Raw genomic sequence first — 56,904 nt, forward strand, 5'->3', positions numbered from 1 at the left:
CCCCCAGACCACTCCCCACGCGGATTTGCAAATAGGGGTCCCGGTGGGGAAACGGAGGGGCCCGGCGGGCGAGTCTGTGCGAGGGAGCGCGAGGGGGTTGAAGCTCGACCGAGCGAGGTCTCAGTGAGCCGAGCGCCGTAACGCGAGGCGAACGGCACGCCGGGCCCCTCCGTTTCCCCGCCGGGTAAAAGGTCAACTTTGCAATCTGGTTACTACGGCAACCACGGAAACGGCGGCGGCAACTGGCCTGGCGGCGCCACTAACACCGTCGGCTCCCCTCGCCCCTCCAACAGTCGAATCCCGTGCTCCAGATGCGCCTGATTTTCCGCAAAGCGCGTCTGCATTACGCCGAACAGCAGCTTCATCATCAACGCCAACATCACGATCCCCAACACCCCTTTGATATTGAACCCCAGTTCCCACACGTTGATCTGCGGCGCGATCCGATTCGCCACGCCGAGGATCAAATCCGCAACCAGGATCGCAATGATCACCGGCGCGGCGATCACGAACGACACCGTTAAGACCTCGCTACTCAAATGCATGAAGAGGTCCAACAACGGACGCCAGCCGGGATCGATCCGCGGAAATTCGAGCACCGGCAGTGTCACGAAGCTCCCGAACAGGGCTTCAAAAAAGAGCCGATGTCCGCCCAACGTCAGGAACGTCACGACAGTGAGCGAGAAGAGGAATTGCCCGCCTTGCGACTCCATCGTGCCCAACTCCGGGATCAAGACGCGCGCAATCGACATCCCGCGCTGATTGTCGATCATATGGCCGGCGGACTCGAACGCGTAAAAGACCAGCCCGGCCAGGATGCCGATCGCGATCCCGAAGATCGCCTCTTTCAAGAAGAGCAGCGTCAACACCAACTGTTGTTCGGTAATCGGCGGTCGATCATGCGGCAACAAATGCGCCGTCACAAAGACCGCAAAAATTGCCGCCACGCCGATCCGCGCCGGCATCGGGACCGGTTTCCCGATCAGAAAGGGAATCGTCGCGACAATCCCGAGGAAACGCGTCCAGACAAGCAGATAAAACACCGCCACGAACTGAAAGCTCATGTTGACGCCGAAAATTTCCAACGGATTCTGCATATGTCCCCAATAGAGCATCCAGATTGAATTGCTGAGTCACATGCCCCGGCAGGGGCGAGAGGGGAGTCCCGCGGGCCGTTCGCCTCGCGTTACGGCGCTCGGCTCACTGAGACCTCGCTCGGTCGGGCTTCAACCCCATAGCGCTCCCTCGGTCAGACTCGCCCGCAGAATTCCCCTCTCGCCCCTGCCGGGACCCCGTATTTCAATCTGGATGATCCCCTAGGGCCTGTTTGTAAAATCGATGAAGGTGCGATGGTCACGTGCCGGGAGGCTGGGCCCGGTGCATCCGGGGGCTCTCGCAGCCGTTTTCTCCTTGCGAAATCTAAAGCCGAAAACGGCGAGGGCGAGCGCGCGGCGGCTCGATGCCGCCGCGATAGCGTACCCCGGGTGTGCCGGGCCCAGCCTCCCGGCCCCCGTCGTGAGCAATGATCATGTGAGAGTGCGCTATCGCCATGCAATAACCCAAGAGACACGACATGCGCATCTGGACCTCTTTGAACGACCGGCTCACTCATGATGAACCTTACCGCGTAATCAGCGGGAAGCGGGTGAACAGTTCTCCCGTGAACGTGATCATCTTTTGCAGGATATCGGGCCCGAGAAAGGCGAGCGCCGCGCCGATCACGACCAATTTCGGGACGAAGGTCAATGTCTGTTCTTGGATCTGCGTCGTGGCTTGTAAGATGCTGATCACCAGTCCGACCACCATCGCGGCCAACACCGGCCCGGCGGAGAGGAGCAGCGTGAGCCAGAGCGCCTTGCTCGCCGCCTCGATGAAGAAATCGGCATTAGGCATAGCCTTCCACCAGCCCTTGCGTGATCAGTCGCCAGCCATCCACCAACACGAAGAGCAGCAACTTAAACGGCAATGAAATCGTGATCGGCGAGATTTGAAACATCCCGAGCGAGAGCAAGACATTCGCGACAACGAGGTCAATCACCAGAAACGGGAGGAAAATGACGAAACCGATCTGAAAGGCCTCCGTCAATTCGCTCACGGCAAAGGCTGGAATGAGATTCAAGAAATCGTTCTCACCGATTTTATCGCGCATCTCCGGATCTTTTTGTAGCTTCTTCGCCACGCGGAAAAACAACGCTCGATTCGGCTTGTGAGCGTGCGTCAGCAGGAATTCACGCACCGGCTCCTTCCCCTTGTCAAAGGCCTCGGCCAAGAGTTTCAACGAGGCTTGGGAGAGCAGCGGTTGATTGGTGTTTTGTTGCAACACATCGCCCGTGGCGCGGTAGACATTAAACGCCACCGGAACCATGACATAGATCGTAATCACCATCGCCAGCCCGGTAATCACCGTGTTGGGCGGGATCTGTTGCGTCCCTAACGCGTTGCGGATCAGTGCGAAGACCACCGCCAACTTCGCAAACGACGTCGCCATCATGACCACGAACGGGGCCAAGGCCAGCGCGGCCAACACCAACATCAGGATCAGCGGTTGCGACACCCCTGCGGCGGCTAGCTCAGACTGCATCGCCGTCCTCCAAATCTTTGGCCGTGAGCTCTGCCATGCAATTGATCTGTGCTTCCGTACTCCCCAACAGAAAACGGCGTTGTCCCACGCGGACAATCCAGAGCAGCTTCTTCGGTTCGAGATTGAAGCGGCCCAAGACTTCGACCGCGCGGCCTTGGCGACCGAACTTGGCCATGCCCAAACGCGGCAACAGAAACTTGATCGTGACCCAGGCGCCAACACAGACAACCACCAGCACCACGACCATCTTGATCAAGAGTGTCGTAATGTTTTCCACGTCTTCCGCTTTTGGTAATTCGACCGACAATTGCAATAAGAGTGCGAGCATGCGTCCCCCACGCTGCGCGCGTCCGCGCCACCGAACTTATTTCACTAACTGGACAATCCGCACTCCCATCGTTCCATCGATTTCCACCAATTCGCCCTTCGCCACCAACTTTCCATTCGCTACGAGATCTACTGAAGTCGTCACCGGAACACCTAATTCAATGACCTGGCTCGCCTGCAATTGCAAGAGGTCTTGCAACGTCATCGTTTTTTTCCCTAACACGGCCACCAGTTGCACCGGGATATCGGCCGTCACGGACACCGCTTTGGCCCCTAACGGTTCTGCGGTCGCACGGGGCGGCAGCGGAATGCCGGATTTTTTCGCTGTTGCCGCTGGCGGAGATTTCGCCGTGGACCGTTTCGGCGGCGGCGCAGGCGCCACATCCTGTTCACCGATATCGAGACCGTCGTCTTCCAGCTCTGTCGCGATATTCAAATCGGTGTCGCCATCCTCAAGATCGAGATCGCCCTCGTCACCCAATAAATCCTCTTCTTCAGGGAGATCGAAATCGTCATCGTCCAAGTTTATCTCCGGCGAACGTTTCGGCGCCATAGTACCCCCGTATTAATCGATGGCCTCAACCACACACGTCAAACGCTTCCCCTTCGTCAGCGCGCAACGAATTCCCACTTGCTCGCCGGTGCCAACGCGCAACCAGACCTGACCACGCAACGCCGCGCCTTCGAGCTGCAACGCACAGTGATCGAACAAGACCACGTCGCCCGGCGCCAAATCGACCAACTCGGCCGACGTTAACGCACAAGATCCGCCTTCCACGCGCACTTCCACCCGTTCTCCGGCAAAGCGCTGCGCCTTTTCCCGCAACGCCTCCCACGAGACCGGCCGCTCCATGGCCCGTCGCCCGCGTTCGCGGACAAACGCCGCCGGCACCACGAACTGGAGCACAAAACGCTGTTCACCGACCGCGAGCTGCGACGTCACCGTGACTACGGATTCGCTGGGCGGCAACCAATCCTCGATGCCGGTACGCTCCAAATAGAGTCGGTCGAACCGAAAGTGATACGCGGCATCCGCGTCGCATGTCTGATGGATCGCCGCCAGGCATTGCATCGCGACATATTGCAAGACGCCCTGCTCCGATTCCGTCAACGGGATCGGCTCCATACCACGTTGACCGGAACCGCCCAACAGACGATCGACGATAAATCCCGCCAATTGTGACTCGCAGAGCAGGCCGACTTTGGCATCATGACCGGCCAGCGTGGCCGCCAAGAAAACCGCAGCTTCCCCCATGTCGTTCGTAAAGCGTCCATAGGTCGAACTTCCGACGTTCGACTGGGCCAATCGCACCTCAAGCCCAAGCTGCTCGCCGAGCACGCGTTGCAGCGCATTGACCACAGCTGCACGTTGCGCATCGGTCGGGAAAAATTCCACAAGCCCTTGCTCGATCACGACGGCATCGCGCGTCAACTGCGGTAAACGCCACTGAAGGGGAACGATCGCCATGGAGTTCATGCCTCGGAGATATCAATCTTTGTCACCGCCACGCCCTTCGCGTGCAACGCGGCGTGAATGCGACCCCGTTCGTTCGTGAAGAGCGCGCGCACCGCGCGGTCTTGACTCGAAATCGTGATCGCGACCTTACCATCCTTGGCGCGCAGACGCAAACGGAGCCCCTTAAAAATCGACGCCTGAAAGCCGATCTGCAACTCTTCCCCACCGAACTCACCCTTGCCAAGACGAATATTTTGCACCAGGAGATTCACTAAACGCTGCATCTGGGCGGCATTGAAATGCGTCGGCACGCGTTCGGACTGTTGCGTCTGCAACGCGTCTTGAAAGGTCTTTGCGGCTTCGACTTGGACATCGGTGCGCGACTTGACCGACTCGCGGAGTTGCGTCTGTTGCGCCCGTTGCCCTTGGGTCCCCGAGCCCCCGCCATGGCCACCACGCCCTTGTTCGCGCCCCCCTTGCCCACCGCCGTCGCGCTTGACCGGCACCTTCGCAACGACGCGCTGTTCCGCGATCCCTTCGTGGCGCACTTCGGCTGTCTCGCCAGCCGCGTGCTCTGTATCGCCCGACTCTTCGTCGCGCTCCTTACGTCGCTCGACGGTTTTTTCCTGCCGACGCGTGCGCGACTCGCGTTCTTGCGGTTGCTGGGTCGAGCGTTGACTGGTTTGTTGTTGGAAGCTCGGCACCTGTTGCACTAATTTTGCCTGCTGCAGCGCCGCGTCGAACCGAGACGGCTGCTGTTTCGATTCTCCCGGCCGCGGCGCTTCGTCTTGGCGCGGCACGGGAGGCGGTTTTTCTCGAACTCGATCAGGCGTCATATCCTCTTTCAGTGTGCCAACGCCCCTTCCGCGTCATCTCCTTCACCGCGCCACCGCCGGAGCTGATGGATCGTATTCCCCAATTCGTCGAACTCTTTCTCTTCACGGCGCGACAGCTCTTCGTTGATCTTTTTTTGCCACAACTCCTTGTGCTTCTCCATCATCTGATGCTGCTTGGCCGCCTCGATGTAATCACGTCGTCGCCGCGCGACTTTTTCCACGCAACGTTCCACTTCTTGCCGCTGCTCCTCGATCGCTTCGACTTTCTCTTCTTCTTGCTCCTTCAGCTTCCGCAAATAATTTACATAGACCGTGCCATCGAACACCAACCCGCCGACGTTCATCCGGTCATGCATCTCATCGCGTTTCGCGATCCACTGCGCGATGATCTCGTCTTTCTCCTTGATCAGCTGTTGTTCTTTCTCCCGCGCCGCTTTCAACGCCTCGATCGCTTTCGCCAGCGCAAATTCCGCGCGCTGCTTTTCGCGCAGCTTGACGCGGAGCATGGCCTCGAGGCGATAGCGCGCGCGTGCCATAACCGGATCACCTATTCAAACAACTGCCGCAACCGCTCGACCGTGTCCGAAAATTCCACATGTTCGTCGACGCCCTGCTTCAGGAATTCATTCACTTCTTCGATTTTCTCGATCGCGTAATCGACCTTCGGATCGCTGCCCGATTCATACGCGCCGATCAGGATCAGGTCGCGCTCTTTCTCATAGTTCGCCACCACTTCGCGGAGTTTTCGCGCGGCCTGACAATGTTCGGGGTCGACGACATCGTCCATCACACGACTCACGCTCTCGGAGATGTCGATCGCCGGATAGTGATTCCGCGCGGCCATCGCGCGGGACAAGATAATATGGCCGTCTAAGATCGACCGGGTTTCATCCGCAACGGGTTCATTCATATCATCGCCCGCCACCAGGATGGTATAGAAGGCCGTGATCGATCCGCGATCGGAATTCCCCGCGCGCTCCAACAAACGCGGCAACGTCGAAAAAACCGATGGCGTATAGCCCTGCCGCGCCGGCGGTTCGCCGACGGCCAGCCCCACTTCGCGCAACGCGCGGGCGAAGCGCGTGATCGAGTCCATCATCAACAACACTTTCCGCCCTTGATCGCGAAAATATTCGGCGATGGCCGTGGCCACATACGCCGCCTTGAGCCGCACTAACGACGGCTCATCCGAGGTCGAAACGATCACGACCGAGCGTCGCAACCCTTCTGCGCCTAAATCGCGCTCTACAAAGTCGCGCACTTCGCGCCCCCGCTCTCCGACCAGACAGATCACGTTCACTTCCGCTTCGGTGTTGCGCGCGATCATTCCTAAGATCGTTGACTTCCCAACCCCAGCAGCGGCGAAAAATCCGATGCGCTGCCCTTCGCCACACGTCAGCATCCCATCGATCGCGCGCACGCCGGTCGCTAACGTCCGCGTCACGCGTTGCCGACTCAACGCCGGCGGCGGCGTCGCGGTCACCGGATATTCCTGATCGTATTCCAACGGGCCGAGCGTCTCGCTGTCGAGCGGATCGCCGAGGCCATCCAACACGCGGCCCAGCAGCTGCGGCCCCACCCGCACTTTGAGACATCCGCCAGTCGGAATCACCGCGTTGCCAAGTCCAATCCCTTCCAAACCACCGAGCGGCATCAGCAAGACTTCTTGATCGCGGAAACCGACGACTTCCGCCTTGATCGGACTTTGTCGTTGATACGGCTCAATGAGACACAACTCCCCGACACGAACTCCCGGCACGACGGCCTTCACGACCAGGCCGGTGAGTTCAGTGACCTTCCCTTTGATGCTGTAGGTCGAGACGGTGGACAGATTGTGGGCGAAGCGGGAGAAGTCGACCTTCGGCAGTTCCCAGGTCGCATGCCCACGCGTCTGGGAATTTGGGCTCATAGCTCCAACGCCTTTCGAATCGCGCGCAGCTGCGTTTCTAATTGCGCATCAATCGTCCCGACTTCGGTTTCGACGACGCAGCCGCCGCGAGTAATGGCTTCATCTTCTCGAAATTGGAGTCGTTTCGTCCGATCGAGCAGGTCGCGAAACTCCGACTCCGCGGCCACGACCAAGCGATAATCATCCGGATTGAGTCGCACGACCACCCGATCCCCGATCGTTGCCTCGATCGCTTGCTTCACGACCGCCTTGATCAACTCTCCATGCACCTCCATCAGTCGCCCGACGACTTTTTCTGCAATCGTCAGGACCAACTTGTGCACTTCCACCTCGGCCGTCGCGTAAAAATCTTCTTTGAGCCGTTCGAAACGCGTCAGAAATTCCATCGCCTCCGCATAGCCCTGTTCCCGTCCTGCCGCATAGCCCTCGTCGCGGGCCTGCTGCCGCACCGCATCGACTTCCGCCAACAGATGCTCCGCCTCGGCGCGAATACGTCCACTCTGGGCTTGGGCCTCGTCGATCACCTGTTCGGCGCGCGCTTTGGCCTCCAACACGCTGCGGCTCATCACGCGCGAGGGCTCTGTGACCGCCGGCGCGGCTGCGGCCATGCCGGTCTTGAGTCGATCTTCTAATGAGGTGGTTGCGGCCAATTCCCCACTCTTGATGATTTTCTTCGCCATAGTTTTCACGACGATAGTAACACATCTCCTCAGAAGTCTTAATATTTTCTTCCAGGTTCACAACGGATTGAATGATGAGCAATCCCCTACAGGGCTTCCTCCAGCAGGTCGGACTCGTCGCCCCCTCGAGGTACGAGAATGGCGGTTTCCTCCCCTACGGCCGGCGGCCGACGATAGACCTCGGGGAGCCGCTCTAACCACGCCGCATCGATCAACTGCTGGCGGGCCAACACCCCGATGCGTCGCAACACCCGGGCCTGCCGCGCCTCCGTTATGGCGGAATGCGCGGCCAGGACATGGGTATCGACATCGCGCTGCAGCAAATAGGCTAAGCGTGGGGGAAGTTTTTGTTTGATGATCGGGAGGCTCGGCAATTCGCGAGGAGAAAACGCCTTGGCCAGCGCCAGGATCCCCACTTCGCTGATCAATCCCTCCGGGTCTTTGCGCTCTAACGGCACTTCCAGGACCGTATAACGTGCCTCTTGCTCTTGCCGCTGATCGAGGCCGCGGAGTTCTGCAATACGCGACTTCAACGCCTTGGCTTCCACAAACGGCAACCGATTCAGCAGCATCCGCAACGCTGCCGTGCTCATGTGACCGAAGGCCATCGCTAACTCATCCACACCTAAATCGCGGATCAACGTCTCTAACTCGACCAGATTCAGCCCATGCAACGTCTGGATCGACAACTCTTCGACCTGGCTAGCCAAGCGCGCCGGGGCAAAATGTGACTCAAAACGGTGACGAATGATCTTGAGGACGACATCGGACACCGCAAAGGCATCGACCACACTCGGCAGTTGCTCCCGCAACGCGGTCGGCAGATGCTCCAACACATAGCGTGTATGTCGTGACGGCAAAAAACGGAGGATCAGGCCAATGACCCGCGGCGACTCATGCAGCAAGATATCCACTAACCAACTCGGATGGATTTCACCGAGCAAGACCAACTCTTGCGCCGTCCGTAACGTTTGCAATTGTTCGTCGATGGCCGCTTCGCGTTCCGAATCAGGCAGGGCCTGTAAAGCGGCGACGCGCTCTTGTAACGCAACGGTTTCGACGGCCGGCGCATAGTCGTGCAACGCGACCGCGCCACTCTGCCGTGCGATCAACGTAGCGATCATCCGCTCGCGATAATGATTCCCAATCCCGTTCATAACCCCCGCCCAGAGATTACTGTACTTGCGTGTTCAACAAGCTCCGCGTTGACGAGACCCCTTCTTGCGCCACCTTCACGGTCAATTCACTGAGTTGCGACCAATGATAGATGCGCGCTTGCACCGCCAAGAGTTCCTGATTGGAAAATCGCTTCCCACTGTACAGAATCTCGCTCAAGAAATGATCCATCTTCATCATTCCCTGATTCACTTCTTGTAACAGGTCCACCACCATCCCAGTCCCGGACTGGCCGCCCACGGCCGTATATTCCGGCAGCGGTTCAATCCCTTGGGCGGAGACCGACGTGAACGGTTCATTCGACGCCGCGAGATCGCTCGGCATGATGCCGGCACTCTTCGCCAGGTCTTCCTGACTCATTTCATTGCCCATTTGCCCTAAGACTTGCTGAAACAGCGAATCGCCACCGGCCGGCTTGACGGCGCTGACTCCACCATCGTGCGCCCCATGCGTCACACTGGTGACGGTCGACGAAACGGCTTTGGTAATAAAAGGATCCATCGCCATAATTACGCCTCCACCGCAAATTCCGCTCCATCCCCGTCTTCCGTACTGACGCCGTCTTCCCGTTCATGCGAGAGGCGGCGAATATTCTTCATCAGCATGCCCAACGCCCGTGCGTGGAGGCGTGAAGTCCAGGACTTGGACAAGCCTAAGCGACTGCCAGCCTCTTCCAGCGTCCGGTTTTGAAAATAGTACATCATGATCAACTGCTTTTCTTTCGGCGGCAGCGCCCCAATCGCCAGTCGCATATGGGCACGCACTTGATGCAGCGTGGCGCGTTCTTCAACCCCGATCTGATTCTCGTCGGCGACGTCCAGATCCTCATGCGCATCGAGGGAGATCACATAGATCGAGGCCAAACTGTTCACAGTCTCGCTGATGATGGTTTGATCGTTCTGTAGATCCTGCTCCACGCCTTGTCGCTGGGAAACGTAATGCAGATAATCGTTCGCGGCTTCTTCGAATTTCAATCGGGCATACAGAGAACGCGGGAGCCAGCCGCTCTTCCGCAACCCATCGTAAATGGCGCCTTTGATCCGATAGTACGCAAAGGTCCGAAAATCGACTTCTTGCGCCGCATCGTAACGCCGCGCCGCTTCCAAAAGACCAAGCCGCGCGTTGCAGAGGAGGTCATCGTAATCGACGGATGAAGAGAGCGTCTGCGAGACACGATTGGCGATCGAGGTCGCAAAAGGGAGGAACTGCTTCACCAGCTCGTGTTGCCGCCGCTGTTCCTCGAGTTGCCTGGATTGCAATGCCTTCGCCACGGTAACGGACCTCGTCGTGGCTTTCCCCTTTATCGGTTTTGTCTTCCGCTTCAAGGCTGGCTGCACCATGAGTATACCCCCTTGCGTCAAGTGACCGGGAGCCTCAGGTTGCACGATACATGCCAGGGAGTTCAGCAACCCCACTTTGGAGACAACATATAATTATTTGATATTACTAATGAATCAGCTTGATGGGCCACGCAATTACAACGTTCTGCGACACTGCGGTCTGAGGAGCGGGGTCAGAAGACCCCAAGCTTGGGGAGCCATCTCAACTCAGACGGGTCTGGCGCCGATCGAAATGTACGACCAATTGCGCCGCGATCCGCGCCTCCGCCACTAAGGCTTGGTCGCCCGTAATCCCACGATCGGTCAACGTCTGACGCAGCGCGGCCAAGTGCTTGGGGACTACGGCCTCGACGGCGCTCACCAATTCTTGCAGTCGCGTGACCGCGGCGGCCAAGACCTCCGGCGACCCTTTGGCTTGCTGCAATTGCTCCACTTTCAACGATTGGGCGTCCAAGTCGGTGGCCAGGTCCATCAGCGCTTGGGCCCGTTCGGCCGCCGCTCCGGTGGTGGGCACGCCACGCGCAGTAATAGAACGTGGCCCCCCCTGCTGTTGGTGGCGATAGACATCGGCCCACGTCATTTCAAAACTGGACTTCCCAGGTCCTGCGTCCGTGGTGGGTCGCGGTCGCGCCACGCCTGCCTTGGTCTCTGGCGTACTCGCAGCCCGCAACAACGACGACAGTACGGCCAATTTAGATCCTTTGATCTCCGCAGTCATATATCCTCACGATCCCTTCACACCTGCCGTACTGAATCCATCATCATCTCATTGCGGGCCAACAGGACTTGCGCCACTTGTCGATCTCGCGTCGATCCCGCAGCCAATGGATTGAACGCCTTCACGGGATCGCGCGCCACGTCCATCGCCATATCGATCCCGGGAATAAAACTCGGACCCATCGTCTGCTGTTGATTCGACGCCTCTTCGGCATTCTTTTGGGCCGCCTTCATTTGCCCCATGTCCCCGATTTTCGAGACGCCATACGCGGCCGCGGCGCCGATGGCAGCCGGTGGGAAAAAGGCCGCAAGCGGCGCGGCGATCGCCCCCAAAATCCTTCCTAAACCGGAGAGAAACCGCGAAAAACCGCCGCGCTTGTGTTGCCGGGCCTGATCGATCGGCGTGCCCGATAGCTGGCGCACTTCGTATTTGATCACATCGGGCCGGACGCGACTAAATTCCATACCTATACCTCTAGAGAGTGTATCGGCGCACCCAGCACCCGGTGTTGCTACACTGCGTGCGCTTTCTGCTACGGAGCGCAACGCTCCCTCATCGGTCGCATTGCGATCATCACTACCGCGGGCCATGGCTCCGCTGACGCTTCGCCGCCCTTACTCCCCCGCTTGCAACTGCGGAGGTGGAGCGGCGGGCGGCAGCGCCTGTTGCTGGATCTGCTCCCGCATCCGACTTGCTTGCACGACCATCACAATCAGTCCGAGCGCCAAACCCGCTAACAGGGCCAAAAAAATACCGAGGTACAATTTGAGCCGCCCCACACTGGCGCTGTTCATCGTCATGCCGGCGATCGTCGTCGTGTCGGCGTCAGCGGCCGCTCCACTGCCGGACTTCGTCGCCGCGGTGGTGCCCGCAGCCCCTCCCTGCGCGGCTGGCGGCAGAATCAGGCTCTGGCCCGGCAAGATCCCGCCCGAAGGCGCTCCCGTATAGGTCAGGATCACGCTCACATCGCGCGGATCGAGTTTTTCCACGGCGTTGGCGACAAAACGCTGAATTTTCTCTTCCGTGAGCGTGGCCGTCGACTGCTCGGTCGGCCGCACTTTGAGTACGACGGACGCGCTCGGCTTTTGCGGTTCCGCATCGCTCGCGAAATCTTCTTGGCTCGGGATGTTCAAGACGACATGCGTTTCGACGACGTCCGGGACCTTTTCCAATGCGGTCTCGATCTCGCCCTTCAACGCCAACAAAAAACGCGCCTTCTGCTCCTGCGGTGTCGGAATGAAGCCGGGTTGTTGAAAGACATCGGCCAGGCCCTGCTTCTTCTTGCGCGGCAGGTTATGTTCGGTAAGCAACGCGCGGGCCTGGTCCAGGTCGTCGGAATCAACCGTTACGCCGTAAAAGGTCTCGTTTTGCCGAGTCTCCTTGACCAATTTGGCCGCCAGACCACTGTGATTAAGCAGCACTAAAATTTCGTGGGCCTCGGCTTGATCGAGTTCTCCATACACTTCCACCCGCTGGCACCCGATTAGTAGCGCCAGCATCAGCAGCAACAACAGCGATACCCTACGACACATGGGACGTTTCCTTTCCCGCGTTGGGTCGCTGCAATTGTTCCATATCTTCCACGCCGGAAACCATTCGTGGCGTGAATCCTTGGGCAATGGCGTCGAGCAGGGCCTTCGCAAAGCCCCCCGCTTTGCCCTGGGCATCGGCCTGGGCTGCGGCCGTTAGCTCTTGAATGGCGCGGTCCGTCTCGCCGAGGAAAAAGAGGGCCTCGCCGAGATAAGCTCGAGCAAACGGGCTCTGCGGATTCATTTTGAGCGCCTTCTCGTAATGCCGCACCGCTTCCTTGAACTTCCCCTCACAAAACGACACGGAGCCAATTGCGACAATCGGGACTTCGCTCTCGGCAGCCATCGCGGCAATGCCTTCGAAGACTTCGCGGGCCTGCGGAAAGCGTTGCAGACCTACGAGGATGTAGCCGCACTCCATCATCAACGCGAGATGCTTTCGGTCGATCGTGATCATGAGCCCCCCCACGGCGCAGAAACTCCTCAATTTCACTAAAGTATTATAAACGAGGCACGACGGGGGTGGCAAATGGAATTGGGGCTTCGGCACATTTTTTGTTGGAAGCACTATTAGCCGCGGACCGCGAAGTGCTGGATCATGGCCATCTTGGCGTCATGCGTGGATTTCAACAGGTTCGACTTAGTCGTCCACTGTTGCATGTTGTTCTGCATAATGGCCTGCAGCTCCAACAATTGGAGGTTGTTCTGATTCATTTGGTCGAGCATTTGGGCCTGATCGACCCCCTCCATCCCCGGCATAGCGCCGCCGGACATGTCCATGGATCCATAGGAACCATACCGGGCCGATCCCATCATCCCAGGATCTCCCATTCCGCCCATTCCCGCCCCACGCGCCCCAAAGGCTGTAGGTAGCGTCGAAAAAGCGGAATGCAAGACTGCCGCTGCGTTGGTACTCCCGGAGGCTTGATAGGTCAGTTCGCCAGCCAATGGCGCTAACGCCCCGGCGACGCCCATGATGTCGTTGAATGTGGAGCTGGCCGCGCGGGGTTTGCCGATCGATTTTTGGCTCTGGATCGCAATGGGGTCGATGCGCATTGATTTGGCCGTGGCCATGGTTGCTCCGCCTCTCACTGTATGTATCGACCTCAGCCGGGGCTTGAGTTGCTATGCGCCCTTTTGGGCCTTGGCCATGTCTGCCAATTGATACTTGATGGTCAAGAGTTCCCGGAGGAGATCCATGACCAATTCAATAGAACGCATGGCTTTGCGGGCCTCACGGCTTTTTTTGAGACCGCCCTTCTGTCGCGCCACGCCCTCCAGTTGCTGATAGGCGGATTCAAAGGCCTGATTGACCGGATCGAAGGCTTCCGAATCGATCAGATCTTCAACGGCGGGGTAACCGGCGGAGCGGAGCGGACCTCGAGTCGTTTCGCGTGGTTCTGGCATAGCGTTATCTTAACGGCTTAGCTCCCGTCTCGCAAGAGGGGTGTCCCATTTATTTAGGGACCGGGTCCAATTTCACTACGACCGGATTAAATTCGCTGACGGTCAGATTGATGTTCAATTCTTTCGGTAGATACCCTTCGCGTTCCAAACGGATCCGATAATTGCCGAGGCCTAAGTCCGGAATAAAGGCCGGGGTCGGGTCTTTCATCAGGATGTCATTAACGTACACACTCGCGGCAGGTGGATCGGTATAGACATAGAGGACCGAGCGCAGCGGCGAAATTTCGCGGAACGTGGCCTGGGCCTCGGTCTTCACTGCGTCATCGCGGACACGCAGCATGACGTCGGAGAGGAGGATCAGCGCAGTCGTTCGCTCCCCTTGTTGGTGTGCGATCCGCGCCATGCCGAGCTTGGCCTTCAATTCCACATCCGCATGGTTTTGAGCCTGAGTGAAATAGCCCTTTGCCGTCTCGATATCGCTGAGTCCCAAAAACGCCGCGCCGAGATAATATTGGGCCTGCGCGGTCTCCAGCGGACTGGGCCCCTTCGCAAAGACCTCGTTGAGTTTGGCAATGGCTTCCTTGTAGCGCCCGCCTAAGACGAATTGCCGCCCTTCATTCAAATATCCGCCCGCCGGGGTGGTCTTGAGCGGGATGTCGACTTGGATCGGAATATTGACGTCGTTCTTGATCGTCTGTGTCGCCTCGAGATAGCCCTCTTTCCGCAAGATGAGCGTGTGTTCGCCCACCGGAATCGTCCCCGTGTACGGCGTCTTGCCGACTCGCTGGGCATCGAGAAAGACATCGGCCTCCGCCGGTGTGGAACGGATCTCGACTGGAAACGCGGCCAATTCTTCGTCGGTCACACTGATCACGAGCTTCGGCGATTCCTGCGCCAACAGGAGTTCCCGCCGATAACAAATTCCGGGAACGAATTGACCGGACGGACCCACGCCGCGCTGGCACCGCAGTTCGACTTCGTAGCGGCCATATGGAACAAACAGCGGCTTCCCATAACTCACTTCTGCCACGCTGGCGCTCCGTTTGTTAAATTGGTCGTACGCAAAATATCCGTGCAGCGTCAGTTCGACATCGCGCGGGAGCTTGTCGACCGTGATCGTCCCGATCGGCGGCCGAAAATAGACCGGCACGAGGTTACTCGTTTGCTCGACGGTGAAATTGACTCGCTCCACATACTCGTCGCGAAATTCGGGGATTGGGAAGTGACCCTCGGCGGTAAATTGTTCGCCGATTTTCAGCGTCAAGGTCGTCCGCACTGGTGTGATGCCGTAGTTTTTCCCCAAGAATACGACGCTGGCGGGCAACGGGTTGGACGCGAAGTCAACAATCACCGGGATGTCGGTCGGCGTCGGCGGCGTACTCGGAACCGTCGTACTTGCAGTCTCCGGCGGCGGGATGCGGCGCGACACCATCTTGAGTCGCGATTCCGGCGGCGCCGCTAAATAGGTGTGGTACGCCCAAAATCCGCCGACGCCCACGGCGGTCAGGCCAACGGCAATGGCCAACAAGAGCAAGATCCGGCGACGACTACCGGGTGGGTTGGTGGAAGCACCAATAATGGTTTGTTGCCCTTCCGCTGGAACGGCTTCCTCGGCAACTTCCGCTCCCGGGACTTCATCACCCAGCATCGCGGTTTCGGCAGAACTTTCGATCGGCTGTTCTTCCAACGGCGGACGCGGCTCGGGCGGTGGCGCCAATTCCTCTTCGGGGGCGACTTCGCGACTGATCACGCGCAGCGTATAAATCCCGACCTGCAGCAGATCGCCATGGCCGACACGGACCGACTCGCCCGCCAGCGCTTGATTGACGAGCGTCCCATTCTTACTCCCCAGGTCTTGAACGGTGAGTTGGTCGCCCGCGCGTTGCACTTCGCAATGGCGGCGTGAGACGCTTTGATCGTCGAGCAGGATATGGCTGCCGGGGGCGCGACCCACCACGGCGCTCCCTTCTTCCAATGGAAAGCGGCGGCCGCGACGCGGACCATCGATAATCACGAGGTAGGGAAACGGGACAGCAACCCGTTCGCCAAGGATGACGGTTTTCTCTCCGGGACGGAGCGTGATCGGTTCAGCCATAATTCAGTTACGCTATTAGTTTCAGCGGTCATATCACATATATGGAGGACAAATGAAAGAGAATGCTAGTGCATGATGACCCGGCGATATAGTAGGATGCGATCATGAAACGACTTTGTATCGGTTTGCTCGCAGCCGTTTGTGTCTTCGTTTTTTTTCCCCACACCGCCGACGCAGGAAAACCGCCAGTGCAGGCCTCGCCGCGCGCCGTGGAACACAATAATCGCGGCGCGCTGTTACTGGAAGAGGGGCGTCTCGATCAGGCCGAGTTCGAATTGAAGACCGCCATTCAGCTCAGCCCCGACTACGCGGAGGCCTACAACAACCTCGGCATCGTGTATAAAAAACGGAACCAATTGGATCTCGCGCTCACACATTTTCAAAAAGCCGCAGCGCTGAACAAAGACTACACGGCGCCCCTCTCCCATATCGGGGCGATCTACATTACGCAGGGTCGGTATGACACCGCGATCGAGATCCTCACCAAGGCAATCAATCGGGAGCGGACGTTTGCATATGCCGTGTATAACTTAGGCCTCGCCTTCCTAATGAAGGCGCGCGAGGAACCGGATCACAAGAAAAAGGAAAAGTGGTATGCGGAGGCCGAGAAACAATTGACCGACGCGACGCAGCTCAATCCCAAACTGCTGGAAGCCCATCTGAACTTGGGCGACCTCTATGTGGAACGCGGCGATCTGGAAAAGGCGGAGATCCGCTTCCGGCTGGCGTTGGAGGACAATCCCAACAATCCGAAGATCTACCAACAACTGGTGAACGTATTGCGGCAACGGGGGAAGACACGCGAGGCGAACGAACTACAGACGCGCGGCCAACAAGTCGGGCGGGAAGTGCAGGCCAAAGAGCATTTTGAGGCGGGCTATCGGCTAGCTGAAGAGGGCGAGAATATGGCGGCGGAAGGGAAGAAAGACGCGGCGCGCGTGGCCTTTCAGCGAGCGGCACAGAGTTTTCAGGCCGCCTTGAAGGTCAAGCCGAAGATGCCGGAGGCGACGTATGCCCTCGGTGTGGTGCAGGAGCGCTTGGGAAATCATGCGGCGGCGCGCAAGTCGTGGGAACAAACCTTGGCGCTCGTCCCCGATCATCCGGGCGCGCTGTTTAATTTAGGCACGTTGGCCTTTCATGAAGGACGCACCAGTGAAGGCCTCGTCGACTATTGTAAATTCTTGCGCACCGGCGGCGCGGCCTATCCGCAACAGCGGGCCATGGTCGAGCAGCGGTTGCGGGAACAGAACTTGCGATGCCCTACCTCATAGTCACAAAAACAGGGAGCGAAGAGCAACGGACAATCCGCTGCGGCGAGGCGGAAACCACGATCGGCCGCGCCGAGCAAAGTACGCTCGTGTTGGCGGACGATCGCGTCTCGCGCGGGCATGCGAAGATTCTCAGCGACGGGGAAGAATATTTTCTGGTCGATCTCGGGAGTGAAAATGGAACCCTGCTCAATAATGTCCCGGTGCGGCGGCGCGAACGCTATATCCTGCGCAGTAACGATGTGCTGACGATCGGAGGATACCTGCTGCGCTTCTCGCGCAGCGACGACCTCGAACAGTCCTTCAACGAGATCACCGATTCGGAAATCATGGAGGTCAAACTCCTGAAGAAGGTGCTGCAGGCGTTGGAAAGTGAAGAAGTCCCGAGTCTCGAAGTCTTGAACGGCAGTGTGGAGGGCAAGAAATTTCTGTTGGCCGCCGATCAAGAGACGTTCACGGTGGGGCGCGATCCCGCGTGCGAATGTCCGATCGAGGAATACGTCATCTCGCGGCGACACGCGCGGATTCAACGCGACGGGGACGGCTATCGTTTAGAAGATCTGCAAAGTAAAAACGGGACGTATGTGAATAATCAGCGCGTGGAAGCGACGGCGTTGCACGACGGAGATCGGATCGGTTTTGGAACGATCGTCTGCCTGTTCCGTTATCCGCAGGAGGTCAGCCTTGAGGATGTGGAGGCGCAAGTGCGGAAAGAGCGCCCCAAGCCGCCACCCCCGCCACGATATCAGCCGGAGCCGCCGCCTGCGGCGACGGAAGAGGACGCGGCGGCATTGAATGAAGCGGCGGCGGAGGAAGAAATCAGCGAAGAGGCGACTGAGCAGGCGAGTGGCGAACCATTCCAATCGCCCGAAGCGGCCGCTGTCGGAGCGACCACCCATGCCTATCCCCCGCCCCGCCCCCGCCGTTCGCTCTGGCAACGCCTTTCGCCGGTCGAATTCGGTCTGCTCTGGGGCGGATTCATGGTGCTGGTCACGGCGATTGTCTTGCTGATGAAACTCTTTTCGTAATGGAATGACGATCAAGCGGCGGCGGCACGGGGGATGCGCACGCGCGCAATCGGCTGGATGCGCAAGTTTTCGGCCAGCTCTTGATACGACAGCACGGCCAATTGCGGGAATTCCAGCTCGACGATCTTCCGGAAATAGCGGCGCACTTCGGCGGTGGTCAGGATGACCGGCGGCCGCGCGCCCGGCGGGAACGGATGCGACGCGATTTCTTTGCCGACGGCCTCGACGATTTCCTGCATCATGTCGGGTTCCAGCGCCAAGTAGTTCCCTTTCTCGGTGCGCCGAATGGCGTTGCGAACCATGTCTTCGATCTCGGGATCGAGGAGATACACTGCCAATGTGTTACTGGGACCGGCATACTTGTGAGTGATGTAGCGCTTCATCCCCGCGCGCACATGCTCCGCCAACATCAAGGTATCGCGCTCCACTTCGCCCCACTGCGCAAGCGTCGAGAAGACCGATTTCAAATCGCGGATGGAGAGATCTTCTTGCACTAACCGCTGGAGGATCTCCGTCAGCTGCAGCAACGTGACGACTTTCGGGACCAGTTCCTTCACTAAGGCCGGATGCGTCTTCTCCAATTCGTTCACAATGGTCTGGACCTCTTGCAATCCTAAGAATTCGTGGGAGTGGCGCCGTAGGATATACGAAAGATGGAGAATCAGATATTCTGCCACGTCCCACATCCGAAACCCTGCCTGCATCGCCACGTCTTTATGCTCCTCGCTGATCCAGGTCACGACCGAGCCGTCGATCGGGTGGATGGTTTCCGTTCCGGTAATATTGAAGAGTCCCAGTTGTTCCAACGATTCACCGACTAAGATACAGCCTTTCATCACTTTACCCTGCGCGACGGGGACTTCGTGGATATTAATGATGTAGGCTTCCAATTCCATATCGACCGTTTGGCCGCGCACTTGGATGCCGGGGAAATTCACGCCGAGCTCATAATAGAGCCCGTGGCGCAACAGTGGAATGAGTTCATTGATGAAGCGGCCGCCGTCCTGCTTGTCGTCGACGAAGGGGATGAGCGACGAACCGACTTCGAGCGAGATCGGCATCGGCATGATGAACGGGAGTTGGTCGCCGTGCCGCTGCACGGCCTGCTTGACTACGTCTTGGCGCGGCGTCTCCGCCACTTCTTCTTTCACTTGCTCCTTGGCGCGCATCAGAAACAGCGCAAATCCGGTGACCACGACGCTGAGCAAAATGAACGGCGCCGGAGGCATGCCGAGAAACGCCAGCGCAAAGAGCATTCCACCAGCGACCAGCATCGCCTTCGGAAAGGCCGTGATTTGGGTGACGATCTCTTGGCCGAGCCCATGCCACGCCTTTTCGTCGGACGCGACGCGGGTCACCACGATACCGGCGGAGACGGAAATGAGTAGCGCCGGGATCTGTTGCACCAACCCTTCGCCGACTGTAAGCAACGTGTACAATTTCAGCGATTCTCCGGCCGACAGACCGCGTTGCATGATCCCGATAATGAAGCCGGCGATGATATTGATGAGAATGATGATAATGCCCGCAATGGCGTCGCCCTTGACGAATTTCATCGAGCCGTCCATCGCCCCATACATTTGAGATTCGCGATGCAGCAGCGCGCGGCGCTCGATCGCTTGTTCCATATTAATGATGCCGGCACGCAGATCGGCGTCGATACTCATTTGCTTGCCGGGCAACGCGTCCAACGTGAACCGAGCGGCCACTTCAGAGACCCGCTCCGCGCCCTTCGCGATGACGATGAAGTTGATCAACGTAATGATGATGAAGAGGATCACGCCGACGATAAAATTCCCGCCGGTCGTGATGTTGCCGACTCGCTGAATGACCTCGCCCGCATAGCCGTGCGCAAGGATGAGGCGGGTCGAACTGATATTGAGGGACAAGCGATACAACGTGGCCACCAGCAAAATGGTCGGAAACGACGCGATTTGCAGCGCGTTGGAGATATACAACGCGACCATCAGGATGATGACGGCGAGGCCGACGGAGAGGCCGAGCAAGACGTCCAGCGCCATCGGCGGCAACGGGATGAGGATCATCCCAACCACCAGCACGATCATGATGGCAAAGGCGAGATCGCTGAAGCGCGCGATGAAATCGTTGACCTTCAGAAATGGCACGTGATCGAGAAGCCGCATGCGCGCTCAGTGTAGCATAGGGGGCGGGGCGTGGAAAGTTAACAACCGGCCACGGAGGTCGGTTTTAGCGGTAACGTGAAGTACACATGGCTCCCCCGCCCCGGTTCGCTGTGGAGCCACATCCGGCCGCCGTGGATCTGGACCACTTTGCGCGCGATCGCGAGACCGACCCCGGTCCCTTCGTGCGTGCGCGCGTGGCCGTTGCTTCCCTGGGTGAAGCCGGCCAACACTGCCAACTGTTGGTCCTTCGGGATGCCGATGCCAGTGTCGTGCACGCCGACTTTCAACATATCTCCATGCCGCTCCGCCTCGACCCAGACTCGACCCTGCGGCGTAAATTTGACGGCGTTATCCAACAGATGTTGCAACACGCAGCGAATCCATTGCGGGTCGCCGTAGACCGGCGGTAGCTGGTCGCCAACGTTGACCTGCATCTGCGTGGCCGGGCTCGGTTTCAGTCCCGCCGAGACCTCGTTCACTAAACGCGCCACATTGACCCGCCGAATATCGAGCGTCGTGCGGTCGTTCTCCAGCTTCGCCAAATCCATCAGCGCCGTCACGGTGGCCAACAACCGTTTCCCGGACTCGTGAATCATTTTCAAGTACTGCCGCTGCTCCGCCGGCGCTAACGCCACGTCGTCTTCGAGCAGGACTTCCGAAAGACCGATGACACTGGAAAGCGGCGTTCGCAATTCGTGGGAGAGATTGGCCAGCAGATGCGACTTGAGTTCGCCCATCTGTTGGAGCGTGATGTGTTGGCGCGTCAGATCTTCGAAGAGGTGAGCGTTGTGGATCGCCACCGCACACTGTCCGGCCAGCAGATCGAGCAAATGACACAGCTCGTGGTCGTAATCTTGCGCGTGCGCGCGCGGTCCCAGCACGAGGATCGCGATCAGATCCTCGCCGAGGAAACATGGCACACAGGCCTCGGCATGGAACTGGACATAGAAGTGGAGCCCGATCGGCTTGATTTCTCCATACGCCGGATCATCGACCAAGGCGCGCCGGGTGACGGCTTGGCGATGGCGCCGCAGCCAGGCGATATACGGACTGACGTCTCCGACTTGAAATGACCCCGGCTTCACGCCGAGCGTCTCGCGGACCAACAAGCGCGTCGGATCGCCGTTGCGGACCAACAGTGCGGCGTTTTCGGTCCCGACGAGCTTCGTAAAGAACTTGAGAAGGATGGTATAGAGTTGCCGACGATCGTGCGTCGACGTGAGCTCCGCCAACAGTCGCGCAACAACGTCGCGCAGATCGTAACCATCCCGCTGTTGGCGACGCCGCCACCATTGCCGCACGCCGGCCCACCGCACGGCCACCGCACTGATCACCAACACGCCACCCACACAGGCGATGCCCAACTCAACCCAAAAGCGAGTCATTAACACGTCAAATACTCCTTCGTAACTGGCGCGCCGATTATAAGAGAACACGGACAAGTTGCCAACGTCCTCCAAGAGAAAAAACGGTGTTTTTGTGTTTTTCTAGAGCGATTACTCAAACAGCGGACGCAAGACGAGATGTTCCTCGCGCTCCGGACCGAACGAGAGCAACACGATGGGCACTTCGATCAGCGTTTCGAGTCGTTCGAGGTAATGTTGCAGCGGCGGGGGGAGATCGGCACGCGACTGCGCCCCGTGGCAACTTCCGGTCCATCCCGGGACCTCTTCATAGATCGGCTGCACCCGCGCCAAGTGGTCAACGCGGGCCGGCACGGTTTGGATCTGGTGTCCATGGAGTTGGTACGCCACCGCCATCTTGACGGACTCGAGTCCTTCCAACACATCGACTTTCGAGAGCGCCAAGCCGGTGAGCCCGTTCACGCGCACGGCGTGGCGCAACGCCACCAAGTCGATCCAGCCGCAGCGCCGCACGCGTCCGGTCGTGGCCCCGAATTCGGCTCCGCGCTGTTGCAAGTGTACGCCGACATCGTCGGTGAGTTCAGTCGGAAACGGGCCGCTGCCAACGCGCGTCGAGTAGGCCTTCGCGACGCCGATGACTTGGCGAATCGCGGTGGGTCCTACGCCGCTCCCGCTACAAGCCCCGGCGGCCACTGTCGTGGACGATGTGACATACGGATAGGTCCCATGATCGAGATCCAACGCCGTCCCCTGCGCGCCCTCGAAGAGGACGCGTTTGCCGGCGCGCAGGGCGCTGTGCAAACGAGCCGCAGTGTCCGTGATAAACGGCCGGAGGCGGTGACCGAATTGACGGTAACTTTCAATGGTGGCCTCAATGCCGGGCGCCACGCCGCCCAAAAGTTTTTCGATCGTGGCGTTCAAGTCGGGGAGGATCTCGCGCAGCCGTTTCGCGAGCTGATCAGGATCGATCAGTTCCGCGCAACGCAAACCCCGCCGCGCCGCTTTCGCTTCATACGTCGGCCCAATGCCACGGCCGGTGGTGCCGATTTTTCGCTCTCCCGCCAACCGTTCCCGCAACGTGTCGATCTCGCGGTGGTGCGGCAACACCACATGCGCCTGTTCGCTAATCCACAACCGCCCCTGCACCTTGCCGACCAGCGCATCGCAGCGGCCGATCTCTTCCAAACAAGCCGCGGGATCGAGCACCACGCCGTTCCCAATCAGACATTCCACGGTTGGGTGCAAGATCCCGGACGGGATGAGATGGAGCACGACTTTTCGTTCACCGACCAACAGCGTATGGCCCGCATTCGCACCCCCTTGAAAGCGAACGACGACATCGGCTTGCGGCGTGAGGAGATCAACGATCTTCCCCTTCCCCTCATCGCCCCACTGTGCCCCGACAATGACTGCGGTGTTCATCGCAACAACATCTCCAATAACGCCTTCTGCGCGTGCAGCCGATTCTCGGCCTGGTCCAGAATGCGCGATTGGGGGCCGTCCATCACGTCATCGGTGATCTCTTCGCCGCGGTGGGCGGGTAGGCAGTGCAGCGCGATCGCGTCCGGCGCAGCATGGCGCAGCAGCGCGGCGTTGACTTGAAACGGGGTGAATGCCTGTTTCTTCGCGATTTCACCGGCCCCCTCTTGGCCCATGCTGACCCAGGTGTCGGTGTTAATCGCATGGGCGTCGCGGACGGCCGCGATCGCGTCGTGCCCGATCTGGACATGTCGCAGTCCCTGCTGTTGCACTCGACTCCGCAATGATGCCGCCGGCTCGAATCCCGGCGGCGTGGCAATCGCGAGTTGAAATTGCAACACGATCGCGGCCTCGATCCAGCTGTTCGCTACGTTATTCCCATCGCCGACATATGCGACTTTGAGATCGTTCAGATGGCCGCGCGTTTCTTGGATCGTCAGCAAGTCCGCCAAGATTTGGCAGGGATGCGAGAGATCGCTGAGCGCATTGATGACTGGGACCGTGGCCGCAGCGGCCAGTTCTTCCGCCCGCACTTGTTCAAACGTGCGGATGGTGATCCCGTGGACGAAGCGCGACAGCACGCGCGCGGTGTCGGCATAGGTCTCGCCGCGTCCCAACTGCGAGGCTTGGCTCGTCAAGTGGAGCGCATGGCCGCCTAATTCATACATCGCGACTTCAAAGGACACGCGCGTCCGCGTGGATGGTTTTTCGAAGATCATCGCCAACGATTTGCCTCGCAACGTCGGATCGTTCTTTCCCGCGCGTCGCGCGGTCTTCAGCGCCGCTGCGCGATCGAGCACGGCATGCAGTTCGCTCGCATTCAGGTCTTCAATGGTCAAAAAATGACGGACCATAACAGTCGCTCCCGGTTCACAACACATACCGCGACAAGTCGCGATTTTTCACGACTTCGGCAAGCCGCGTTTCGACGTATTTCCGATCGACGATAAATTCCTGCCCACCTCGCTCCGGTGCGACAAATGAAATCTCTTCCAAAACCCGTTCCATCACGGTGTGAAGGCGTCGCGCCCCGATATTTTCCGTCTGTTCATTGATCAACACCGCAATGTCGCAAATGGCATCGAGGCCATCCGGTGCAAAGTGGAGCCGCACGCCTTCGGTCGCGAGCAACGCCTCATATTGTCTGACCAGCGAATTTTCCGGTTCGGACAGGATCCGCGAGAAGTCGCTGCGCGTGAGCGCCAACAGTTCGACACGAATCGGAAAACGTCCTTGTAACTCCGGGATCAAGTCGGACGGCTTCGAGACATGGAACGCGCCGGCCGCGACAAACAGGATGTGATCAGTGCGCACAATTCCGTGTTTGGTCATCACTGTAGACCCTTCCACGATCGGGAGGATATCTCGTTGCACCCCTTCGCGCGAGACGTCGGGACCGCCCGACCGTTGGCCGGCGTTGGCGATCTTGTCGATCTCGTCGAGGAAGATGATGCCTTGTTGCTCGGTGAGTTCCACCGCGCGCTGGCGCACGCCATCCATGTCGATTAACTTGCCCGCTTCGTCTTCCGTCAGCATGCGCAGCGCCTCCGGCACCTGCACGCGCCGGGGTTTCCGGCCTTGCGGCATGAACTGAGAGAACATCTCTTTCAACTGCAATCCCATGTCTTCAAAGCCGCCCGGAGTTAAGACTTCGACTTGCGGCGGCATCCCGCTCGGGGCGGCAGTCGGCAATTCGACCATTTCGTCGTCCAACTTGCCCTGGCGCAGTAACGTCCGCAACGTGGCCGCCAATTCGGTGTTGCTGGCCTCGGCGCTCGCCCCCGCCTGCCGTGCCAATTGCGGCCCACGCCCGTTCAACAGCAATTCGATCACTTGTTCTTCCGCGTGTTCGGCCGCGCGGACGCGCACCTTGGCGGTCTCTTCCTCGCGGACCATCTTCACCGCCAAGTCCGCCAGCTCGCGGATCATCGATTCCACGTCTTTGCCGACGTATCCCACTTCGGTGAATTTCGTGGCTTCAACTTTAATGAAGGGGGCGCCGGCCAATCGCGCCAGACGCCGCGCGATCTCGGTCTTCCCGACCCCAGTTGGCCCGATCATGATGATGTTTTTCGGCGCGATCTCGTCACGCAAGCTGGATTCGACGTGTTGCCGCCGCCAACGGTTGCGCATCGCGATCGACACGGCACGCTTCGCGTCGGCCTGACCGATGATGTAGCGATCAAGTTCCGAGACAATCTCGCGCGGCGTAAAATTCGCGCTCACAAGACCTCCACGGAAAATTCGCGATTAGTGAACACGCAGATGTCCGCAGCGATCGTCAGGCCTTCATGGACGATCTTTTCCGCGCTGAGCGTGCTGTGCTGGACCAGCCCTCGCGCTGCGGCCAACGCGAAGTTGCCGCCCGATCCGATCGCGGTCTGACCATCGTCGGGCTCGATCACGTCGCCGGTTCCGGAAACAATCAACGTGTGTTGCGCATCGGCCACTAAGAGCAATGCCTCCAAGCGGCGCAGCGCCTTGTCCATCCGCCATTCCTTGGCCAATTCCACCGCCGCCCGCATCAGGTTGCCCCGATATTCATCCAGTTTTTGTTCGAACCGTTCGAAGAGCGTAAACGCATCGGCGCTCGCGCCGGCGAATCCGGCCAGGACCTTGTCTTGGTAGAGGCGCCGAATCTTGCGCGCCTTCTGCTTCACGACCGTGTTGCCAATGCTGACTTGGCCGTCGCCTCCCATCGCGACTCGCCCGTCACGCCGCACACACAGAATCGTCGTCGAACGGATTTGCATAGCGGGCGGTCATTAACAGCGGCCATCGAGAAATTCAACGCGCAAAATGAAAGTTAAGCTTTGGGGTGGGACTTGTCGTACACTTCCATCAACTTATCGATCGAGATGTGGGTGTATTTCTGCGTCGTGGAGAGACTGGCGTGGCCGAGCAGTTCTTGGATGCCGCGCAGGTCGGCGCCTTGATTCAGTAAGTGGGTCGCGAAGGTGTGGCGCAACACGTGCGGCGTCACCGGCTTATTAATGTTGGCGTCGCGGAGATATTTCCGAATCATCCGCTCGACGCTCCGCGTGGTGAGCCGCCCGCCGCGCCGATTCACAAACAACGCCTTTTCGGACGCCTTTGCGACCACGGAGGAGCGCTGGCCGAGATACAAATCGAGGGCCTTCAATGCCTGATTGCCGACGGGAAGGATGCGTTCCTTCTTTCCCTTCCCCAGCACGCGGATCCGTTTCTCGGCGACGTCGACATCCGCGATGTTCAGTCCGACCAACTCGCTGACGCGCAATCCGGCGGCATAAATCAATTCCATCGCGGCCTTGTCGCGGATCGACAACAAGTCGGTCCCGCTCGGCATTTTGAGCAGTTGTTCGGTCTCGTCGATGCTCAAGAAACGGGGGAGGCGTTTCGGGATCTTCGGGGTCGCGACTTCTTTCGCTGGATTGGCGGTCAACGCCCCCTGGCGGACCCAAAAAGCAAAAAAGCTACGCAGTGAAGCCAATTTCCGCGCCACCGACGCCGGATGGTGCTTGCCGAGCAGCCCCCCGATGTAATTCCGCACCACATCGGCGGTGATGAGCGGCAGCATGCCCGTGCCCTGCCGAGGCACGGCCGGCTGTTGTTCGAAAAAGAAGTCGAAGAAATGCCGCAAGTCCGCCAGATAATTTTTCAAGGTGTGCGGCGAGGACTCCCGCTCCTTCTGGAGATAATGCGCGTAGATCTCAAGGAGGTCGAACATGTTGTCCTTACTGGCAAATTCCCGCAAGAAGAGCAATAGAATTATCCGGCGAAACAGCTGATTCTTTCATCCAAGCCGCAAAGTCGCTCCTGGCGCGGGCCAGATAAGCGGCCTTCCGACTGCGGTACGGAGTGGCGGCAGGCAACGGCGGTGTCAAGCCCCAGTTTGCGTTCATCGGCTCATAACAACTCGGGTTTCCCTGGGTCACATGTCGGATCAGGCTTCCACAGGCCGTGGTCTCCGGAGGCGGCCGCTGGAGCTTGCCTGCGACCCGTAACCCCACGTAGAGCCCCATCGCTGCGGATTCGACATAGCCCTCGACCCCGACAATCTGCCCGGCGAAATGGATCGCCCCCATCAACCCATTCCTTGATCTCCCTCTCCCTCCTGGGGAGAGGGAAGCCCGCGCCGCGCGGGCGGGGTGAGGGGGAGAATGTTCCTCCTCCGCTTGCCGGAGTGCCAGCGCATCGTTTAAGAGCTTCGGCGCATTCAGATAGGTATTGCGATGCATCGCCCCCAGCCGCAGGAATTCCGCCTGTTCCAGGCCCGGCAGGGTACGGAACAAGCGCCGCTGCTCGGTCCAGGTCATTCGGGTCTGGAAGCCGACGATGTTATAGATCGTCCCCGCCTGATTATCCTGCCGCAACTGCACGGCCGCATACGGGGTCTTCCCGGTCTGCGGATCGCGCAATCCCATCGGTTTCATCGGCCCATGCCGCAGCGTATCGATGCCGCGTTCGGCCATCACCTCGACCGGCAGGCAGCCTTCGAAATATTTCGGATCTTCAAAATTGCGCGGCGGCACTTTCTCCGCGTGCACCAACGCCATCACGAACGTCTCGTATTGCGCTCGATCGAGCGGGATATTGATATATTCATTGCCCGCGCCTTTGCCGTAGCGGCTGGCGCGGAACGTCTTGGTCTGATCGATCGATTCCGTCGCGACGAGCGGCGCCATGCTGTCGTAAAAAAAGAGGTCATGCGCGTGCGTCTGTTGCTGAATTTCCGCGGCGAGCGCCGCCGCCGTCAGCGGGCCAGTCGCCACAATGAGCGGGGCGTGCGGTGCAGCCGCATCCCACTTCACGCCAAGCTGCGTGAGGTTCTGCACCTCTTCGTGCCGCACCGTGATTTGCGGATGGGCCCGCACGCGCTGCGTCACCAGCAACGCGAAGGCCTCGCGATCGACCGCCAGCCCGGATCCGGCGGGCACGGCCACCTCCGCCGCGACGGCCATCGTCAGTGAACCGAGCGCCCGCATTTCTTCTTTCAGGCACCCCACCGTGTTTTCCGGATCGTCGGAGCGAAACGAATTGCTGCAAACGAGTTCGGCAAAATTTCCAGTTTGGTGCGCCGGCGTGCGGACTCCGGGACGCATTTCATACAGCGTCACGGCCCATCCCGCTTCCGCCAACGCATATGCGGCCTCGGATCCGGCCAACCCGGCACCGATCACAATAGCAGCTTTCATAGAGGTTCCCCTAGATGGTTACGGGGAGGGAAGCAACGAACATCCGCCCTTGAAGCCGCCTTGGGTCTCGTACTGCGCAAACGAGGTCCCGGTCGGGTTGATGCTCGGGGCAAACGGATCGCAGGCGTCACCCATACCGTCGTGATCCGCTTCAAATTGGTCAGGATTCGGCACTAAACGGCAGTTGTCGAACTGATCGAGCACACCGTCGTTGTCGTCGTCGGGATCGCACGCGTCGCCCAGTCCGTCGCCGTCGGTGTCGAGTTGATCTTTATTCGGCACCAACAAGCAGTTGTCGGCGGCGTCCGGAATGCCATCGCGATCCCGATCGCCGAGTCCTAACGCCTCGCAGACATCGCCGATCCCATTCTTATTCGCGTCGGCTTGATCGGGATTATAGCGGACGCGGCAGTTGTCGAGCGGACGGCAGCGCGTGGCGAGCGCCGTGCCGAAACCGGCACCTGGGCCGTCACAATAATCGTCGTACCCATTGCCGCTGAAGTGATCGCTGTCCGGCTCCCACGGATGGACACCGAGTTCGCCGCCCTCTTCCACATCGGTGGCGCCGTCGGCGTCGTCGTCGGGGTCGCACGCGTCGCCACCACCCGCATTGACCGCCATCGTGGGCAACACCTTCGCCGGGCCGGGGGTCCAACTATCGCCGTCAGTGTTCCATTGGTCGGGATTCGGCACCAGCGGACAGTTGTCCTGACTACTCGGCAAGCCGTCTTGATCGGCATCGTCCGGTCCGCCGAAGTCCGCGCAGGCGTTGCCGATCGCGTCGGGCGGCGTATCCGCATCGGCATGCTGCACGATTTGGCCCAACTGCACGTCGCCGCCCAATCCGGACTCGTAGTGGTCCGGGCAGTTATCGAAACCGTGGCACGCGCCTTCGACGCTGAATTGTGGTCCGGCCGGGCCGTCGCACAGGCCGTCGCCATCGCTATCGGGACGCTTCGGATCGAGCGGCACGCAGTGGCCCAACACGGTCGTCGGCACACTGCGCAGATACTGCACTGCAATAAAGTGGTTGCTCCCGCTCTCCGCCCAATCTTCCAAACCGTCGTTGTCGTCGTCCGGATCGCAGGCCTCGGGCACGGTGTCCTTGTCGGTATCGGATTGCGCGTCCGGCGTTTGGTCGCCGTTGGTATCGACGAGCAGATCGGCGAGATACGGGCACCGATCGACCGCGTCGTTCAGGCCGTCGCCGTCGCTATCCACCGCGCCGCGATAGGTGTCGGGGGCCAGGTCGCAGACGTCGCCGATCTGATCTTCATCGCGATCGACTTGGTTCAAGTTCTTCACGGTCGGGCAGTTGTCGCCCGGGGCCTTACAGCGCGTCGGACTCCCGACCAGCCCGAATCCCTGCCCTGGCCCGTCGCAGTAGCCGTCGTGATCGGTGTCGGGGAGATTCAGATCGGTCCCGGCGACGCCTTCATCCGTATCGAGCAGGCCGTCGTTGTCGTCGTCCGGGTCGCACGCGTCGCCGGCGGTGTCGCCGTCGAGCTCGGTCTGCAGCGGATTTTTGACACAGGGACAATTGTCGTCCGGATTGATGATCCCGTCACCGTCAGCGTCTTCGCAGGCATCGCCGATACCGTCGCCGTCGCTGTCGGCCTGGTTGGGGTTGTACACCGTGGGGCAGTTGTCGAAGAGGTCATTCTTTCCGTCTTTGTCGGTGTCTTGGCAGAGGATCGGCGCCTGCTGGCAAATATTGGGGATATCAATGAACGGGATGATCAGACCGCACGGATCGCCCTTGCACGCGTGCTGCGGATCGCCTTCACCGAGCTTCCGCGCGGCGGTCTGCGGCGACAACGCGGCGCCAAGGCCCAGCTCGCCGCAGGTCACGTCCCACGGACTGATCGGCGGAGATTTACCCAAGGCCACGTCCAGCGCCAACAAAAACCACGGCGATTGCACGCACTGTTCCGCGTTGCCGTCGATCGGCGTATCGCCCAACGTCGCGACGGCGGAGAATTCAGACGTGTCTGCCAGATACGGAAATTGGACGAGCGGATCGCTGTTGCCCAACGAGGGCGCGACGCTCAACGCCGTGGCCACGACCGGCGCATCGAGCGGGACGTTGCTGGTGTCAACCAGTTCGCCGAACACCGATTTGCCATCATTGTTCGGATCGTTACTACTAATCGTGGTAATCGTGCGCCGATACGACGAGCCTTCGCCCGACGTCGCGGAATCCGCCACGAAGACTTCCACTTCTCCAGTGGCACTCGGTTGATTCGGCACCAGCCCGACCAATGCGTATTTCAGCGGATCGGCACTCCCGATCTTGAAGACTGGGCGCAATGCCTCGGGACTGCCGAAGCGATGATTGCCTTCGTGCTCGAGTTGAATGCCCTGCCCCGGCGTCGAGGCAGCGATGCTGCCGTTCAACACAAAACTGTTGCGCGTGAGCTTATTATAGAACGGGTCCGCCGAGCTCCCGACCGGACAGAGCGGGTCCACGGCGCTGAACGGACTATTCGCCGTCTCGCGCTCGACCAGCACGCCACTCTCGCCATTGGTCCCGATCGTATTGGCCAAATATTGCCCGTTCAGCCCGTTGACCCCGAGCACGTTGCCACGGCCGGTGACCAGCACGCCGAGACCGAAATTCGCGCCGATCGCGCTGCCGCCGATCGCATTCGCCGTCCCACTGATATGCACGCCTTCGCCGTTTTGCGCCACGCTCGCGCTCAGGACGACGTTGAAGTCCCCGCCGAGCGACAGCCCCACGGGCGCCTTCTTGGTCGTGAGTTTGGTGAGTTGATTCTGATCTCCGCAGACCGAGATTCCGGTGCCGCTGCCAACGGCGCCGAGCCCGGTGATGCTGACATTGCTCACGACGTTGTCACTGGAGAAGACACACAGGCCGTTCAATCCGCTCCCCACTTCGATGGCAATATTTTCCAACCGCGAGCCACCGCCGCCGAACTTGCCGGCCGCATCGGGCGAGGCCTGGATATCGACCACACAGCCATCGTGAACGGCCCCACTGGCCAGCTTTAAAGTGATCTTGCCGTTCCCGCGCAACACCGTGCCGGGCAGCAACAGCGGCGCGACGGCCAGCGGATCGACGTGGTCGACCGCAAATTCAATCACGTCGCATTCGTCGAAGCCGCCCGCGCCGGGTTGATTATTTAAATGTCGCAGCAGATTGCCGGAATTCGGGGAATTTTGACCGGACGAATTGGTCACGATACAGGTCCCTGCCACCCCCCAACGGAGCGGACAGACCACGGCCAACGAAAACAACAGGACATGGGGGAAACGATACCGACGCGCCATCGACCAACCCTCCCGAGGCCGCCGGACCTGATTTGCCGGTCGACATGCCTCATCTCCTCCCCCAGGAGTGGTCTCGCTTTATCCGAAGTAGGAATGCTTGACAAGCTAGAAATTTCGGGTTTAAGGGGACTTGGCTTGGGGGAGCAACCGGGAGATGGACCATGTCCGACCTCAAGCTGTTTGCGTTTTTTCGCCCCGCCGGCAGTCCCACTGCCAAGACCTGCGACGTCGAATATGAAGAAAATTGGGATGAATTAGATGGCCCGCAGCCGAAGATCGGCGAGATCGATTGCGGACTGAGCGACAAGTTCTACCTGATCCGCAAAGCGGGACTCGCCGGACAATTCCAAATCCAGGTGGCAGCCAACGAAAACCCGGGCGATGGGGATTACTTAAGCGCGCCCCTCGATCCTAACACTGACCATTACCTCGACGTCGCCCAACTCAGCTCTCCCGTGGCCGGACGTCCATACGTCGTCACACGCTTCGCCAGCCCTGTGGCGCTGCAAGAGTCGTATGAAGGGAAACGGCGCACAGAACCGGGCGTAATGCGCGAAGAGGTCACGGAAACCCGCCGCCCCCAGCACAGTATCGTCGAATTCGAAGTCGGTCCCGGCGGAGGCATCGGCAGTGAAACCACGCCGCTCGATCCCGGATTGCGCGGTGCCCCGCAGAGTGATGAAGCGAATGCCTTTAGCGGCGGCGGCCTGTACGCCAGCGTCCTCTGGACTCCACCGCCGGGACTCGGGTGGAAGATCACGGAGGGCATTTTCCTCAACCCGCGCCTGGCCGTCGATTGTCTGTTCGGCACGGCCAATACCCACGTCACCGCCGATCCGAACGATCCCGGCAATTTCCAACTCTGTTCGTTCGCCCTTTACTTTGGCCCGCGCATCAGTCGCCACCTCTTCACCGAGGCCCCGGATTGGGACCTCTGGGCCGGCCTCGAAATCCCGGCAATCGGCTTCAAACACCTCACTGGAGATTGGGCCTCCGCAGGACGCTCCACGATGACGCCCGTCGAACAGTGGAGTCTGTTGTACCCCGGCCAACGTTGGGCGCTGACCGCCGGCGCGAAGGGCCGCGTCAGTGAAGGCTGGGCACTCGGCGGGGCGTTGCGGTTTATCTTTCCTGAGAGCTTAAACAACGGCGACCCAGACAACCGCTTCGCGTTCGATCATTGGGCGCTGTTCGTCACGCTCGTCGTGAGCCCAGCCAACTACGACATAGTCGACCGCACGTCCCGCACCGTCGGCGACCCGTCGGTCCAAATGCCGCCACGCCTGGAACCCGTGGCCCGCGCCAAACCGCCTGAACCGCCGGCACCGGAACTACTGCCGAACTTCGGCGAGGTCGACTTGGGCCATCCGGAAGGCTGGACGCTGACGCGGACGATTTACGGCATCAAGACCGCGAAGATCTTCTTGAATCCGGAACAACAAGGCGAGATCGAGGCATTGCTGCGCGACGCACAAGCCATGGTGCAGAAATTGCCGGGCCGCGACTTCTGGCAATTCGTCATTCGCACCACCGGCCACGCCGACAGCCGGGGTGGACCAACCGTCACCGGCCGTGGCGCCAAAGAAACAGCGGATTACATGGCGGGCGGGATGAACGGCCGCCTCTCGATGGGCCGCGCCCATGCGCTGAATCAAAAGATCCTGGAGATCGCTTCCAAGCAGACTGGCCCGTTCGCTCAAGCCATTGCCAAGGCCACGACCCAAGCGATCGGCCGCGGCGAGGCCGAACTGATGGACGCCGCGAAGCTCATCCATCCGCGCGTCGGATGTAAGGAAGGGACCGCCAAGGGGAACACGCGTCCCCACACGTGCAGCGACGGACGCGATTTCGTCGAAGACCTCTCCAATAATCGCCGCGCGACGGTCACATTGCAGGCCATCCCGCCGGGCGCGCCGCAACTCCCGTCGAAAGACGCGGCTTCCGCCACGCAACTGGCACTCGACAGACAGCTCGGCCCCAAGATCGCCGCGGCGATGAATAAGCTGGCTGTGGGACGCGGGGCGAGCCGCACCAAGTTCGCCGAAACCACGTACGACGCCGAGACGAATCGGCTCTATTTAGTCATCGACACGCTCGACGAAGCCCGGCTCAAGGCGCTGTATCGCGAATTCGTGAAGGCGGGAAAGGCGCAACAGAAACTGACCCGTGCCGAGGCCCAACGCACGCCGGTCTCGTTCCCAGTGGAACTCGTATTGCGGATGGATCATCCACCCACAGATTTTGCGACGACGTTGCAAAAGATTTTTTACAACTTCCAGACCTTCCCATTCGCGGGCGGACTCCAAGTCTCGTCACAGGCACAAACCGCGCGGCTCCAACAAGTCGTGCAACAGGGCCGCTCGCTGGACGGCGACGCCGAACAAAAGGCCAACGCCGCGTTCGAACTGAAGCCGATCACCGGGATTAAGGAGTTGGAAGGGAATTTCTACGTGATGAGCGTCCCGGTGCAAGCCGACGGCAGCGTTAGCAAACTCGACACGTTGGCCGTATATAAATTGGTCAACATGACCAAAGAACGACTGGGCGATACCGGCCAGCCGCTCCTCACAACGATCGTCTACAACGCCGCCGGCAAGAATGCCGGCGAGATTCGTCAATCGCCCGCGCGGATCGGCTACGCCGCGCGCGGCGCCGGCGCCACATTGCTCAAGCTCTATCACGGCACCGACGCACGCCTCGGTAATCGCATCTTCCTGCTCTTCAGCCGTGGCGACGCCGCCCAAGGCGACGCGATGAAGCCATGGCTCGACGATTTAACCAAAGATCCGGCTGACACCACGATCGACGAACGCGCAAAAACAGTCATCCGCCAACTGATGGAACTGAGCCAGTAGCCGTTTACCAATTCACGCCATTGAGCGGGCATGCGCTGCAACGCGGGTTTTTCGGACGGCAATAATGCTTGCCGACGGCGACCAACAACGCGTGGTATTCGTTGAAATGCACGGTATCCGGCGGCAGCCGGTCCATGAAGAACGCTTGCAGTTCCTCGTACGTCGTCTCTTCGCCAACCAAGTAATGTCGCTGCAGCACACGATAGGTGTACGCGTCGACGACGAAACTCGGCTGCTGCAACGCATAGAGCAGGATCGAATCCGCAGTTTCGGGACCCACGCCTTTCACTGCCAGCAACTCTTCCCGCAGGACCGCTAACGGGACTGCCGCCATCCGCTCGACATCGCCATTGTAACGTTCCACGAAATAGCGCAGGAAATTTTGTAACCGCTTCGTCTTGACGTTGAAGTAACCGGCCGGACGAATCAGCATGGCAAGTTCGGCGTGCGGCAGTGCCACGAGTCGATGCGGATCGAGCAGTTGCGCGTCTTTCAGGTTGCGGATCGCGCGCGCGACGTTGGTCCAGTTGGTGTTCTGGGTCAGGATCGCGCCGACCATCACTTCAAACGGTGTCTCTCCGGGCCACCAATGTTGCGGGCCAAAGTGTTGCGCCAGACGCGTGAAGATGTCTTCGAGAAACTGCGACACGGACACTAGGCGGCAGCCGTGGCAGCCGCAGCGGCGCCGCGACCAGCGGCCTTGTCGTAGTGTTCTTGGCAGAGGCCCCATGCCGTCATTGGCTTGCGGCAATTTTCCTCGCCGCAAATCTTGTAGCGCGGCTTCTTCGCCAATTCGCCGCGCCGCCATTTATTGAAGTGGACGTTGCAATAACCCTTCGCGCGATACCCGCGTTTACAGCCTTCGACGGAACAAGCGGTCGGTCGTGCACTCATGGTTTGCCCCCTGCCGGCTTGGGTTCGCCAGCGGTCTTTGCCCCTTCAATCTGTTTCTGCAAATCGTTCTCAATCACTTGATTCAGTTGTTGTTGATCTTCGGAGGTAATCCCCTCTTCGATCTTGCTGCTGGCGAGCCGCAACGCCTGCGCGGCCCAGGTGCGGAAGTCCTTCACCCCTTCGTGCCACAGTTCGGAGCGGAAAAATTCGTCCGCATACTGCCGCGCCGGCCGCCCTTCGTACTTCACAAACCCGCTCCCGACATAGAGGATGCCGAGAAACACCGCTAACGAGACGATCTTCTTCAACCAGCGCCACAGAAACATAGAGCGCGCTTCTAGCGGCGCCCCAAAGAATTTGCAATCGGGAAAGCAGGATGATAGAGAGGCTGCCGATGTTACGTCAGTACTCCATCGACGTCGTGACCGAAGAGGACGGACAGGGGTTTTACACCGTCGTTCCCGCGCTGCCTGGCTGTTTTTCGCAGGGTGCCACGGTCGAGGAAGCACTCAAGAACACGCGGCAAGCGATTCGGCTCCATGTAAAAATGTTGCGCAAGAAGGGTCTGGAGATCCCCTCGGAAGGGCTCACGCTGCACGCAGTCGTTGCGGTCCCCGCATAACCGCCATGCGTTTCCCCCGCGTCACCGCCAAGGAATTGCTCCGCACCTTACAAAAGCACGGATTCCGTGCCACCGGCCAGAGTGGGAGCCATCTGCATATCGACCATCCCAAAACCGGTTGCCGCTCGACGATTCCCATGCACACAGGAAAGATCATCGGTCCGGGCCTCTTGAAGGCCATCTGCCGCCAACTGGGTGTCGATCCGAGAGACCTGGAGTGGTAAGCCGCCGCCGCGCAGGCCCCCTGATCAAAGAATCCCCCCGGGGGGATCTTCCGATCCGCCTCCGGGGGGTTGGGGGAGCCTGTTCATGTCTCCCACACCTCAGTCCCCTCGCCCCGTTGGGGAGAGGGTAGGGTGAGGGGGAGTCTTACACGTTGCAGCGCCGCCGCCACAGCACGACCGGCAACAGCAGCAGCACCGCATACCAGACATTCGCGCGACTCATCGGGGCCGTGGCCTGGTTCGTCACCAAGCTGCACCCCCGGGCATTCCCGGAGATCGCCCGGCTCAAGTTGCCGGCCACTCCGAAGCCGCCGAATGCCGTCATCTCTTCATAGTCGCCGAAACCGTCGGCGTCGGTGTCCCAGGTGAGCGCGCTGGTCTCGGTCAAGAGGCCGGTCGCATCGACATCCGTCACACCGTTGCAGTTCCGATCTTCGCCGATTTGGCCGACCTTGCCGTCCGGCAGACCATCATGATCGGTGTCGGAGTCATTCGCGTTCAACTCCGTACAGACCGTGCCGCGCGCGTCAGGCGTCGAGGCCAGCTCGCCGCATCCGGCCCAGCGTCCGTCGCGACTTCCCGCCACCTCGGTGAAGCTGCCGTCCGGATTCTGATTGAAGTGGGTCTCTTCCAAACCATCCGACAGACAGTCGCCGTCGGTATCCTGCACCAACGGATTGGTCGGATAGTTCCGCTCTTGCGAGTCGTTCAACACGTCGCCGTCGGTATCGTTGTTGGTCGGATCGGTGTCGCAGCCGGTGTACGGCGCGGAGCCGCAATCGCGATATTTGTTGAAGTTCGGATCGAACTTCCCGCTGGCGACTTGGTTACAGAGCTCGCCTTTTCCGAACATCACCTCGCCGTCCGCGTCGCGATCGCAACCGTCGATCAGACCGTCGTCGTCGGTATCGGCCTTGTCGAACAAGGTCCCGGTGATCGTCTGTTCGGTCAGATCGGGGATCCCGTCCAAGTCGGTGTCGAAGCCCATCTTGTTCGCGCCGGAGCACGACTGATTGGCGATCGTCTTACATTCATCGACATTGTCCGGTTTCTGATCGCCGTCGGTATCGCCCACGCACGGATCGCTTTCATCCAGCCCGCTGATCGCGACCGCTTGTCCCGCGACCGGGGTCTGGCCATCGCCGTTCAAGTCTTCACCGGTCTTACAGCTGATCTTGCTTCCGCTGGTGGTCGTCAGTTCCACGTCCGCGCCGCCGTCGCACAGCCCGTCGGCGTCGCTGTCCGGATTGTTCGGATTGGTCTTCTGCTTCCCGTTGTCGGTGTTCAACTCGAACCCGTCCGGCAGGCCGTCGCCATCGGTGTCGGGACTGTTCGGATCGGTGTCGAACTTCGCGCCCGCATCTTTACAACTCCCGGCCGCCTTCCCGGTCACGACGTTCGCGGGTGAATTGGCATCGCCGTCTTTGCTGACTTCTTCGAAGTCATTCAGCCCGTCGTGATCGCTATCCGGATCGATCGGGTTCGTCTTCGCGGAGAACAGCTCGAGGTAATCGATCAGGCCCTCGCCGTCCGTGTCGGCCTTCAACACCGAGGTCTCATAGAGACTGGCCTGCGACTTGCCGCCGCTGACATTGTAGTCTTCCTCGCAATTGCGCAGTCCGTCGTTGTCCCAATCGAGGTAACAATAGACGGCCAGATTCGGAGCGTAGGCGTTCGGCCCCGTGGCTCCACAGGCCTTGGCGCTCTGCTCCAACTCGGCCTCATACTGCTGCTGCGTGGTCGCGTCTTCGGATGGGAACACCGTGTACGGGAACGCGTCGTTCGGACACGGATCGTTCCGATCTTCCAACTTGTCGCCGTCGAAGTCGGCGCTGAAGGCGCTGCTCACCAGGCTCCCGGTCGCAATACTCGCGCACTTCCCGTCCGGACTCTCGACCACGTCGGGGATCTTGTCCTCGTCGATGTCATGCAGCGGCCGTCCGCCGTTCGCCGTGATGATCTTGGCGATCTGGCCGTCGTAGAAGGTCTTCACGTCGTCGCCGATCGTCTGGAAATCGACCTTGCCTGCGATCTGATATTCCTGGAACTCCTGCACGGACTTGCGCACTGCACTCCGGTACTGCGGATCGATGAAGTTATAGATCAAGTCATTCTTACACGGCAGGTCCTTCTCGTTCTTCCCACTCGGATGTTTGAACCACGGCACATGATCCTGATCCGCCTTTCCGGCCGCCGTGCAACCCGGACCGCCCGGACCATCACAGAATCCGTCGTCGTCGGTGTCGACATTAAACGGATTGGTCTGACCCACGCCGGTATCGAAGTTGGCCGGATTGCTGTAATAGTCGCTGCTGATCGACGCGCCGGACTGGATCACCGAGTCGCTCATACACAGATAGATATGTTTTTCGTTCACCGTACCGTCCCACACCACGCCCTTGCAGGCATCGCCCTTGCCGTCGCCATCCGCATCATCCTGGCCGGCATTGGACACGGAAGGACAGTTGTCGCTGCTGTTCGGGACACCATCACCATCGACGTCGCCCGCGGACGAGGCCTCCACCCGAATGGACTGGGAGATAAAGTAGCGACCGACTTCGCCCTTGTCGCCGCCGGCCTCGCATGCCTGCTCGATGAGCGTCGTCGTCTCGCCGCTCTGATCCTGTCCTAACACCTTGGTGCCGATCCCCTCGTTCCAATCCCACAGGTAATACTGCGCATCCGGATTGAACTGGATCGGGCGTAATTCACGGCCGTCGTCGACGCCGTCGTTGTCGGTGTCGTGATCGGTCGGGTCGGTCCCGGCACAAAAGCCTTGGCCCGGTTGATCGCCCGGTACGAAGCCCTTGGGCGCCAAACTCGCCACGAGCGCGTCTTCAGTACACGTCGTAAACTGACTGGTAAACGTGTTCGGCGTGGCGCAGGGAGTCTTCACATCAGGATTCGAATCGTCGGTCCGCACGATATACGGCACCGACATGTAGTCCTTCCCATCCTTCGGATTTAGCCGCTCCACGGCCTGGTCATAATAGTCCGCCGGATAGAGCGTGGCGTCGATCCCCGGCGGGAGGTTCGTCGGTTGCGAGCCGTCGGCGTTCACGATCAAGTAGCACTCGCGATAGCCTTGCTGCCCCGTAAGCCCCAGCTCGTTTCCATCCATGATCCCATCGCCGTCGGTATCGGGATTGAAGAGATCCGTCTCGAATTTTTCGGCGTAGCAATTGAGATTCCGGTCTTCGTAGATGTCGGGAGTGCCGTCCTTGTCGGAATCGACGTGTTGCAACTGGGTCAGGTTGCCGTAGAAGTGGTCACGCGCCGCCAGACACTCGGCCTTATTGCGGTAGCCTCGTTCGATCACCAATTCCTCATTGAGACAATAATCGAGCTGCTTCCCATCCGCAGAGGACCCGGTGACGTGAATATCGGAATCGCCACAATCACCACCATAATACCCACCACCGCTCGAAGAGCCGCCGCTGCTGGAGCTCGAACTCCCGGTACCGTAGTCGATCGGCGTGGTGTCGCCGACACAGGTCTTGAACTCCGGCAACATCTTGCCGTAGCAACTGGCATAGTTCGGCAGATCGCACGCCGCATGAGCCTCCGCGCCGACATATTGCTTACACTGCGCCGGCGTGTCGATTTTAGTGAGGGCACTGGAATTCCCGCCCGCCACCGCTCCGGCCGCGCCGGAGCAGTTACTCTCCAGCACCTGGAGCTTGATGTTCTTCTTCGGAATAAACGGACAGCTGGACGAAGCAAAGACCACGCCACCCAAGCCCTTCGCATCGACCGGCACGAGCATAAACGAATCTTGATTATTGTCGAGCTTGATCCGCGTATTGATCGAAAAATCGCCCGACGACTTCACGTGCGCCCGGGCTACCAGATTGGTGGTCTTCGGTGACTCGCCCATGCAGGTCAAAAAAGACGACAACATCTGCCCTTGGCACGCCACAAATCCGTGTTGTTGGATGATGGTTCCATCCGCCTGTGTCACATCCGTTACGGCCGGCTTGTCCAGGGCGCAATACATTTGCTTTGTCGCGGGGAGATTTTGGTTACACTCCTCCACCGTATTGATGACTTGTTCACCAACTCGATAGATCAGGACATCGCTGACGGTCGTCAGTACGCAATTCGCGGAGATCTGTTCGCACTTCTTCACCCGCCCGCGGATCTCGCTCCCGATCACCTTCACATCGATGAATTGCAATTTCGTCGGCGTGACAATGCCGGCATTGTTCGACATGTTGTCCCAAAACGACAGCGACGCCTGATCGACAAAGCCTTGATCGTCGATGTTGTAATAAATTTCGTGGTTATTGTTCGCCATCCACCCTTCGAAGATGATCCCAGGTCCCTTAGTGTGGATGACTTTAATCCCCTGCATCATCTTAATCATGTTGGCACCATTGGCGACACGAATGCCGGCGCCTTGGGCGTTGTAGACCAAGATGTTTTCGAAGCGCACATCGATCGCCTTCGCGGTCAGACAGATCGCGTCTCCGGACCCATCCTTGATGACGAGGTTTTTGATCGTCACGTAGTTATTATTCACCGTAAAGGCGCACGCGCTACTGGGCAGCTTATGGGCCAACAACGTCGCCCCGCCGCCATCGAACGTGAAGCGCTTGGTGGGATCGTTGGTCAACGAGCCCAACGTTGCGCCATTCAGCTCAATCTTGTGGTTGAGAACGAGAGAGCCTTTGAGCGTGATCGACTGCCGACACTGCCGAAATCCCTCATCCGGATAATTGAACCAATGGACCGCCTTGACCAGCGAATATTCCTGATCGAAGTCGTCATTCGGCGTGCGAATCTCGCAATCCTTCAGTCCGAACGGAATGTCTTCCTCCGCCTGAGCCGGCGACACCGCCCCAGGGCCGCGCATTCCTCCCGCCAACAGGAGCAAGCCGGTGGCCGTTAGTGTCGTTACGAATCGTGTGTAATAGCGCATACCATCCTCCCAAACCTATCCAACTCGTTAGCGCGAAACGCCTAACATCAGGAACCATCGCGCCCCGCTCGACTCCACGTCCAACGTCGGAATTTGGACCGTAAAACCGCCCAGATCATGATCGCTACTATCCAATGTCCGCGAGCCCAGTCCCGGTAACATCCCGAACATCACGCCGACGGCCACGGAAAAAGAGGCGTACTCGTTGTTCCCAGCCTCGACACTGAGCATCGCGACACCGCCCAGCCCGTTGTAATTGAGTTTATCGGCCTTCACGCAGCCGACTTCCCTCGGCATGTCATAGCCGGTGGAAAGGCATTGATCGTTTCCATGACTCGCAAGATAACCGAGCGAAAAAAGCAGACTCAGGCCGATGTTTTTCGTAAATTCGAAAGAATATTTCCCGAACGGTCCGACGAAACCCTCATTAAATGCAGCATCCGTCTTGAGTTTCGTGTCCTTGGTATTGACCGTGAGACGATTGTACCAGCCCAGCGCACCGACGGACCAGCGACCCGTAATAGCACCAACAGCAGAAGATTCTGAACGATACCCAATATACCCAAGGGGCGCAAACACCCCATTGCCCGCCGCATTATCTCCACCACCGATCCCCACAAATTCCGGGGCACGGAAGCCATCTAATTCCGCTCCCTTGCCGTCGATAAACTGGACGTTATGGAGAGCAAAGGACAGCGGATAGACACCAAATCCCAATGGAGTGTCCCCACCCGTCACAACCGGAGCCGGCACGCTTATCGGCGGGATCGGCGTGCCGGCATCCGGCGGCGTTCCCGCGGTTTTTGTCAGCGGTGAACTCGTGGGATCGGCATACGCGCGGAGCTTGTTCACTGCGGCCAGCATCGCGGCGGACATCGCGGCGGCGTCGGCATTGGTGAGACCTTGGAGCGTAGCCAGTAAATCGCCCCCCTTCAGATTCCCACAGGCGGTCGCCTCGTCGTCGGCTAAGCTCGGACACGTGGAGGTATACTTGTCGTCGCCGAAATCTTCGAGATGGTCGGCCACGAATTGCAGCGCCGTTGCATAGCCCGCCGCGTCGGGGGAGGTGGTGGAGAGTAATTGTGCTGTAATAGTTTTGTTGAGCAACGTTCGCGCTGCACTCTGCCAATTGGGGCCAGAAGCTGCATCAGGCGGCGGGACCGGCCGTGCCGGATCAGCGCCACCAGTGCCAGCGGCCGGCTTCAGTCCGCTGACGATCTTGTTGAGCTCCGCTAACGCCGCCTCCTTGTCGATGTTGGTCGCAACCGCATCGAGCGCCGCGCGCTCCTTCTCACAGGCCTCTTTCGCCTGTGTGGTGATCACGCCGGCCGGGAGCGTTACCTTCGGGACGAGTTTGTCGCAGATGTCGGACATAAAGATCTCCTTATTAGTGTCCTCTCCGAATGAGTTATCGGCGGGGATCAGCAGAAGTTGCTTGTAAATTGCGGCCCAGCGGTCAACACGTCGGAATAATTAAAGTTTTATCCGACTATTTTTTATGGGGAATACACGCATGCGGCGATGACCGTTCCTCGCTTGACAAGGCGGCACAATAAAAAGGAAGGACGGAATAGATGAACCGATTCCTAGTGATCATCGAGAAAGCGAGTGACGGCTATTCGGTATATGCGCCGGACTTGCCGGGGTGTATCGCTACCGGCGCCACTCAAGAAGAGGCGGAACGCAACATGCACGCGGCCATTGCATTACATATCGAAGGCCTGCGGGCTGAAAATCAGCCGATACCCGAATCATCCTCGTTGGCGGAATTTATCGAGATCTAAACCGGGATGCGTCGCCGCTTCGCGCCCGCCGGCCTTGACAGGCCCACACAGCACCCATAGCTTCCGATCGCATGTGGCCAAAACATGTCCCAAGTATTGACCTCACGTATCTCGCGAACCGCCCCGCCAACACGCTGTCGACCATTGAAGCGGCCGCGTTGAAGATAGCGCGCAGAGATGACGACCGATTCCTCGAATGGACGGACTTTTCCGATGACGCGGTCTGTAAGCCATCGCCAACAGTGCTCAGCCCTGCGGACTGCGAGCAACGAAAGGTTGAGACCCTCTGGTCGTATCGCCGCAAGTTGATCAAACAAGTCGTGGAGATCGTCGGTGCACCGCTACAGCGCCAATGGCCGACACTCGAACCGGCCAATGTGGCCCAACTCATCGAATGCTACGCCCCGCACGCACGCGATCTTTTTTCCCTCGTCTCACAACTCGTGCGAGCCGTCATTGAGCAGCCGAATCGGGATAATCAAAATCCTCGAGCCGTCCTGCTTTTTTGTCTCACTTGGCTCATCACTTACAATCTCGGGGAGGCGCATCGATGGTGGCTCGATTCCGGTCATCCTGCCATCCCGGATGTGCCCATGGCAGACTTTGTCGACATGTCATTGAGACGACTCGCAGATAATACCGTTTCAATAGGCCAGATACCTGCAACAGAAGATTCGCTGGGCGCCGCCTATGATTTCCGAAGTAACGCGCTACTCTTCCACTCCGAGTGGGTCGACAACCCCCTACAAACCCCGGATCCGAACAAGGGAGAAGTCAATATCTATGGGGCAATTCCACATGAACTGTTCCATACCGAGTGGGACGCTCGCGGCAAACCGACCCTCAGAGCACGGCACGAAATTGATGCGCTGATCTTTGAATATAAGGCATCCATCATCGTGCGTGGGGTTCAAGAATCGCTGGCATTTGCGACCACGGCCTTTGCGGCGCGGTTACAAGTAACGCGCAAAATATTGGCTGCTGCTGACGGCATCACCAATTTCTTTGCTGACCTTGGACTTCTTTATGCCGACACTTTACTCTTCCAACAAATCAACGCGCGCACACAAGCGATCGCAATCCGCGAATTGCAGTCAGGGCGGATCCACGATGCGGAGCGAGCGCCGCTCGCCTTGGAATACGCGAAGGCTCATACAATGCTATCAACGGTAATCTTCTCTTATATTCGTCGACATCGTAGCGACACGATGAAGGCACGCCTCCGATTCGACCATGCCACCTTTCAACAATGGGCCGCAGCTGAATATCAACGACATGCCGACTCGATAAACCCCCGTGACCTATACCCATCCCAGCGTGACATGAAAGATCTGGAAAAGAAACAACTGCAATCGAAAAATCCGACCGCTACATCTGGCAGAAATTTTGTGCGCTGCTGGCCACGTATTACGGACAAGGTGAAGCTGCGGCCAAAGCACTTTACGACGCTGAATTTTTCCCCATCCTCTCCGATCAGCGGCTCTTAACAATTTATTCGCGCCTCCTGATGCCGGTAGATGGACTCCAGAGCCGTTGAGGTCGCTGAGCGCCCTCCGACAGGCATCACGCGCCGAGCACGGTGAATCCCTCTTTGCGCGCCGCAGCGGCCAAGAGCTGGTCAAAGGTCATGAAGTGTTCCTGTTCGATGTGCCGATCGAAGACCGTGAGCGCAGCGGCGAGCTGCAACGCATCAGCTGCCCGCAGGGAATGGACCGCGAGCAGACGGTGCGCCCGCTGACGCACGATCTCCACATTGACGACCTCGATCCAGGCCGATTGGAGACGGACCAATTGCTCCCGTGCGTGCAGACAGTCCGACTCCTTGAATTCGCGCGCGCGTAATTTCCGGTACAGTGCCGACAGGACTTCGGTGGGCGTGAAGGCCCACGTGATGATCTCGTGGTCTGCGGCCAACCACTGTTCACAGCGTGCCGTCTCCGCTTCATAGCAGACTAACGGCACCAACGCCGAGGAATCCCAATATCTCATCGCCCACTTTTCCGCTCATCCAACAACGCCGTCAACACCCCGCTGTGCGCACGTCCGCGCGGCGCACGGAATCCTTTCAGTTGCTTGGCATCGCCACGGCGCACGACACCTTCCGCCACCAAACGGTTCACGCGGGCGTCTGCGACCATGGGGCGGGAAGAGACCGCGCGCAGTTCCGCCACCGGAATGCCGCGCTCGAACACGATCACCGACTCGCCCGCCTTGACGTAGCGGAGATAGCGACTGAGCTCATTCTTCAATCGGGTTACAGTAGCCTGTTTCATGAAGCTATAGTAGCTAGATAGATGTGGATCCGTCAATGGCCGCCAGCGTGTAAGCAATGGTTGACAACACTCCGAATATAGACGATAAATCCGGAGCATGCTCCACCGCACACAAAAGCTTAGCGAATCCAATAGTTTATTTTTATTTGGCGCGCGTGGCACGGGCAAAACAACCCTGCTGCGAGGGCTTTTTGCCCAGGCGCAGACGCTGTGGATCGACCTGCTGACCGAGGCCGATGAAACAAAATATGGTCGGCACCCGGATGACTTAAGCCAGATGTTGGCAACGCACACCTATACGAAGGTCGTGATCGATGAGGTGCAGAAGGCCCCGAAGCTGCTGGATGTAGTGCATCGCGAGATGGAGCGCCGACCGGAGATTCAATTCATCGTGACGGGGTCCAGCGCCAGAAAGCTCAAGCGCGGCGCGGCCAATCTGCTCGCGGGACGCGCGTTCACCTACCACCTCTTTCCGTTGACGACCGACGAACTCGGCCCTCGGTTCGACCTGGCCCACGCACTCGCCTTCGGCTCCTTGCCCAAGCTGCTGACCTACACGACCGATGAGGACAAAAATGAATTCCTCCGCGCCTACGTCAACAACTATCTACGGGAAGAGATCCAAATGGAGCAGCTCGTGCGGCATCTGCATCCCTTTCGGGATTTCTTGGAGGTTGCGGCACAGTGTAATGGACAGGTGTTGAACTACGCCAAGATCGCGCGCGATATCGGGGTCGACGACAAGACAGTCCGGAGCTATTTTTCTATTCTTGAAGATACGCTCGTCGGTTCCGCGTTACCGTCGTTCCACCGTTCGATTCGTAAGCAACAGCGGGAGGCACCAAAATTTTATCTCTTCGATCCGGGCGTGGTCCGGGCACTGGACGGCACCCTCCGCGTGGCCCTCGTGCCCAAGACCTATGCCTTTGGCCGAGCCTTCGAGCATTGGGTCATCCTCGAATGCCTGCGGGTGAACGCCTATCGGCGGCTCGACTATCAACTTTCGTATCTGCTGACCAAAAATCATGTGGAGGTGGACTTGGTGGTGCAGCGCCCCGGCACTTTGGATCTCCTGATCGAGATCAAATCGGCGGAACGAGCCACACCTGCGCTGGTCAAGCATCTCCGGTCTCTACACACCGATTGGGATCGGGATCATGAGGCCGAGCTCTGGTCGTTGGACCGGGACGAACAGATCATCGACGGCGTGCGGTGTCTCCATTGGCAGCAGGGCCTACGGAAGTTTCATACGCCGAGCCGGTTGGAGTTGCTCGCGTAACGCCGCACTAACGGCCTGGACCGCCGTTGCGTCAATCCCTGTCTCGATCCCCATCCGGTGCAACATGTAAAGGACGCGTTCCGTGGCGACGTTGCCCGCGGCACCGGGCGCGAACGGACAGCCGCCGAGACCGCCGACTGAAGCATCCACCGCAGTGATACCGAGCTGCAACGCGGTGACGATATTGGCCAGCGCCGTGCCGTGCGTGTCGTGGAAATGGACCGCGAGGCGACGGGCCGGAATCTCGCGCAGCAGTCGCTTGAGCAAGGCCTCGACTTCGGCGGGAGCGGCCGCGCCGATTGTGTCGCCGAGCGAGACCTCGTAGCAGCCGAATGCGAACAGCGCACTCGCAATGGGCAATACGCGCGACGGCGCGATGCGTCCTTCGTACGGGCACTCCCAACACGTGGAAATATAACCGCGCACTGGGATACGGTGCCGCTTGGCCGCGCGGATGACAGTCGCGGCTTGCGCCAACGACTCCGCAATCGTCATATTAATGTTGCGGTGACTGAACGTCTCCGAAGCGGCCACAAAGACGGCGATGGCGCGTGTGCCAACGGCCAGCGCGCGTTCTAAACCCTTTGCGTTGGGGACAAGAGCCAAGTAGCGGGGCAGGTCAGGCGCCGCAGGGCCCCTCCCCCTCACCCTGGCCCTCTCCCCAAAGGGAGAGGGGACCTGCAACGCACGCACGAGTGCCGCGGTGTCGGCCATTGCGGGCACGCGGTCGGGACGCACGAACGCGCCGACCTCGAGTTCACGCACGCCGGCCGCGACGAGCGCGCGGATGCAACGGAGCTTCTCTGCCGTGGGAAGGATGGTCGCTTCATTTTGCAGACCGTCACGCATCCCAACTTCAATGATGCGGACGCGACGTGGAAGTTTCATACCGCTCCTGTGATTTCTACGAGATGCGCGCCTCGTTCCACCAACTCACCGACCGTGCAGCGCACCGCCTTGACCGCTCCAACCTCCGGCGCGGTAATACTGTATTCCATTTTCATCGCTTCCATGACCACGAGGACTTGTCCGGCGACCACGGCGTCGCCGACGACAACGTGGACCTTTACGATCCGTCCGGGCATGGGAGCGGTCAGGTCGCCGTGAGGACCACGACGGCGGCCACGTTGTGCGGGCCTCCCCCTCACCCCTTCCCTCTCCCCAAAGGGAGAGGGAGCGCTCTTGCCGGCGCTACCCATTCGCCATCCCTCGTACCGCTGCCACGGCGTGAAAGGGTCGTGGCGGGGCGCGCGGACTTGCGGCCATTGGGCGAGCATGCGTTCCACGTAATGCGTATCGACAGTGCCGGTCAGGAAGTCCGGCGAACGGACGAGGTCGATCAGGAAATCGATATTTGTCCGGACGCCGTCGATCCGGTATGTCTGTAACGCTGTCACCATCCGCGTGATGGCCGCAGCGCGCGTGGGCGCGTGCGTGATGAGTTTGGCCAACATCGGGTCGTAATCGATCGAGACCTCCATGCCATCCGCCAATCCGCTCTCCAAGCGCACCCCAGGTCCGGTTGGTTCGCGGAGTCCGGTTACGCGACCGGTCGCTGGGAGAAAATCGTTGGTCGGATCTTCGGCATAGATGCGGCATTCGATCGCGTGGCCGGTCTGCTGCACATCGGTTTGTGCGATTTTCAGCGGTTCGCCCGCGGCAATGCGTAACTGCCATTCCACTAAATCAATTCCGCAGACCGCTTCCGTCACAGCATGTTCGACTTGGAGACGCGTATTCATCTCGAGGAAGTAATATTGGCCATCGGGAGCGAGCAAAAATTCGACCGTGCCGGCGTTGGTATAATCGACGGCGCGCGCGAGTCGGACCGCCGCCGCGCCCAATTCCGCGCGCAGCGACGGTGACACGGCCGGACTCGGGGACTCTTCGACGATCTTTTGGTGTCGACGCTGGCACGAGCATTCGCGTTCGCCGCAATGCACAACGTGGCCGTGCTGATCGCCTAAGACTTGGATTTCAATATGGCGCGGGCGCAGCACATAGCGTTCGACGAGCAGCGTCGGATCGCCGAATGCGCTCGCCGCTTCGCGCGCAGCGCCTTCCCACGCGGCGGCGAACCGATCGAGGTCATCGACACGCCGCATCCCCTTGCCACCACCGCCGGCCGCCGCCTTGATCAGCAGCGGAAATCCAAGCGCGGCAGCCTGCGCCTGCGCGGCCGCGACAGACACATCGGCCGGCAATTGCAGGCCCGGCACGGTCGGCACGCCGTGCGCCTCGGCCAATTGTTTGGCGCTCCGTTTATGCCCAAGTTGCCGCATCGCCGCCGCAGCGGGACCGACAAACGTCAGTCCAGCGCGCAAGCACGCCTCTACAAATTCGGGATTTTCGGAAAGGAAACCGTATCCGGGATGCACCGCCTCGGCCCCACTCGCCTGCGCAGCGGCCATGAGTCGGGCGATGTCAAGATAGCTCTCGCGTGGAGTCCGACCGCGCAATGCGACCGCCGCATCGGCTTCGCGCACGAACGGCGCGTGCGCATCGGCCTCGGAGTAAACCGCCACCGTGCGAATCTTCAAACGCCGACAGGTGCGGATGATCCGCCGCACGATCGCCCCGCGATTGGCAATCAACACCGACTGCATCATGATGACGTCTTCGCCCACTGCGGCGCGCGCTTCTCCAGAAAGGCCCCCATCCCTTCCTGGGCCTCCGCCGTGATCCGCATCGTCGCGATCATATCGATCATCGTCGCAATGGTCGCCGGCGGAATCGTGCCGCCTAAGTCCTTGGCTAATCGCTTCGCCGTGATGACCGCCTCCGGCCCGCCGGTGAGGATGGAACGCGCGAGGCGTTCGATCTCGGCGTCGAGTTGCGCCTCCGGCACCACGACATGCACGAGTCCGATCGTCTGCGCAGTAGCGGCCGGGACGCGTTCGCCGCTGATAAAATAGCGACGCGCTTGCGAAACGCCGACTTTGCTGACGACATACGGCCCGACCACGGCTGGGATGATTCCCAGCCGCACTTCGGCGAGACCGAATTGCGCGTTCTCCGCAGCCACGACGATATCGCCTGTGGCCGTGAGCCCGACACCGGCCCCGACTGCTGCACCCTGCACTCGCACGAGCAACGGTTTGCGCAATTCATTCAGCGTGGACATCATCGTGGCGATCATCGCCGCTTCAGTCCGATTCTGCTCCGGCGTGGCGTGGATCGAGGCGCGCATCCACTCCAAATCGGCGCCGGCACAAAAGTGCGCGCCGACGCCGCCCAAGACGATCACGCGCACCTGCAGGTCCGCATCGGCCTGCCGCGCGGCGGCGACCAATTCCTGCATCACTTGCGGATTCAGCGCATTCCGCACTTCAGGCCGATTGAGTGTAATAGTCGCGACGTGCGCCGCTACGGTGATAGTCACGAACGACATACAATCTCCTTTACGCCTCTGTAGCGGACGTTCATCCTGGACTACATCCGAAACACGCCGTATTGCGGGTCGGCGAACGGGGTGTTGAGACTCATCGAGATACCGAGTCCGAGCGCCATGCGCGTGTCGACCGGGTCGAGGATGCCGTCGTCCCAGAGGCGCGCAGTGCTGTACACGGCGCTGCTCTCCGTCGCATATTTGTCGAGGATCGGCTGCATGAAGGTCTGCGCCTCGGCCGATGACATTTTTGTGCCGCCCTGTTCTTCTTTGACCGTGAGTAACACGCGCGCGGCTTGTTCGCCGCCCATCACGGAAATCCGCGCGTTCGGCCACATCCAGAGTTGACGCGGTTGATACGCGCGCCCGCACATGCCGTAATTGCCGGCACCGTACGAGCCACCGATGATCACCGTGAACTTCGGCACCGTGCTGCAGGCCACGGCCGTGACCATTTTCGCGCCGTGTTTAGCGATCCCTTCGTTTTCGTACTGCTTCCCGACCATGAACCCGGTGATGTTCTGCAAAAAGAGAAGCGGCGTGCCGCGCTGATTGCACAGTTCGATAAAGTGCGTGACCTTTAACGCGCTCTCCGAAAACAGCACGCCGTTGTTGGCGACTATCCCGATCGGATATCCCATGATCCGCGCAAATCCGCAGACGACGGTGGGCGCAAACAGGGCTTTGAATTCGTGGAAGCGGCTGCCGTCGACCAAGCGCGCAAGAATTTCATGCACATCGACCGGTTTTTTCGGATCGGCCTCGATGATGCCGTAAATTTCCGCCGGGTCGTACAGCGGCGGCTCGGGCGGCACGATGTCGAGCGGCTGTTTTTGCGGCGCCGGCAACGTGGCAACGATGTCGCGCGTGATTTCGAGCGCATGCGCGTCGTCTTCGGCCAAGTGGTCGGTCACGCCGGAAGCGCGACAATGAACGTCGGCCCCGCCCAACGCTTCCGCCGTCACAACTTCGCCGGTCGCGGCCTGTACGAGCGGCGGACCCCCCAAAAAGATGGTGCCGTTTCCTTTGACGATGATCGATTCGTCGCACATCGCCGGCACATACGCGCCGCCGGCAGTGCAGGAACCGAGCACGACCGCAATTTGCGGGATGCGGCGGGCGGAGAGCTGCGCCTGGTTATAAAAGATGCGCCCGAAATGGTCGCGATCGGGAAAGACTTCGGCCTGCAACGGGAGAAAGGCCCCGCCGGAGTCGACCAGATAAATGCACGGGAGCCGATTTTCGAGCGCGATCTCTTGGGCGCGGAGATGTTTTTTCACCGTCAGTGGAAAATAGGTGCCGCCCTTCACGGTCGCGTCGTTCGCGACGAGCAGGACTTCGCGCCCGTGAATGGTGCCGACGCCGGTAATAATGCCGGCGCCGGGGATATCCGATTCATAGACCCCGTGCGCGGCTAATGCCGAAAATTCCAGAAACGGCGCGCTCACGTCGAGCACGCGATCGATCCGCTCGCGCGCCAACAACTTCCCGCGCGCGGTGTGGCGCTTGGCCGCGGCCGCACCGCCCCCCGCTCGCGCTCGCTCCGTCAGCGTTTGGACCAGTTGTCGCCGCACCTGATAGGCGCACAGATTCGCTTGAAAGCTCGCGGAGTGCGGATCGAGATGCGTTTCCAGAATCTCCATGCCGGGCCGTTTCTAGACCTCCGCGTTCCCCAGCGGCAAGGGAAAAGAGCGATCTTGGAGGCGGCCCACGGAAACGGGGGCGCGAGTCCTTATGCGGTAGAATTCCGCGCACGGGCAAGCTGCACTAATTTGCGCGCTAACTCGACATACTCTTGCTCGGAAATGCCGAAATAATCGTGGACACTGTTGTTCCGCGCGTCGATGCAATCGAGCCAACTTTCCAAATCGGTCACCAGCTTCAGCCGCGCCGCTTGCTTCAGCGCCATTTTCGGGGACGGCGCGTCCAGGCCTTGATCTTCCACCAACGCCTTCAGTTCCCGCCATTCGTACTCGATCAAGACCTCGAAGGCCTTCGTGACGGTGAGAAAATTCAGCGTCGACGTCGCGCGGTCGAACTGGCGCAACGCCGCCTCCAGATGTTTTAGCGCCTGTTGCCGCTTATTGATGTGCTTTACTGCCATACAGTACTCCTTGGAAATAGGTCCATGACGCCTGGTCGCCATCCAGGAAACGCACCTGATCCGCGATATTGCACAAGAACGTCGCAGGCGCTTGATGGAGATTCACGAGATCAACTTGCGGGACGGCAGTCTCGCTCCACTCTTCCGCGAGGCGTCGGAGACGCAGGAATTCCAGCCCGGTGATCGGTTCGGGAAAACGGATCACGCCCAGGTCCCAATCGGCATACTGCCGGACACGTTTTGTGGTCCGCGAACCGAACAACACCACGGCCAGACGGGAATCGCGCTGGAGCAACCGGGCGACGAGGGGGCGAATAGGATCAAGCGACCGATCCGCCGATCCGCCAGCGATCGGGATCATAAGGGCTTGAGGATCGACTTGCAGGTGATCCGCAATATTTTGAAACGACGCCGCAAGGACATTCTTCCCTGCCAGCAAATGGTGGAGCGTATTCCGATGCAACCCCGCACGCTTCGCAAATTCCGCCACCCCCCGGAACCCACGTTCGTGGAGACATTGCGCAAAGGCCCGCTTGTCGAGGATGTAGTGCATATAACCTGCGAGAATAATATGGGATTGCACCTATGCTGTCAATTTATTGTGCAGCATGCATCGTGATTTGACACCGATTCGCCCCCGCCGGACGTCACCCCTTCGCCTTGCCCAGCACGTCTTTGAGTTCAGTCAGAAATTCGTTCACGTCTTTGAAGGAACGGTAGACGGAGGCGAAGCGGACGTAGGCGACACCGTCGAGCTGGTGCAGGGCTTCCATGATTCGTTCACCGAGCGCAGTGCTGGGCAATTCGGCGGCGCCGCTTTCTTGGGCCCACTGAACGATCTCGTCGACGATGCGCGTTAGCGCTTCGACGCTCACTGGACGCTTTTCGCAGGCCTTTTGGATGCCGACGAAAATTTTCTGCCGATCGAACGGTTCGCGCCGCCCGTCTTTCTTCACCACGAGCGGCAGCGTCTCTTCGAGTTTTTCGTAAGTGGTAAAACGTTTCTCGCAGCGTTCGCACTCGCGCCGCCTTCGAATGCTTTCGCCATCGGTCGCGAGCCGCGAGTCGATCACTTTCGATTCTAAATTACCGCACGTCGGACATTTCATAAACAGGGAACCGCCCGCACAACTCCCGCACGTCGGCGCGAATGCGGGTGTGTCGCGCTTCGTCGGTCGGGTGCGTCAGTACGTCGGCCATCCATGCGGCGATTTGGGCCATTTCGGCAACGCCCATGCCGCGGCTAGTGACACACGGCGTACCGCACCGGATGCCGCTGGTGACGAACGGGGAACGCGTTTCGCGCGGGACGGTGTTTTTATTCACGGTAATCCCGGCGCGCCCTAACGCCGCTTCGGCGTCTTTGCCGGTCAGGTCGCGATCGGTGAGATCGACCAGACACAAATGCGTATCGGTCCCGCCGGTGACGATCCGAAAACCGTGCTGCATGAGTGCCGCCGCGAGCGCACGGCAATTCTCGATAATTTGCGCGGCGTACGACTTGAAATCTGGCGCCAACGCCTCGCCGAACGCCACGGCCTTCGCGGCGATGACATGCATTAACGGCCCGCCTTGCAATCCGGGGAAGATCGTCTTGTCGAGCGCTTTCGCAAATTCTTCTTGGCATAAAACCATGCCGCCGCGCGGGCCGCGCAACGTCTTGTGTGTGGTCGTGGTGACGAAATGGGCGTGAGGCACTGGCGTGGAATGGAGGCCGGCGGCGACCAGGCCGGCGGGATGGGAAATATCGGCGAGGAGTTTGGCACCGACGGAGTCGGCAATCTCGCGAAACGCCTGGAAGTCGATGTCGCGCGAATACGCGGTGGCGCCGGCGACGATTAGTGTCGGCCGATGTTGCCGCGCCAAATCGGCGACCGCCGAGTAATCGATTCGTTCCGTTTCTGCGTCGACGCCATAACTGACGACCTTATAGAGTTGCCCGGTAAAGTTGACCGGGGAACCATGGGTGAGATGGCCGCCATGGTTCAAGTTCATCCCCATGATCGTGTCACCGGGACGGCACGCGGTGAAATACACGGCCATGTTGGCCTGCGAGCCGGCATGGGGTTGCACGTTGGCATGCGCGGCGCCGAAGAGTTGCTTGGCGCGCTCGCGGGCCAAGTCTTCCGCGACGTCGACGAATTCACAGCCGCCGTAATACCGTTTGCCCGGATAGCCCTCGGCATATTTAATGGTGAGCGGCGAACCCAATGCCGCCAGCACGGCTGGACTGACGTAGTTTTCGGACGGGATCAGTTCCACGCCGTCTTCCAAACGCTGAATCTCTTGTTGAATCGCGCGATGGATCGCGGGATCGGATTCGGCCAGTGGGCGTCGGTTAAACATTCTAGCTCCTATCCTAACTTATGCACGCGGCGTTCGTGACGCCCGCCCGCAAACGGGGTTTGCAGCCACACCGTCAACAGGGACTCCGCCGTCGTGGGACCAGTCAAGCGTCCGCCGAAACAGGCCACGTTCGCATCGTTATGTTCCCGCGAAAGACGCGCGTCGTCGGGACTGCGCAACACGGCAGCTCGCACGCCGGCGGTGCGGTTGGCGGAGATACACATCCCGATCCCGCTCCCGCAGGCCAACACGCCGCGCTCAGCGGTGCCCTGCGCGAGGGCTTCCACGACCAGCTTCGCAAAATCGGGATAATCGACCGCGTCCTCGCTGTGTGTGCCGAGATCGGTGACGGTGTGCCCCGCGGCTTGCAACACACGCACGAGGTGCTGCTTGAGTGAAAAACCCGCGTGGTCGGCACCTATAGCAATATTCATGGAATCAGGTTTCGAGACGTGTGGCGATGTCCTCGATGAGTTCTTGCACGGTTTCGATGCCTTCCGCGTCCCCTTCGGAGATTTCGATTCCAAATTCTTCTTCCATCGCCATCACGAGTTCGACGATATCGAGCGAATCTGCGCCGAGATCTTCCTGAAAGGAGGACGACGGCAGGATTTCGTCTTCGGCGATCCCTAACTGTTCGGCGACGATCTCACGGACTCTGCGTTCGACGTTGGTGCCCGCCATATACCCCCACCTGGACGGCTATTCTTTGACCACTTCCCGCTTTTTGTAATGTCCACAACGCGGGCAGACCCGATGCGGCCGGCACGCCTCGCCGCATTGCGTACACGTATGCAACGCGGGCGCGCCCATCCGCATCCACGCAGCCTTCCGGGTGCGCGTACGCGCCTTACTGACTTTTCTCTTTGGCACTGCCATGGCGACGACTCCTATCTATAACGAGTTTTCAACCCCGGTATAGAAATCGCTCCACCTTGTCAAAAGGAAAGTATCCAGCGGGCATCAGCCGCCGCATTGGCAGGCGCCTTGATTCAAATCGACCCCACAGCGGGGACACAACCCTTTGCAATCCGGGGTGCAGAGGGTTTGCATCGGTTGGGCCAACACGACTTGCTCGCAAATGAGCCCTTCAAGGTCGATATGCCGTCCGTGATACAGACTGAAATTCAGGTCGTCGTCGGTCGGGTCCGAGGCCGTCTCTTCAACCGAGCCGGCGGGGGCCATGACCATGTGGATCGGAATCTGCTGGCTCACGGAAAATTCTCGCAGACAGCGATCACACGTGGCGTGGACCCGCATGAAGAGTCCGCCAATCATATCGACGTTGCGACCGAGTCGTACCACGTTCAACGTGAGGTGGACGTCGTCGTTCGGCAGAAAATGGTCATGGAGGGCCTGCTGCATCGCGCCGTGGAGCCAGGCGTGTTGCGTGGACCAGAGGTCGATCAGCAGCCCCTCTTCGGGGATTTCATCCACGAGCAGTTGGGGGTTCATACGCCGCTCCTTGCGATGGCCCTCTGTAGACTGAGGCACGCAACACTGTCAAATCGTTCGCAGTACTTTGACATTGCAGGATGAGTTCGATAAAGGGGATCGGCATAATACTGCGAGGGGGATATCCTATGCTCAGACACACGATGGTCGTTTTGGCCACGTCGCTCTTCATCGGCGGTTGCAGCAGCAATGCGACCGCGCCGGGAGAAACACTCGCGACGGTCGGCAGCCAACGGATCACGACGGGGGATCTCGCATTAATGACCAAATTCGGCACCCCGGAATTTCGGGCACGACTTTCGGCCCCCGGCGGGAAGAAACAAGTGGTGGAACAACTCGTCGACCGGGAACTCCTCTATCAACGTGGGATGGACCTCGGGCTCGCCGCGGATCCGGACGTAGCACGACAACTAGAATGGACCCGGCGCGCCACGATCGCGGAAGCCGTGGTGCGGACCGCGCTCGATGACGCCGCAAAGACGTATTACAATGCCCATCCGGAGGAATTTGCGGTCGTGGAATTACAACATCTCTTGATCCGTTTCGGCGGGACGCAGGCCGAACAACCACCCAAGCCGCCGCGCCTGAAAAACCCGGCGTTGGCCGTCGAAGCACCACGCGTAGAACGCGACGAAGCCGCGGCGATTGCGCTAGCCAATCAGTTGAAGTCGCGGATCCAAGCGGGAGAAGACTTCGCCAAGGTCGCCCAAGAGGTCTCGGAAGATGCGAATACGAAACGCGCCGGCGGCCGCATCGGGCCGGTGTGGCGGCAAGAACCGCGCTTGATGCGGCGCGGATGGGAGCCGGTGCTCGAAACCGCGTTTCAGTTGAAACCGGACGAGGTCGGCGGACCGATCAAGACCAAGGACGGGTATCACTTACTACTGGTCCGCGGACCCGCGCAGCAGCGTTCCTTCGAAGAAGCGCGGGAAGTGCTCCGCTTCCGCATTCAGA

57 protein-coding genes (1 of these 57 only partly in view) are annotated in these 56,904 nt (G+C 59.7%); 9 read left to right on the top strand and 48 right to left on the bottom strand.

Annotated elements, in window-relative coordinates; genetic code table 11:
- Positions 1-212 precede the first annotated feature (212 nt).
- The 20 genes from HY696_01400 to HY696_01495 form a co-directional block, all read right to left on the bottom strand.
- The gene (locus HY696_01400) at positions 213-1,097 is read right to left on the bottom strand and encodes a flagellar biosynthetic protein FliR (protein MBI4237056.1); all 885 of its coding nucleotides are present in this window, start codon (positions 1,095-1,097) and stop codon (positions 213-215) included.
- Between the two features lie 523 nt (positions 1,098-1,620).
- Positions 1,621-1,893, bottom strand: coding sequence for a flagellar biosynthesis protein FliQ (gene fliQ / locus HY696_01405; protein MBI4237057.1), 273 nt, complete (start codon positions 1,891-1,893; stop codon positions 1,621-1,623).
- Positions 1,886-2,581, bottom strand: a complete 696-nt coding sequence (gene sctR / locus HY696_01410; GenBank protein ID MBI4237058.1) for a type III secretion system export apparatus subunit SctR — start codon at positions 2,579-2,581, stop codon at positions 1,886-1,888. The genes fliQ and sctR overlap by 8 nt, the downstream gene beginning before the upstream one ends.
- Complete coding sequence (locus HY696_01415; protein MBI4237059.1) at positions 2,571-2,909, bottom strand: flagellar biosynthetic protein FliO; 339 nt, start codon at positions 2,907-2,909, stop codon at positions 2,571-2,573. The genes sctR and HY696_01415 overlap by 11 nt, the downstream gene beginning before the upstream one ends.
- A 36-nt stretch (positions 2,910-2,945) precedes the next feature.
- Entirely contained in the window at positions 2,946-3,461 is a 516-nt protein-coding gene (locus HY696_01420; protein MBI4237060.1) for a FliM/FliN family flagellar motor switch protein, read from the bottom strand.
- Positions 3,462-3,473: 12 nt separating this feature from the next.
- Complete coding sequence (locus HY696_01425) at positions 3,474-4,385, bottom strand: hypothetical protein (GenBank protein ID MBI4237061.1); 912 nt, start codon at positions 4,383-4,385, stop codon at positions 3,474-3,476.
- Positions 4,382-5,200: a hypothetical protein gene (locus HY696_01430; protein MBI4237062.1), complete on the bottom strand. Its 819-nt coding sequence runs from the start codon at positions 5,198-5,200 to the stop codon at positions 4,382-4,384. The genes HY696_01425 and HY696_01430 overlap by 4 nt, the downstream gene beginning before the upstream one ends.
- An 8-nt stretch (positions 5,201-5,208) precedes the next feature.
- Positions 5,209-5,736 (bottom strand): hypothetical protein, encoded by a 528-nt coding sequence (locus tag HY696_01435; GenBank protein ID MBI4237063.1) that lies wholly within the window; start codon positions 5,734-5,736, stop codon positions 5,209-5,211.
- Between the two features lie 11 nt (positions 5,737-5,747).
- Entirely contained in the window at positions 5,748-7,109 is a 1,362-nt protein-coding gene (fliI, locus tag HY696_01440; protein ID MBI4237064.1) for a flagellar protein export ATPase FliI, read from the bottom strand.
- A complete protein-coding gene (locus HY696_01445; GenBank protein MBI4237065.1) occupies positions 7,106-7,789 on the bottom strand; it encodes a hypothetical protein in 684 nt (227 codons plus the stop codon). The genes fliI and HY696_01445 overlap by 4 nt, the downstream gene beginning before the upstream one ends.
- Before the next feature lie 86 nt (positions 7,790-7,875).
- Entirely contained in the window at positions 7,876-8,946 is a 1,071-nt protein-coding gene (locus HY696_01450; protein MBI4237066.1) for a hypothetical protein, read from the bottom strand.
- 16 nt (positions 8,947-8,962) lie between these two features.
- On the bottom strand, positions 8,963-9,472 hold the full coding sequence (locus HY696_01455; GenBank protein ID MBI4237067.1) for a hypothetical protein: 510 nt from the start codon (positions 9,470-9,472) through the stop codon (positions 8,963-8,965).
- Positions 9,473-9,474: 2 nt separating this feature from the next.
- Entirely contained in the window at positions 9,475-10,305 is an 831-nt protein-coding gene (locus HY696_01460; GenBank protein MBI4237068.1) for a sigma-70 family RNA polymerase sigma factor, read from the bottom strand.
- 202 nt (positions 10,306-10,507) lie between these two features.
- On the bottom strand, positions 10,508-11,023 hold the full coding sequence (locus tag HY696_01465) for a hypothetical protein (protein MBI4237069.1): 516 nt from the start codon (positions 11,021-11,023) through the stop codon (positions 10,508-10,510).
- Positions 11,024-11,040: 17 nt separating this feature from the next.
- Entirely contained in the window at positions 11,041-11,487 is a 447-nt protein-coding gene (locus tag HY696_01470) for a hypothetical protein (GenBank protein MBI4237070.1), read from the bottom strand.
- Between the two features lie 150 nt (positions 11,488-11,637).
- Positions 11,638-12,555 carry a hypothetical protein gene (locus HY696_01475; GenBank protein ID MBI4237071.1) on the bottom strand — a complete coding sequence of 306 codons (918 nt, stop codon included), beginning with the start codon at positions 12,553-12,555 and terminating at the stop codon, positions 11,638-11,640.
- Complete coding sequence (locus tag HY696_01480) at positions 12,545-13,009, bottom strand: tetratricopeptide repeat protein (protein MBI4237072.1); 465 nt, start codon at positions 13,007-13,009, stop codon at positions 12,545-12,547. The genes HY696_01475 and HY696_01480 overlap by 11 nt, the downstream gene beginning before the upstream one ends.
- A 113-nt stretch (positions 13,010-13,122) precedes the next feature.
- Entirely contained in the window at positions 13,123-13,626 is a 504-nt protein-coding gene (locus HY696_01485) for a hypothetical protein (protein MBI4237073.1), read from the bottom strand.
- Positions 13,627-13,677: 51 nt separating this feature from the next.
- Entirely contained in the window at positions 13,678-13,959 is a 282-nt protein-coding gene (locus tag HY696_01490; GenBank protein MBI4237074.1) for a hypothetical protein, read from the bottom strand.
- 49 nt (positions 13,960-14,008) lie between these two features.
- Positions 14,009-16,054 (bottom strand): PEGA domain-containing protein, encoded by a 2,046-nt coding sequence (locus tag HY696_01495; protein MBI4237075.1) that lies wholly within the window; start codon positions 16,052-16,054, stop codon positions 14,009-14,011.
- Between the two features lie 104 nt (positions 16,055-16,158).
- Between HY696_01495 and HY696_01500 the strand changes: the two genes are divergently transcribed.
- Complete coding sequence (locus HY696_01500; protein ID MBI4237076.1) at positions 16,159-17,325, top strand: tetratricopeptide repeat protein; 1,167 nt, start codon at positions 16,159-16,161, stop codon at positions 17,323-17,325.
- The gene (locus tag HY696_01505) at positions 17,310-18,350 is read left to right on the top strand and encodes an FHA domain-containing protein (GenBank protein MBI4237077.1); all 1,041 of its coding nucleotides are present in this window, start codon (positions 17,310-17,312) and stop codon (positions 18,348-18,350) included. Before HY696_01500 ends, HY696_01505 begins: the two co-directional genes overlap by 16 nt.
- Before the next feature lie 11 nt (positions 18,351-18,361).
- Here the strand turns inward: HY696_01505 and sctV are convergent, their stop codons facing one another.
- The 9 genes from sctV to HY696_01550 form a co-directional block, all read right to left on the bottom strand.
- Positions 18,362-20,494 carry a type III secretion system export apparatus subunit SctV gene (gene sctV, locus HY696_01510; protein ID MBI4237078.1) on the bottom strand — a complete coding sequence of 711 codons (2,133 nt, stop codon included), beginning with the start codon at positions 20,492-20,494 and terminating at the stop codon, positions 18,362-18,364.
- 38 nt (positions 20,495-20,532) lie between these two features.
- Complete coding sequence (locus HY696_01515) at positions 20,533-21,879, bottom strand: GAF domain-containing sensor histidine kinase (GenBank protein ID MBI4237079.1); 1,347 nt, start codon at positions 21,877-21,879, stop codon at positions 20,533-20,535.
- A gap of 111 nt (positions 21,880-21,990) precedes the next feature.
- Positions 21,991-23,280, bottom strand: coding sequence for an adenylosuccinate synthase (locus tag HY696_01520; GenBank protein MBI4237080.1), 1,290 nt, complete (start codon positions 23,278-23,280; stop codon positions 21,991-21,993).
- Complete coding sequence (argF, locus tag HY696_01525; GenBank protein ID MBI4237081.1) at positions 23,277-24,191, bottom strand: ornithine carbamoyltransferase; 915 nt, start codon at positions 24,189-24,191, stop codon at positions 23,277-23,279. Before argF ends, HY696_01520 begins: the two co-directional genes overlap by 4 nt.
- 16 nt (positions 24,192-24,207) lie before the next feature.
- Complete coding sequence (gene hslU, locus HY696_01530; GenBank protein MBI4237082.1) at positions 24,208-25,563, bottom strand: ATP-dependent protease ATPase subunit HslU; 1,356 nt, start codon at positions 25,561-25,563, stop codon at positions 24,208-24,210.
- Entirely contained in the window at positions 25,560-26,090 is a 531-nt protein-coding gene (gene hslV, locus HY696_01535) for an ATP-dependent protease subunit HslV (protein ID MBI4237083.1), read from the bottom strand. Before hslV ends, hslU begins: the two co-directional genes overlap by 4 nt.
- Positions 26,091-26,143: 53 nt before the next feature.
- Complete coding sequence (gene xerC, locus HY696_01540) at positions 26,144-27,046, bottom strand: tyrosine recombinase XerC (protein ID MBI4237084.1); 903 nt, start codon at positions 27,044-27,046, stop codon at positions 26,144-26,146.
- A 7-nt stretch (positions 27,047-27,053) separates the two neighbouring features.
- On the bottom strand, positions 27,054-28,514 hold the full coding sequence (gene trmFO, locus HY696_01545) for a methylenetetrahydrofolate--tRNA-(uracil(54)-C(5))-methyltransferase (FADH(2)-oxidizing) TrmFO (protein ID MBI4237085.1): 1,461 nt from the start codon (positions 28,512-28,514) through the stop codon (positions 27,054-27,056).
- 18 nt (positions 28,515-28,532) lie between these two features.
- Positions 28,533-31,805, bottom strand: a complete 3,273-nt coding sequence (locus HY696_01550; protein ID MBI4237086.1) for a thrombospondin type 3 repeat-containing protein — start codon at positions 31,803-31,805, stop codon at positions 28,533-28,535.
- Between the two features lie 161 nt (positions 31,806-31,966).
- Here HY696_01550 and HY696_01555 point away from each other — a divergent pair, with 161 nt between their 5' ends.
- Positions 31,967-34,660: a hypothetical protein gene (locus HY696_01555; GenBank protein MBI4237087.1), complete on the top strand. Its 2,694-nt coding sequence runs from the start codon at positions 31,967-31,969 to the stop codon at positions 34,658-34,660.
- A gap of 4 nt (positions 34,661-34,664) precedes the next feature.
- On the opposite strand, the gene HY696_01560 is transcribed toward HY696_01555, so the two are convergent.
- The 3 genes from HY696_01560 to HY696_01570 are packed head-to-tail and all read right to left on the bottom strand — an operon-like array spanning position 34,665 to position 35,880.
- Positions 34,665-35,390, bottom strand: a complete 726-nt coding sequence (locus HY696_01560) for an endonuclease III domain-containing protein (protein ID MBI4237088.1) — start codon at positions 35,388-35,390, stop codon at positions 34,665-34,667.
- Positions 35,315-35,554, bottom strand: a complete 240-nt coding sequence (locus HY696_01565) for a hypothetical protein (protein ID MBI4237089.1) — start codon at positions 35,552-35,554, stop codon at positions 35,315-35,317. The genes HY696_01560 and HY696_01565 overlap by 76 nt, the downstream gene beginning before the upstream one ends.
- On the bottom strand, positions 35,551-35,880 hold the full coding sequence (locus tag HY696_01570; GenBank protein ID MBI4237090.1) for a hypothetical protein: 330 nt from the start codon (positions 35,878-35,880) through the stop codon (positions 35,551-35,553). The genes HY696_01565 and HY696_01570 overlap by 4 nt, the downstream gene beginning before the upstream one ends.
- A 68-nt stretch (positions 35,881-35,948) precedes the next feature.
- On the opposite strand from HY696_01570, the gene HY696_01575 reads away from it, so the two are divergent.
- Both HY696_01575 and HY696_01580 read left to right on the top strand, forming a co-directional pair.
- Complete coding sequence (locus HY696_01575) at positions 35,949-36,176, top strand: type II toxin-antitoxin system HicB family antitoxin (GenBank protein ID MBI4237091.1); 228 nt, start codon at positions 35,949-35,951, stop codon at positions 36,174-36,176.
- 5 nt (positions 36,177-36,181) lie between these two features.
- Positions 36,182-36,400: a type II toxin-antitoxin system HicA family toxin gene (locus HY696_01580; protein MBI4237092.1), complete on the top strand. Its 219-nt coding sequence runs from the start codon at positions 36,182-36,184 to the stop codon at positions 36,398-36,400.
- Positions 36,401-36,545: 145 nt separating this feature from the next.
- Here HY696_01580 and HY696_01585 read toward each other — a convergent pair whose 3' ends face one another.
- Both HY696_01585 and HY696_01590 read right to left on the bottom strand, forming a co-directional pair.
- Entirely contained in the window at positions 36,546-41,321 is a 4,776-nt protein-coding gene (locus HY696_01585) for a thrombospondin type 3 repeat-containing protein (GenBank protein ID MBI4237093.1), read from the bottom strand.
- Between the two features lie 27 nt (positions 41,322-41,348).
- Positions 41,349-42,695 (bottom strand): hypothetical protein, encoded by a 1,347-nt coding sequence (locus HY696_01590; protein ID MBI4237094.1) that lies wholly within the window; start codon positions 42,693-42,695, stop codon positions 41,349-41,351.
- Positions 42,696-42,895: 200 nt separating this feature from the next.
- Here HY696_01590 and HY696_01595 point away from each other — a divergent pair, with 200 nt between their 5' ends.
- Both HY696_01595 and HY696_01600 read left to right on the top strand, forming a co-directional pair.
- Positions 42,896-43,105, top strand: a complete 210-nt coding sequence (locus tag HY696_01595; protein ID MBI4237095.1) for a type II toxin-antitoxin system HicB family antitoxin — start codon at positions 42,896-42,898, stop codon at positions 43,103-43,105.
- Between the two features lie 71 nt (positions 43,106-43,176).
- Complete coding sequence (locus HY696_01600) at positions 43,177-44,592, top strand: hypothetical protein (GenBank protein MBI4237096.1); 1,416 nt, start codon at positions 43,177-43,179, stop codon at positions 44,590-44,592.
- Positions 44,593-44,668: 76 nt separating this feature from the next.
- Here HY696_01600 and HY696_01605 read toward each other — a convergent pair whose 3' ends face one another.
- Together HY696_01605 and HY696_01610 are read right to left on the bottom strand one after the other, a co-directional pair.
- Positions 44,669-45,094: a type II toxin-antitoxin system VapC family toxin gene (locus tag HY696_01605; protein ID MBI4237097.1), complete on the bottom strand. Its 426-nt coding sequence runs from the start codon at positions 45,092-45,094 to the stop codon at positions 44,669-44,671.
- Positions 45,091-45,378, bottom strand: coding sequence for a hypothetical protein (locus tag HY696_01610; protein ID MBI4237098.1), 288 nt, complete (start codon positions 45,376-45,378; stop codon positions 45,091-45,093). The genes HY696_01605 and HY696_01610 overlap by 4 nt, the downstream gene beginning before the upstream one ends.
- Before the next feature lie 97 nt (positions 45,379-45,475).
- Between HY696_01610 and HY696_01615 the strand changes: the two genes are divergently transcribed.
- On the top strand, positions 45,476-46,657 hold the full coding sequence (locus HY696_01615) for an ATP-binding protein (GenBank protein MBI4237099.1): 1,182 nt from the start codon (positions 45,476-45,478) through the stop codon (positions 46,655-46,657).
- Here HY696_01615 and HY696_01620 read toward each other — a convergent pair.
- The 12 genes from HY696_01620 to HY696_01675 form a co-directional block, all read right to left on the bottom strand.
- Complete coding sequence (locus HY696_01620) at positions 46,613-47,545, bottom strand: hydroxymethylglutaryl-CoA lyase (GenBank protein ID MBI4237100.1); 933 nt, start codon at positions 47,543-47,545, stop codon at positions 46,613-46,615. The two genes, HY696_01615 and HY696_01620, sit on opposite strands and share 45 nt — an antisense overlap.
- On the bottom strand, positions 47,542-49,266 hold the full coding sequence (locus tag HY696_01625; GenBank protein ID MBI4237101.1) for an ATP-grasp domain-containing protein: 1,725 nt from the start codon (positions 49,264-49,266) through the stop codon (positions 47,542-47,544). Before HY696_01625 ends, HY696_01620 begins: the two co-directional genes overlap by 4 nt.
- On the bottom strand, positions 49,263-50,048 hold the full coding sequence (locus HY696_01630; GenBank protein ID MBI4237102.1) for an enoyl-CoA hydratase/isomerase family protein: 786 nt from the start codon (positions 50,046-50,048) through the stop codon (positions 49,263-49,265). Before HY696_01630 ends, HY696_01625 begins: the two co-directional genes overlap by 4 nt.
- Before the next feature lie 41 nt (positions 50,049-50,089).
- Positions 50,090-51,688 carry a methylcrotonoyl-CoA carboxylase gene (locus HY696_01635; protein MBI4237103.1) on the bottom strand — a complete coding sequence of 533 codons (1,599 nt, stop codon included), beginning with the start codon at positions 51,686-51,688 and terminating at the stop codon, positions 50,090-50,092.
- 89 nt (positions 51,689-51,777) lie between these two features.
- The gene (locus HY696_01640; protein MBI4237104.1) at positions 51,778-52,149 is read right to left on the bottom strand and encodes a nucleotidyltransferase substrate binding protein; all 372 of its coding nucleotides are present in this window, start codon (positions 52,147-52,149) and stop codon (positions 51,778-51,780) included.
- Positions 52,127-52,702 (bottom strand): helix-turn-helix domain-containing protein, encoded by a 576-nt coding sequence (locus tag HY696_01645; GenBank protein ID MBI4237105.1) that lies wholly within the window; start codon positions 52,700-52,702, stop codon positions 52,127-52,129. Before HY696_01645 ends, HY696_01640 begins: the two co-directional genes overlap by 23 nt.
- A 94-nt stretch (positions 52,703-52,796) precedes the next feature.
- A complete protein-coding gene (gene nrdR / locus HY696_01650; GenBank protein ID MBI4237106.1) occupies positions 52,797-53,258 on the bottom strand; it encodes a transcriptional repressor NrdR in 462 nt (153 codons plus the stop codon).
- On the bottom strand, positions 53,236-54,495 hold the full coding sequence (locus HY696_01655) for a serine hydroxymethyltransferase (GenBank protein MBI4237107.1): 1,260 nt from the start codon (positions 54,493-54,495) through the stop codon (positions 53,236-53,238). Before HY696_01655 ends, nrdR begins: the two co-directional genes overlap by 23 nt.
- An 8-nt stretch (positions 54,496-54,503) precedes the next feature.
- Entirely contained in the window at positions 54,504-54,929 is a 426-nt protein-coding gene (gene rpiB / locus HY696_01660) for a ribose 5-phosphate isomerase B (protein MBI4237108.1), read from the bottom strand.
- A gap of 4 nt (positions 54,930-54,933) precedes the next feature.
- Positions 54,934-55,179, bottom strand: a complete 246-nt coding sequence (gene acpP, locus HY696_01665) for an acyl carrier protein (protein ID MBI4237109.1) — start codon at positions 55,177-55,179, stop codon at positions 54,934-54,936.
- An 18-nt stretch (positions 55,180-55,197) separates the two neighbouring features.
- A complete protein-coding gene (gene rpmF / locus HY696_01670; GenBank protein ID MBI4237110.1) occupies positions 55,198-55,374 on the bottom strand; it encodes a 50S ribosomal protein L32 in 177 nt (58 codons plus the stop codon).
- Positions 55,375-55,458: 84 nt separating this feature from the next.
- Positions 55,459-55,950 carry a DUF177 domain-containing protein gene (locus tag HY696_01675; protein MBI4237111.1) on the bottom strand — a complete coding sequence of 164 codons (492 nt, stop codon included), beginning with the start codon at positions 55,948-55,950 and terminating at the stop codon, positions 55,459-55,461.
- 128 nt (positions 55,951-56,078) lie between these two features.
- Between HY696_01675 and HY696_01680 the strand changes: the two genes are divergently transcribed.
- On the top strand, positions 56,079-56,904 hold the 5' portion of the coding sequence (locus HY696_01680) for a peptidylprolyl isomerase (protein ID MBI4237112.1). It continues 233 nt past the right edge of the window; 826 of the gene's 1,059 nt are visible here — the first part of the coding sequence; the start codon lies at positions 56,079-56,081; the stop codon falls past the right edge of the window.

Source organism: Deltaproteobacteria bacterium (assembly GCA_016210045.1).
Taxonomy (GTDB): Bacteria; UBA10199; UBA10199.

Excerpts from the sequence above, each read along its gene's own strand:
- HY696_01400 (MBI4237056.1), bottom strand. The coding sequence starts at position 1,097 with ATGCAGAATCCGTTGGAAATTTTCGGCGTCAACATGAGCTTTCAGTTC.
- fliQ (MBI4237057.1), bottom strand. The coding sequence starts at position 1,893 with ATGCCTAATGCCGATTTCTTCATCGAGGCGGCGAGCAAGGCGCTCTGG.
- sctR (MBI4237058.1), bottom strand. The coding sequence starts at position 2,581 with ATGCAGTCTGAGCTAGCCGCCGCAGGGGTGTCGCAACCGCTGATCCTG.
- HY696_01415 (MBI4237059.1), bottom strand. The coding sequence starts at position 2,909 with ATGCTCGCACTCTTATTGCAATTGTCGGTCGAATTACCAAAAGCGGAA.
- HY696_01420 (MBI4237060.1), bottom strand. The coding sequence starts at position 3,461 with ATGGCGCCGAAACGTTCGCCGGAGATAAACTTGGACGATGACGATTTC.
- HY696_01425 (MBI4237061.1), bottom strand. The coding sequence starts at position 4,385 with ATGAACTCCATGGCGATCGTTCCCCTTCAGTGGCGTTTACCGCAGTTG.
- HY696_01430 (MBI4237062.1), bottom strand. The coding sequence starts at position 5,200 with ATGACGCCTGATCGAGTTCGAGAAAAACCGCCTCCCGTGCCGCGCCAA.
- HY696_01435 (MBI4237063.1), bottom strand. The coding sequence starts at position 5,736 with ATGGCACGCGCGCGCTATCGCCTCGAGGCCATGCTCCGCGTCAAGCTG.
- fliI (MBI4237064.1), bottom strand. The coding sequence starts at position 7,109 with ATGAGCCCAAATTCCCAGACGCGTGGGCATGCGACCTGGGAACTGCCG.
- HY696_01445 (MBI4237065.1), bottom strand. The coding sequence starts at position 7,789 with ATGGCGAAGAAAATCATCAAGAGTGGGGAATTGGCCGCAACCACCTCA.
- HY696_01450 (MBI4237066.1), bottom strand. The coding sequence starts at position 8,946 with ATGAACGGGATTGGGAATCATTATCGCGAGCGGATGATCGCTACGTTG.
- HY696_01455 (MBI4237067.1), bottom strand. The coding sequence starts at position 9,472 with ATGGCGATGGATCCTTTTATTACCAAAGCCGTTTCGTCGACCGTCACC.
- HY696_01460 (MBI4237068.1), bottom strand. The coding sequence starts at position 10,305 with ATGGTGCAGCCAGCCTTGAAGCGGAAGACAAAACCGATAAAGGGGAAA.
- HY696_01465 (MBI4237069.1), bottom strand. The coding sequence starts at position 11,023 with ATGACTGCGGAGATCAAAGGATCTAAATTGGCCGTACTGTCGTCGTTG.
- HY696_01470 (MBI4237070.1), bottom strand. The coding sequence starts at position 11,487 with ATGGAATTTAGTCGCGTCCGGCCCGATGTGATCAAATACGAAGTGCGC.
- HY696_01475 (MBI4237071.1), bottom strand. The coding sequence starts at position 12,555 with ATGTGTCGTAGGGTATCGCTGTTGTTGCTGCTGATGCTGGCGCTACTA.
- HY696_01480 (MBI4237072.1), bottom strand. The coding sequence starts at position 13,009 with ATGATCACGATCGACCGAAAGCATCTCGCGTTGATGATGGAGTGCGGC.
- HY696_01485 (MBI4237073.1), bottom strand. The coding sequence starts at position 13,626 with ATGGCCACGGCCAAATCAATGCGCATCGACCCCATTGCGATCCAGAGC.
- HY696_01490 (MBI4237074.1), bottom strand. The coding sequence starts at position 13,959 with ATGCCAGAACCACGCGAAACGACTCGAGGTCCGCTCCGCTCCGCCGGT.
- HY696_01495 (MBI4237075.1), bottom strand. The coding sequence starts at position 16,054 with ATGGCTGAACCGATCACGCTCCGTCCCGGAGAGAAAACCGTCATCCTT.
- HY696_01500 (MBI4237076.1), top strand. The coding sequence starts at position 16,159 with ATGAAACGACTTTGTATCGGTTTGCTCGCAGCCGTTTGTGTCTTCGTT.
- HY696_01505 (MBI4237077.1), top strand. The coding sequence starts at position 17,310 with ATGCCCTACCTCATAGTCACAAAAACAGGGAGCGAAGAGCAACGGACA.
- sctV (MBI4237078.1), bottom strand. The coding sequence starts at position 20,494 with ATGCGGCTTCTCGATCACGTGCCATTTCTGAAGGTCAACGATTTCATC.
- HY696_01515 (MBI4237079.1), bottom strand. The coding sequence starts at position 21,879 with ATGACTCGCTTTTGGGTTGAGTTGGGCATCGCCTGTGTGGGTGGCGTG.
- HY696_01520 (MBI4237080.1), bottom strand. The coding sequence starts at position 23,280 with ATGAACACCGCAGTCATTGTCGGGGCACAGTGGGGCGATGAGGGGAAG.
- argF (MBI4237081.1), bottom strand. The coding sequence starts at position 24,191 with ATGGTCCGTCATTTTTTGACCATTGAAGACCTGAATGCGAGCGAACTG.
- hslV (MBI4237083.1), bottom strand. The coding sequence starts at position 26,090 with ATGCAAATCCGTTCGACGACGATTCTGTGTGTGCGGCGTGACGGGCGA.
- xerC (MBI4237084.1), bottom strand. The coding sequence starts at position 27,046 with ATGTTCGACCTCCTTGAGATCTACGCGCATTATCTCCAGAAGGAGCGG.
- trmFO (MBI4237085.1), bottom strand. The coding sequence starts at position 28,514 with ATGAAAGCTGCTATTGTGATCGGTGCCGGGTTGGCCGGATCCGAGGCC.
- HY696_01550 (MBI4237086.1), bottom strand. The coding sequence starts at position 31,805 with ATGGCGCGTCGGTATCGTTTCCCCCATGTCCTGTTGTTTTCGTTGGCC.
- HY696_01555 (MBI4237087.1), top strand. The coding sequence starts at position 31,967 with ATGTCCGACCTCAAGCTGTTTGCGTTTTTTCGCCCCGCCGGCAGTCCC.
- HY696_01560 (MBI4237088.1), bottom strand. The coding sequence starts at position 35,390 with ATGGGGCCTCTGCCAAGAACACTACGACAAGGCCGCTGGTCGCGGCGC.
- HY696_01565 (MBI4237089.1), bottom strand. The coding sequence starts at position 35,554 with ATGAGTGCACGACCGACCGCTTGTTCCGTCGAAGGCTGTAAACGCGGG.
- HY696_01570 (MBI4237090.1), bottom strand. The coding sequence starts at position 35,880 with ATGTTTCTGTGGCGCTGGTTGAAGAAGATCGTCTCGTTAGCGGTGTTT.
- HY696_01575 (MBI4237091.1), top strand. The coding sequence starts at position 35,949 with ATGTTACGTCAGTACTCCATCGACGTCGTGACCGAAGAGGACGGACAG.
- HY696_01580 (MBI4237092.1), top strand. The coding sequence starts at position 36,182 with ATGCGTTTCCCCCGCGTCACCGCCAAGGAATTGCTCCGCACCTTACAA.
- HY696_01585 (MBI4237093.1), bottom strand. The coding sequence starts at position 41,321 with ATGCGCTATTACACACGATTCGTAACGACACTAACGGCCACCGGCTTG.
- HY696_01590 (MBI4237094.1), bottom strand. The coding sequence starts at position 42,695 with ATGTCCGACATCTGCGACAAACTCGTCCCGAAGGTAACGCTCCCGGCC.
- HY696_01595 (MBI4237095.1), top strand. The coding sequence starts at position 42,896 with ATGAACCGATTCCTAGTGATCATCGAGAAAGCGAGTGACGGCTATTCG.
- HY696_01600 (MBI4237096.1), top strand. The coding sequence starts at position 43,177 with ATGTGGCCAAAACATGTCCCAAGTATTGACCTCACGTATCTCGCGAAC.
- HY696_01605 (MBI4237097.1), bottom strand. The coding sequence starts at position 45,094 with ATGAGATATTGGGATTCCTCGGCGTTGGTGCCGTTAGTCTGCTATGAA.
- HY696_01610 (MBI4237098.1), bottom strand. The coding sequence starts at position 45,378 with ATGAAACAGGCTACTGTAACCCGATTGAAGAATGAGCTCAGTCGCTAT.
- HY696_01615 (MBI4237099.1), top strand. The coding sequence starts at position 45,476 with ATGCTCCACCGCACACAAAAGCTTAGCGAATCCAATAGTTTATTTTTA.
- HY696_01620 (MBI4237100.1), bottom strand. The coding sequence starts at position 47,545 with ATGAAACTTCCACGTCGCGTCCGCATCATTGAAGTTGGGATGCGTGAC.
- HY696_01625 (MBI4237101.1), bottom strand. The coding sequence starts at position 49,266 with ATGATGCAGTCGGTGTTGATTGCCAATCGCGGGGCGATCGTGCGGCGG.
- HY696_01630 (MBI4237102.1), bottom strand. The coding sequence starts at position 50,048 with ATGTCGTTCGTGACTATCACCGTAGCGGCGCACGTCGCGACTATTACA.
- HY696_01635 (MBI4237103.1), bottom strand. The coding sequence starts at position 51,688 with ATGGAGATTCTGGAAACGCATCTCGATCCGCACTCCGCGAGCTTTCAA.
- HY696_01640 (MBI4237104.1), bottom strand. The coding sequence starts at position 52,149 with ATGGCAGTAAAGCACATCAATAAGCGGCAACAGGCGCTAAAACATCTG.
- HY696_01645 (MBI4237105.1), bottom strand. The coding sequence starts at position 52,702 with ATGCACTACATCCTCGACAAGCGGGCCTTTGCGCAATGTCTCCACGAA.
- nrdR (MBI4237106.1), bottom strand. The coding sequence starts at position 53,258 with ATGAAATGTCCGACGTGCGGTAATTTAGAATCGAAAGTGATCGACTCG.
- HY696_01655 (MBI4237107.1), bottom strand. The coding sequence starts at position 54,495 with ATGTTTAACCGACGCCCACTGGCCGAATCCGATCCCGCGATCCATCGC.
- rpiB (MBI4237108.1), bottom strand. The coding sequence starts at position 54,929 with ATGAATATTGCTATAGGTGCCGACCACGCGGGTTTTTCACTCAAGCAG.
- acpP (MBI4237109.1), bottom strand. The coding sequence starts at position 55,179 with ATGGCGGGCACCAACGTCGAACGCAGAGTCCGTGAGATCGTCGCCGAA.
- rpmF (MBI4237110.1), bottom strand. The coding sequence starts at position 55,374 with ATGGCAGTGCCAAAGAGAAAAGTCAGTAAGGCGCGTACGCGCACCCGG.
- HY696_01675 (MBI4237111.1), bottom strand. The coding sequence starts at position 55,950 with ATGAACCCCCAACTGCTCGTGGATGAAATCCCCGAAGAGGGGCTGCTG.